The organism is Mucilaginibacter sp. 22184 (genome assembly GCF_052045695.1).
Classification (GTDB): domain Bacteria; phylum Bacteroidota; class Bacteroidia; order Sphingobacteriales; family Sphingobacteriaceae; genus Mucilaginibacter.
Map to the genome: position 1 here is coordinate 461,372 of NZ_JBQEPI010000001.1, position 57,671 is coordinate 519,042.

The 57,671-nt window shown below is 42.3% G+C and carries 46 protein-coding genes and 1 pseudogene (2 of these 47 running past the window's edge); 23 read left to right on the top strand and 24 right to left on the bottom strand.

Features of this window, described 5'->3' with window-relative positions; all coding sequences use genetic code 11:
- The 6 genes from ACTJKG_RS01885 to ACTJKG_RS01910 form a co-directional block, all read left to right on the top strand.
- A protein-coding gene (locus ACTJKG_RS01885) for an EndoS/ChiA family endoglycosidase (RefSeq protein WP_440738185.1) crosses the window boundary here: on the top strand, positions 1–1,273 show its 3' portion. The gene continues 440 nt to the left of window position 1, outside the view; the window shows 1,273 of its 1,713 coding nt (coding positions 441–1,713); its start codon lies off the left edge, out of view; its stop codon occupies positions 1,271–1,273.
- Between the two features lie 131 nt (positions 1,274–1,404).
- Positions 1,405–2,988 (top strand): putative Ig domain-containing protein, encoded by a 1,584-nt coding sequence (locus ACTJKG_RS01890; RefSeq protein ID WP_440738186.1) that lies wholly within the window; start codon positions 1,405–1,407, stop codon positions 2,986–2,988.
- A gap of 4 nt (positions 2,989–2,992) precedes the next feature.
- On the top strand, positions 2,993–3,973 hold the full coding sequence (locus ACTJKG_RS01895; RefSeq protein WP_172335943.1) for an alpha-L-fucosidase: 981 nt from the start codon (positions 2,993–2,995) through the stop codon (positions 3,971–3,973).
- 15 nt (positions 3,974–3,988) lie between these two features.
- Positions 3,989–5,878 carry a beta-N-acetylhexosaminidase gene (locus tag ACTJKG_RS01900; RefSeq protein ID WP_216650586.1) on the top strand — a complete coding sequence of 630 codons (1,890 nt, stop codon included), beginning with the start codon at positions 3,989–3,991 and terminating at the stop codon, positions 5,876–5,878.
- A gap of 36 nt (positions 5,879–5,914) precedes the next feature.
- Positions 5,915–7,417 carry an alpha-L-fucosidase gene (locus tag ACTJKG_RS01905; RefSeq protein WP_440738187.1) on the top strand — a complete coding sequence of 501 codons (1,503 nt, stop codon included), beginning with the start codon at positions 5,915–5,917 and terminating at the stop codon, positions 7,415–7,417.
- Positions 7,418–7,664: 247 nt separating this feature from the next.
- A complete protein-coding gene (locus ACTJKG_RS01910) occupies positions 7,665–9,491 on the top strand; it encodes a beta-N-acetylhexosaminidase (protein ID WP_440738188.1) in 1,827 nt (608 codons plus the stop codon).
- Between the two features lie 363 nt (positions 9,492–9,854).
- Here the strand turns inward: ACTJKG_RS01910 and ACTJKG_RS01915 are convergent, their stop codons facing one another.
- The 16 genes from ACTJKG_RS01915 to ACTJKG_RS01990 all read right to left on the bottom strand — a co-directional run bounded on the left by ACTJKG_RS01915 (position 9,855) and on the right by ACTJKG_RS01990 (position 26,247).
- On the bottom strand, positions 9,855–10,313 hold the full coding sequence (locus tag ACTJKG_RS01915) for an SRPBCC domain-containing protein (RefSeq protein WP_440738189.1): 459 nt from the start codon (positions 10,311–10,313) through the stop codon (positions 9,855–9,857).
- An 18-nt stretch (positions 10,314–10,331) separates the two neighbouring features.
- The gene (locus ACTJKG_RS01920; protein WP_440738190.1) at positions 10,332–10,817 is read right to left on the bottom strand and encodes an SRPBCC family protein; all 486 of its coding nucleotides are present in this window, start codon (positions 10,815–10,817) and stop codon (positions 10,332–10,334) included.
- A gap of 13 nt (positions 10,818–10,830) precedes the next feature.
- Positions 10,831–11,157, bottom strand: coding sequence for an ArsR/SmtB family transcription factor (locus ACTJKG_RS01925; RefSeq protein WP_440738191.1), 327 nt, complete (start codon positions 11,155–11,157; stop codon positions 10,831–10,833).
- Entirely contained in the window at positions 11,138–11,590 is a 453-nt protein-coding gene (locus ACTJKG_RS01930) for an SRPBCC family protein (RefSeq protein WP_172335938.1), read from the bottom strand. The genes ACTJKG_RS01925 and ACTJKG_RS01930 overlap by 20 nt, the downstream gene beginning before the upstream one ends.
- Positions 11,591–11,779: 189 nt before the next feature.
- On the bottom strand, positions 11,780–11,941 hold the full coding sequence (locus ACTJKG_RS01935; protein ID WP_172335937.1) for an LPXTG cell wall anchor domain-containing protein: 162 nt from the start codon (positions 11,939–11,941) through the stop codon (positions 11,780–11,782).
- Positions 11,942–12,085: 144 nt separating this feature from the next.
- Entirely contained in the window at positions 12,086–12,862 is a 777-nt protein-coding gene (locus tag ACTJKG_RS01940; protein WP_440738192.1) for a hypothetical protein, read from the bottom strand.
- Between the two features lie 33 nt (positions 12,863–12,895).
- Positions 12,896–14,269, bottom strand: a complete 1,374-nt coding sequence (locus tag ACTJKG_RS01945) for a hypothetical protein (RefSeq protein WP_440738193.1) — start codon at positions 14,267–14,269, stop codon at positions 12,896–12,898.
- Between the two features lie 82 nt (positions 14,270–14,351).
- Positions 14,352–15,701, bottom strand: coding sequence for a hypothetical protein (locus tag ACTJKG_RS01950; protein ID WP_172335934.1), 1,350 nt, complete (start codon positions 15,699–15,701; stop codon positions 14,352–14,354).
- Between the two features lie 413 nt (positions 15,702–16,114).
- A complete protein-coding gene (locus ACTJKG_RS01955; RefSeq protein WP_440738194.1) occupies positions 16,115–19,351 on the bottom strand; it encodes a TonB-dependent receptor domain-containing protein in 3,237 nt (1,078 codons plus the stop codon).
- A gap of 140 nt (positions 19,352–19,491) precedes the next feature.
- Complete coding sequence (locus ACTJKG_RS01960) at positions 19,492–20,520, bottom strand: FecR family protein (protein ID WP_440738195.1); 1,029 nt, start codon at positions 20,518–20,520, stop codon at positions 19,492–19,494.
- Between the two features lie 256 nt (positions 20,521–20,776).
- Positions 20,777–21,382, bottom strand: a complete 606-nt coding sequence (locus ACTJKG_RS01965) for an RNA polymerase sigma factor (protein ID WP_172335931.1) — start codon at positions 21,380–21,382, stop codon at positions 20,777–20,779.
- A 76-nt stretch (positions 21,383–21,458) separates the two neighbouring features.
- On the bottom strand, positions 21,459–22,862 hold the full coding sequence (locus tag ACTJKG_RS01970; protein WP_172335930.1) for a S41 family peptidase: 1,404 nt from the start codon (positions 22,860–22,862) through the stop codon (positions 21,459–21,461).
- Between the two features lie 476 nt (positions 22,863–23,338).
- Positions 23,339–23,758, bottom strand: coding sequence for an OsmC family protein (locus ACTJKG_RS01975; protein ID WP_172335929.1), 420 nt, complete (start codon positions 23,756–23,758; stop codon positions 23,339–23,341).
- A 45-nt stretch (positions 23,759–23,803) separates the two neighbouring features.
- Positions 23,804–24,682, bottom strand: coding sequence for an alpha/beta fold hydrolase (locus tag ACTJKG_RS01980; RefSeq protein WP_172335928.1), 879 nt, complete (start codon positions 24,680–24,682; stop codon positions 23,804–23,806).
- A gap of 30 nt (positions 24,683–24,712) precedes the next feature.
- Complete coding sequence (locus ACTJKG_RS01985) at positions 24,713–25,507, bottom strand: alpha/beta fold hydrolase (RefSeq protein ID WP_172335927.1); 795 nt, start codon at positions 25,505–25,507, stop codon at positions 24,713–24,715.
- Positions 25,508–25,650: 143 nt separating this feature from the next.
- Positions 25,651–26,247, bottom strand: coding sequence for a Crp/Fnr family transcriptional regulator (locus ACTJKG_RS01990; protein WP_172335926.1), 597 nt, complete (start codon positions 26,245–26,247; stop codon positions 25,651–25,653).
- Between the two features lie 214 nt (positions 26,248–26,461).
- Here ACTJKG_RS01990 and ACTJKG_RS01995 point away from each other — a divergent pair, with 214 nt between their 5' ends.
- The 11 genes from ACTJKG_RS01995 to ACTJKG_RS02045 all read left to right on the top strand — a co-directional run bounded on the left by ACTJKG_RS01995 (position 26,462) and on the right by ACTJKG_RS02045 (position 44,250).
- Positions 26,462–27,286, top strand: coding sequence for an alpha/beta fold hydrolase (locus ACTJKG_RS01995; RefSeq protein WP_440738196.1), 825 nt, complete (start codon positions 26,462–26,464; stop codon positions 27,284–27,286).
- A 421-nt stretch (positions 27,287–27,707) separates the two neighbouring features.
- Positions 27,708–28,226 (top strand): DUF2975 domain-containing protein, encoded by a 519-nt coding sequence (locus ACTJKG_RS02000; RefSeq protein ID WP_172335924.1) that lies wholly within the window; start codon positions 27,708–27,710, stop codon positions 28,224–28,226.
- 2 nt (positions 28,227–28,228) lie between these two features.
- A complete protein-coding gene (locus ACTJKG_RS02005; RefSeq protein ID WP_172335923.1) occupies positions 28,229–28,435 on the top strand; it encodes a helix-turn-helix domain-containing protein in 207 nt (68 codons plus the stop codon).
- 75 nt (positions 28,436–28,510) lie between these two features.
- Positions 28,511–29,386 carry an ABC transporter ATP-binding protein gene (locus tag ACTJKG_RS02010; protein WP_440738197.1) on the top strand — a complete coding sequence of 292 codons (876 nt, stop codon included), beginning with the start codon at positions 28,511–28,513 and terminating at the stop codon, positions 29,384–29,386.
- Entirely contained in the window at positions 29,298–32,900 is a 3,603-nt protein-coding gene (locus ACTJKG_RS02015) for a M1 family aminopeptidase (RefSeq protein WP_440738198.1), read from the top strand. The genes ACTJKG_RS02010 and ACTJKG_RS02015 overlap by 89 nt, the downstream gene beginning before the upstream one ends.
- Before the next feature lie 873 nt (positions 32,901–33,773).
- A complete protein-coding gene (locus tag ACTJKG_RS02020; protein WP_172335920.1) occupies positions 33,774–34,352 on the top strand; it encodes an RNA polymerase sigma factor in 579 nt (192 codons plus the stop codon).
- Positions 34,353–34,446: 94 nt separating this feature from the next.
- Positions 34,447–35,568: a FecR family protein gene (locus tag ACTJKG_RS02025; RefSeq protein WP_172335919.1), complete on the top strand. Its 1,122-nt coding sequence runs from the start codon at positions 34,447–34,449 to the stop codon at positions 35,566–35,568.
- Between the two features lie 262 nt (positions 35,569–35,830).
- On the top strand, positions 35,831–39,049 hold the full coding sequence (locus ACTJKG_RS02030) for a SusC/RagA family TonB-linked outer membrane protein (RefSeq protein WP_440738199.1): 3,219 nt from the start codon (positions 35,831–35,833) through the stop codon (positions 39,047–39,049).
- 18 nt (positions 39,050–39,067) lie between these two features.
- Positions 39,068–40,636: a RagB/SusD family nutrient uptake outer membrane protein gene (locus tag ACTJKG_RS02035; RefSeq protein WP_440738200.1), complete on the top strand. Its 1,569-nt coding sequence runs from the start codon at positions 39,068–39,070 to the stop codon at positions 40,634–40,636.
- A gap of 53 nt (positions 40,637–40,689) precedes the next feature.
- Complete coding sequence (locus tag ACTJKG_RS02040; RefSeq protein ID WP_440738201.1) at positions 40,690–42,138, top strand: alpha-L-fucosidase; 1,449 nt, start codon at positions 40,690–40,692, stop codon at positions 42,136–42,138.
- Positions 42,139–42,150: 12 nt separating this feature from the next.
- Entirely contained in the window at positions 42,151–44,250 is a 2,100-nt protein-coding gene (locus ACTJKG_RS02045) for a glycoside hydrolase family 2 protein (protein WP_440738202.1), read from the top strand.
- A 969-nt stretch (positions 44,251–45,219) separates the two neighbouring features.
- Here the strand turns inward: ACTJKG_RS02045 and ACTJKG_RS02050 are convergent.
- Positions 45,220–46,260, bottom strand: a complete 1,041-nt coding sequence (locus tag ACTJKG_RS02050; protein WP_440738203.1) for an ATP-binding protein — start codon at positions 46,258–46,260, stop codon at positions 45,220–45,222.
- 67 nt (positions 46,261–46,327) lie between these two features.
- On the opposite strand from ACTJKG_RS02050, the gene ACTJKG_RS02055 reads away from it, so the two are divergent.
- Positions 46,328–46,774 carry an SDR family NAD(P)-dependent oxidoreductase gene (locus ACTJKG_RS02055; protein ID WP_440738204.1) on the top strand — a complete coding sequence of 149 codons (447 nt, stop codon included), beginning with the start codon at positions 46,328–46,330 and terminating at the stop codon, positions 46,772–46,774.
- Positions 46,775–46,807: 33 nt separating this feature from the next.
- On the opposite strand, the gene ACTJKG_RS02060 is transcribed toward ACTJKG_RS02055, so the two are convergent.
- The 7 genes and pseudogenes from ACTJKG_RS02060 to ACTJKG_RS02090 form a co-directional block, all read right to left on the bottom strand.
- Positions 46,808–47,701, bottom strand: a complete 894-nt coding sequence (locus ACTJKG_RS02060) for a helix-turn-helix domain-containing protein (protein ID WP_440738205.1) — start codon at positions 47,699–47,701, stop codon at positions 46,808–46,810.
- A complete protein-coding gene (locus ACTJKG_RS02065; RefSeq protein ID WP_440738206.1) occupies positions 47,695–48,459 on the bottom strand; it encodes an SDR family NAD(P)-dependent oxidoreductase in 765 nt (254 codons plus the stop codon). Before ACTJKG_RS02065 ends, ACTJKG_RS02060 begins: the two co-directional genes overlap by 7 nt.
- A gap of 399 nt (positions 48,460–48,858) precedes the next feature.
- Positions 48,859–48,933, bottom strand: a pseudogene (locus tag ACTJKG_RS02070) (SnoaL-like domain-containing protein); the annotation flags it as partial.
- 103 nt (positions 48,934–49,036) lie between these two features.
- Positions 49,037–50,467 carry an MFS transporter gene (locus ACTJKG_RS02075; RefSeq protein WP_256541311.1) on the bottom strand — a complete coding sequence of 477 codons (1,431 nt, stop codon included), beginning with the start codon at positions 50,465–50,467 and terminating at the stop codon, positions 49,037–49,039.
- A gap of 45 nt (positions 50,468–50,512) precedes the next feature.
- Positions 50,513–51,091, bottom strand: a complete 579-nt coding sequence (locus tag ACTJKG_RS02080; RefSeq protein WP_256541310.1) for a TetR/AcrR family transcriptional regulator — start codon at positions 51,089–51,091, stop codon at positions 50,513–50,515.
- Positions 51,092–51,254: 163 nt separating this feature from the next.
- Positions 51,255–52,169 carry a helix-turn-helix domain-containing protein gene (locus tag ACTJKG_RS02085; RefSeq protein WP_256541309.1) on the bottom strand — a complete coding sequence of 305 codons (915 nt, stop codon included), beginning with the start codon at positions 52,167–52,169 and terminating at the stop codon, positions 51,255–51,257.
- Positions 52,170–52,244: 75 nt separating this feature from the next.
- Positions 52,245–53,042 carry an SDR family oxidoreductase gene (locus ACTJKG_RS02090; RefSeq protein WP_256541308.1) on the bottom strand — a complete coding sequence of 266 codons (798 nt, stop codon included), beginning with the start codon at positions 53,040–53,042 and terminating at the stop codon, positions 52,245–52,247.
- Positions 53,043–53,394: 352 nt separating this feature from the next.
- On the opposite strand from ACTJKG_RS02090, the gene ACTJKG_RS02095 reads away from it, so the two are divergent.
- The 5 genes from ACTJKG_RS02095 to msrB form a co-directional block, all read left to right on the top strand.
- The gene (locus ACTJKG_RS02095; RefSeq protein ID WP_256541307.1) at positions 53,395–53,967 is read left to right on the top strand and encodes a peroxiredoxin; all 573 of its coding nucleotides are present in this window, start codon (positions 53,395–53,397) and stop codon (positions 53,965–53,967) included.
- Positions 53,968–54,124: 157 nt separating this feature from the next.
- Positions 54,125–56,119 carry a cytochrome c biogenesis protein CcdA gene (locus tag ACTJKG_RS02100; RefSeq protein ID WP_440738207.1) on the top strand — a complete coding sequence of 665 codons (1,995 nt, stop codon included), beginning with the start codon at positions 54,125–54,127 and terminating at the stop codon, positions 56,117–56,119.
- Between the two features lie 10 nt (positions 56,120–56,129).
- Positions 56,130–56,600, top strand: coding sequence for a thioredoxin family protein (locus tag ACTJKG_RS02105; protein ID WP_440738208.1), 471 nt, complete (start codon positions 56,130–56,132; stop codon positions 56,598–56,600).
- Between the two features lie 4 nt (positions 56,601–56,604).
- Positions 56,605–57,240, top strand: coding sequence for a peptide-methionine (S)-S-oxide reductase MsrA (msrA, locus tag ACTJKG_RS02110; RefSeq protein WP_440738209.1), 636 nt, complete (start codon positions 56,605–56,607; stop codon positions 57,238–57,240).
- A protein-coding gene (gene msrB / locus ACTJKG_RS02115) for a peptide-methionine (R)-S-oxide reductase MsrB (RefSeq protein WP_440738210.1) crosses the window boundary here: on the top strand, positions 57,240–57,671 show its 5' portion. The gene runs 87 nt beyond the window's last position; 432 of the gene's 519 nt are visible here — the first part of the coding sequence; its start codon is at positions 57,240–57,242; its stop codon lies beyond the right edge, outside the window. Before msrA ends, msrB begins: the two co-directional genes overlap by 1 nt.

Sequence of the window (57,671 nt, forward strand, 5' to 3'; positions counted from 1 at the left end):
CTATGCAAATAACAGTACAGGCTATGCAGCCTGGGCACTGGCTACTTACAACAGCTATAATGCTATGGGTTATGACGGGATAGACCTGGATGTGGAGAGCAATCCCTCCGGCGCTATCCTTACCGCCGATGTAGGTTTGATGAATGCCCTGAGCCAATATTTCGGACCAAAATCAACAACGGGTAAATTACTCATTTTTGATACCAACCAAACTGGCAGCAACAACCTTTTCACACAAGTATACACCAAGATCAATTATGTGTTTCTGCAGGCTTACTGGCGGCAAACCAGCACGCTCAGCTCTACCTTTAACACCTTTGCGTCCTATATCAACCCCAACCAGTTTGTGGTAATGGTGGATTTTGAAGATGGCTCTGGCGATGGACAAAACCCCAGCTATAATTACAACCCGGTACAGATATATCAGTACGCCAGCTGGCAGCCTACCCAAGGCACCAAAGGGGGCGTAGGCTCCTATGGTATCGACAATGAGTACTACCAGATAGCCAATGGCGTTCATAACATTTACACCCGCCACGCCATTCAGATGATGAACCCGCCGCAAACAACATCTACTACCAACGCGGTTTCTCTGTCGTCTGGCAAGATCTCGGGCGGAGACGTTACCCAGCTCAAAAGCGCTGCGGCCTTTACCCTGGAATCATGGGTATACTTTAACGCGGTGGGTTCCTGGAACAACATTTTAGCCAAAAGCAATACCAGCACCGATCGCATCGCCATACAAACCGGCGGCGGCGACAAGTCGCTTTATGTAATTTTAGGTAACGGCAGCAACAGCTATGGCTATACCGCAGCTAACGCGGTTGCGGCCGGGCAATGGTACCACGTGGCGGTGGTGTTTGATGGCACGCAGAGCACTAACGCATCAAAGCTTAAGTTATATATCAACGGCACCTTACAAACGCTTACCTTTTCGGGCACCATACCCTCATCAACCAGCAGCACCAATGCGGCGGCTTTCCTGGCCGGGTCTGAGACTACGGCTTCTACCAATACTTACCTGAGCGGAAAGATAGATGAAATACGGGTTTGGAACGCCGCGCTCAGCCAATCAACCATATCGGCCTGGATGAATAAAACTTTGGGAACCTGTCATCCTAATACCTCCAACCTAAAACTATACTGGCAACTGGACAACGCAGCCAGTAACACAGCTGCCGTTGCTTCGCTGGGCACCACTTATGCGGGGACTATTACCAATGGTGTTTACACGGCAAGCGCTCAGGCCAGCACTGCCAGTGGATGTCCGTGATCATAATTTAAACCCTATATCTATCACAAAGCTTCCGGCTGTTTGCCGGAAGCTTATTATGAATTTAATTTTAAACAAAAAACCATATCAGCCTGGAAACAAAAGAACTATATTGTAAAAACTCAAAACTTATGAATGCTGGCCATATCTGTCAAAAAGCAGTAAACAACCTTTTTATAACTATAACCCATGTATTGTTATGTGGGTATTGCTATGCGCAGCAGGATCCAGCCCCACAGATTAACGGACCGCGATTATTTGGGGCACGCCCTGATAAAATTTTTATTTACCCGGTTCCGGTTTCCGGTGCTCAGCCCATCCAGATGGAGGCAAAGGGTTTACCGGCAACGGTGCAATTTGACACGCAAACAGGAATAATCACTGGTAAAATTCATACTCCCGGAAACTACCCCATTAAACTCACAGTTAAAAACAAGTTCGGAAAAACTACCCGCGTATTTTCATTAGTTATAGGCGACCGCCTGGCATTAACCCCGCCCATGGGATGGAGCAGCTGGTACAGTTACGGCCGCAACGTAACTCAAAAGCAAATTGAATTGACAGCCAAACTTATGAAAGAAAAAGGCCTGCAACAGTTGGGTTGGAACCTGTTGGAGCTGGACGATCCCTGGGCAAATCAACCGGCCAAAAACAATCCTGTTTGGGCCGAACTTAAAACTCGGCCAGACAATAAAGTTTACCATTATTATGAGGGGCCGGATAATTTAACAACCCGGCAAGGCGCCCCAAGAGATGGCAGCGGCAACCTTGTGCCCAGTTCTTTCTTCCCCAATCTGAAAGGGATGACCGAAACATTGCACCGCCAGGGTTTTAAAGCGGGTATATATTCATCCCCAGGCCCCTTAACCTGCGGAGGGGCAGCCGGGAGCTATAATCATGAATTACAGGATGCTAAATTTTGGTCGGACATGGGCTTTGATTACCTGAAATACGATTGGTGCAGCTACGGTGTCTTTGCCAAAGACACTTCCCGTGCCGAGTATATAAAACCTTATAAACTTATGGCCGGCGCTTTACAGCAACAGCAACGCGATATTATTTTTTCCCTGTGCCAATATGGTATGGGAAATGTTTGGGAATGGGGTGATGAGGCAGGAGGGCAGCTGTGGCGAACAGAACAAGATATCCGCGATAATTGGGGCTCTATCCATAACGCGATGAAAAAACTGGCTGACAAGGCGGCTTACGTAAAACCCGGCAATTGGAACGATCCTGATATTTTACAAATCGGCACTATTGGCGGCAATGATGAGGACGGCAAAAAAAGGGCAAACCACCTTAGTGCAGAAGAGCAGAAAACACACTTCAGCATGTGGTGCATGTTGAGCGCCCCACTGCTTATAGGCGCCAACATGGAAGATATTGATGAAGCCACACTCCGGCTGCTCCAAAGCCAGGAAATGATCGCTGTTGATCAGGACGCCTTGGGAAAGGCTGCCAAAAGATTAAAAGTAATGGATAACCAGCTAGAAATTTGGCAAAAACCCATGGAGGATGGATCGTTTATCATCGCATTGCTTAATGCTTCAGATACCACGATCACCTCCAACGTGAATATATTAAACTTTGAATTACCTCACTTGCCTGCTACCATAACCGATCTGTGGGCAAAGCAAACTGCCCACTTTCCGGAAGGGGATATACCTGTCAATATACCATCACATGGTGTAGTGATATTAAAATGCAATAACTAAGTAAATGAAGAATATACTACTCATAATAGCCTTAAGCTTTTGCTCTGCAGCTTACGCACAAAATAAAAGCGCTAAAATATCCAATCTGCATTTTGGCATGTTTATTTGCTGGTCGTTAAGTACTTTTTCAGACGAGGAGTGGACGCGTGGAATCACCGATGTGTCCTTTTTTAATCCTACTGATGCTAATACCGATCAATGGTGTAAAGTGGCCAAAGACGCGGGAATGGATTATATTTTATTCCTGACCAAACATCATGACGGCTTTTGTTTGTGGAATACCAAAACTACAAACTGGAAAGTAACCAATAGCCCCTGGAAGAAGGATGTATTGGCTTCCCTAAAAAAATCGTGTGAAAAATATGACCTAAAACTGGCCCTTTACTTTTCAGAAGCCGACTGGACCTGGATCCCTAAAGATTTGAAACCCGAAGATTTTGTGAACAAGGAAAACTATTGGCGAATGGGGCGAAACAGTGAATTGAAAAAGGCGCAATTAAAAGAACTTTGCACGCTATATGGCCCAATAGCTTACTTCTGGTTTGATCATGCGCAATCTGATGGTGGATTAAATCACGAAGCTACCGCTGAATGGATCAAACAATTTCAACCCGATTGTATGGTAGGCTTTAATAATGGCGAAACAGCAGGTGACATCAGACTTGGGGAAATGGGAAAACCTGGCCCGCTTAACAGTGCAGAAGGCGGCGGCCCATACAATAAGGTGATTCATAGAGGCTTCAAGAAGGCTGAATTTACTTATCCCATATTAGGAAAAGAAAGATGGTTTTATACCAGCCCGGCTAATGATACTGTTTGCCGCACTCCTGAAGAAATAATTGAGGATTATAAAGGTGCGATAAAATATGATAATTTTTTCGCCCTGGATGTTGGACCGGGAAGGGATGGCAAATTACGAGACATTGATGTGAAAACACTTACAAAAGTGGGAGAGATGATCAGAAAAATCAAAAAAGGCCAATAAATTATTATCATCAATATGAAAAAGTACTTTGCCATTAACCGCATCATGTATTTATTTCCTTTAACACTGACATTTATGTGTTATACCGGAGCAGCACAAATAAAACCTGCCCTTATTCCCGAACCGGTATCCTTGGTTCAGGGCAAAGGCACATTTGTAATTGATAACCATACTTCCTTGATTATCTCATCAGGCAGTCCCGAGCTTGCCGCTCTGGGCAACCGGTCTAATGAATGGATCAATACGCTGGCGGGCGTCACATTGCCTGTAAAAAACAAAACAACAGCATCCGAGCACTCTATTAGTTTATTGTTGAATCCGGCATTAAACAATCTAGGTAATGACGAAGGCTACGAGCTATCCATTACCGAGCATGAAGTAAAACTGCAGGCACGTAAAACGGCCGGTATATTTTATGGCTTACAAACATTGCGGCAATTGCTTTCTCTTTCAGGCGAAGCCAATAAGCAACAGCATAGTTTACCCGTTGTAGAAATTGTTGATTATCCCCGGTTAAAATGGCGCGGACTGATGCTCGACGTAAGCCGGCATTTCTTTTCAAAAGACTTTGTTAAAAAATACATTGATGATATGGCCCGCTATAAATTCAATGTTTTTCACTGGCATTTAACAGACGACCAGGGATGGCGCATCGAAATAAAATCGCTGCCCCACTTAACGGAAGTGGGCGCCTGGCGCGTACCCAGAACAGGGCAGTGGTGGTCTTATGCTCCGCCTCAAAAAAATGAAAAGGCTACCTATGGTGGGTATTACACGCAGCAGGATATAAAAGAAATTATCGCCTACGCGACCGAAAGACATATAACCATTGTGCCCGAAATTGATGTTCCGGGCCATTCGCTGGCCGCTATAGCATCTTATCCTTATTTGTCGGCAACAGGATACATTTATCAGGTAAATCCCGGAAGTAAATTTTATAATATCGACGATAATACTTTAAATCCGGCAGACGAACGCGTGTATACTTTTTTAGATAAAGTTTTTACAGAAGTAGCCGCTTTGTTTCCGGGAGATTATATCCACATTGGTGGCGATGAATGTACAAAGTACTTCTGGCAGCAGTCGGCCGTGGTGCAGGATTTTATGAAGCAGCAGGGAATAAAAACGGAGCATGAACTGCAAAGCTATTTTATAAAAAGGGTGGAAAAGATCCTGAAGAAAAAGAAGAAAAAATTAATTGGCTGGAATGAAATTCTGGAAGGCGGACTGGCTCCCGAGGCAACAGTGATGAGCTGGCAAGGTATGCAGGGAGGGATGGAGGCTGCTAAACAAGGGCACCAGGTTATTTTTACACCCAGCAGCAATACTTACTTAGATCTTTACCAGGGCGATCCGCAACTGGAGCCCGACACATACGATATGTTGCGCTTGCAAACAGCCTATCAATGGAACCCTGTTCCAGCCGGGATAGACAGTACATTGGTTTTGGGCGCGCAGGGTAATTTATGGTCGGAAGCTGTACCTACCGGGCTGCATGCCGAATATATGACCTGGCCACGGTCGCTGGCATTATCCGAGGTATTTTGGTCGCTACCGGCCAAACAAAGCTGGACTAATTTTCAAAAAAAATTAGAGCCCCAATTTAAAACCCTGGATGCCGCGCAAATCAATTATTCCAAAGCAGCCTTTGATGTACTGGCAACTGCAAAACTCGATGAGCAAAAACAATTATTGGTTTCTCTTAGCACAGACATCGACAACCTGAATATTTACTACACACTTGATAATACCAACCCTGATACATCGAGCATCCGTTATACCGGCACTCCGGTAGCTATTCCCAAAGGGATCTACCAAATCAGAGCACAAACATTTAAAGGAAATGCAGCCGCAGGAAAATTATTGATCGTTCCGCGTGAGGAATTAGAGAAAAGGGCAAAGTAATGAATCAGCGGGTTTTCAAAAATGCAATTAAATAAAATGAAACATATATTATCCATAATGGCCATAGGCTTTTGCTCTACGGTTTACGCGCAAAATTACACAACCATTAGTCCAACGGATTCCCAACAGGAAATTGTAAATAAAGCCGCGCACATTACGCCTTCGCCACGGCAATTACGCTGGCAGCAGTTGGAGTTCACCGCGTTCTTACATTTCGGCATGAACACTTTTACCAACCGGGAATGGGGCGATGGTAAAGAAGATACCAAACTATTTAACCCAACTCAGTTAGATGCCGCCCAATGGGTACGTACCTGCAAACAGGCCGGAATAAAACAGGTGATCATTACAGCCAAACACCATGATGGCTTTTGCCTTTGGCCGAGTAAATACACAGAACATTCTGTAAAAAACAGCCCCTGGAAAAACGGGCAGGGAGATGTAGTAAAAGAGGTAGCCGACGCTTGCCATCAGCAAGGTGTTGGTTTTGGTATTTACCTTTCCCCATGGGACAGAAACAATCCCGATTATGGCGATACCGAAAAGTACAATGCTTATTTCATGAACCAACTGACCGAATTACTGAGCAATTATGGCCGGGTTGATGAGGTTTGGTTCGACGGGGCTAACGGCGAAGGTCCAAACGGTAAAAAGCCAGTATACCATTTCGATGCCTGGTACAGTTTGATCCGCAAGTTACAGCCCAATGCCGTAATAGCCATTATGGGGCCGGATGTGCGCTGGGTAGGTACCGAAAGCGGTTACGGCCGTTTATCTGAATGGAGTGTTATACCCGTCGATCAGCAAAACAATACGGGTACCGAGAAAGATTCGCAAAAAGACATTGCCTTTAAACCCAAAGGGGATATGACCGGAAGTGATCTTGGAAATCGCGAAAAAATAAGCAAAGCAAAAGCGCTGGTATGGTATCCTGCCGAAACAGATGTATCCATCAGACCGGGATGGTTTTATCATGAAGCGGAAGATAATCAAGTAAAATCGCCGGAAAAGCTGCTGGATATCTATTATAGTTCTGTAGGTCGCAATTCTGTTTTGCTACTTAATATCCCACCGGATACAAAAGGCTTAATCAATGAGCATGATCAAAAAAATCTGATGGCATGGAAAAACATCATAGATCAAACTTTTAAAACCAACTTATTGAAAGGGGCGAAGATCAGCTCAGTAAATGGCATCAATACCAAAGCCTTATTAAACAGCAATCTCCAAAACTACTGGACCACAAAAAGCAAAGACAGCACGGCGGTTATCGAATTCAACCTGCCCAAACCGCAAACATTTGATGTATTGAGTTTGCAGGAAAATATCACCATTGGTCAGCGTATTGAAAAATTCAACCTGGAATATTTTAACGGAACAAACTGGGAGCAAATAGCCGAAGGCACTACGGTTGGCGCCAAAAGGTTGATTCGTTTTAAACCGGTTACCGCTCAAAAGGTGAGGCTAAACATTACATCGTCCAGACTAAACCCAACGTTGACAGCCGTGGGATTATATAAACAATTTACCGGGTATTAAAATCGCAAACTTTAATACACAAACATCAAATAACCCATCTGGCCGATAATAGATTAGTATTTGTAATCAAGTAATCTGCGATAATCGGACGGATGGGTATTCAGGTTTACTAAAAGGCAATAATTCCAAACAACCGTTTGCGTGATGATAGAATAGACAAATTCTATCTTTTTAAAATATATTCACTCCACTAATATCAAATACCCATCCGACATAAAAAAACGGATAATCCTGTTTTAATTTTATTATGAAAAAAAATCTCTTTTTATTTTTCCTGATCCTAATCGGACGGACGGCGTTTGCTCAACAAGCCACCAAAGTAACTATCGTACCCAAACCTGCTTTTGTAGAAAAGGGTGTTGGCCTGTTTGTTATTGACCAGTATACCAGTGTCGTAGCCAAAGAACCCGATGCTCAAAAAGTGGCGGCAATTTTCAATTATTTTTTAAAAAAGCAATACGGCTTTACCTTAAGGACCAATAATGTAGCACTTGCAAATACTATTGTTTTAAATACTTCATCGCCTGCAAAATCATCAAATGAGAGTTACCAGCTTAAAGTGACCAATAAGGGCGTTAATATCCAGGGAAGCCGCGCCGGTGTGTTTTATGGAGCTCAGTCCTTATTACAGCTTATTCAGCAAAAAGGTAAGCAATTATTTGTGCCCGTGGTGAACATTAATGATGAGCCCAATTTTGCCTATCGCGGATTGATGCTGGATGTTGGCCGGCACTTTTTTGACACCAACGAGATCAAAAAGATCCTGGATGTGATGGCTTCGTTAAAGCTCAACACGCTGCACTGGCATTTAACAGACGACCAGGGCTGGCGCTTGGAAATAAAAAAATATCCAAAACTAACTGCCATCAGTGCCTGGCGCGATTCGACCATTATTGGTCAATATTATGATTTCAAGCCATTTGTTTACGATGGTAAAAAAAGCGGTGGCTTTTATACCCAGGAGCAGGCTCGCGAGGTGGTAAAATATGCCGCCGAAAGAAATATTGAAGTGATACCCGAAATTGAAATGCCCGGTCACAGTACCGCCGTATTGGCCGCCTATCCCGAATTAGGTAATGGAACAGGCCCATACAAAGTACCCGGCTATTGGGGTGTACATCATACTATTTACAATCCAGGTGAACCGACGTTTCAGTTTTTACAGGATGTTTTAACCGAGGTGATGACCATTTTCCCGAGCAAGTACATCCACATTGGCGGTGATGAAGTTCCGAAGGATGAATGGAAAAGTTCAGCCCTGGCGCAAAAGATCATCCATGAAAATAATCTGAAAGACGAACACGAGCTGCAAAGCTGGTTTATAAACCGCATAGAAAAGTTTTTAAACAAAAACGGCAAAAACCTGATTGGCTGGGATGAAATTTTGGAAGGCGGGCTAACACCCAACGCAACCGTAATGAGTTGGAGAGGCGAAGCAGGCGGCATACAGGCAGCCAAAGAAGGCCATAACGTAATCATGTCGCCCAATAGCAATATGTATGTAGATCATGCTCAGGCAAAGGATGCTAAAACAGAACCACTGGCTATTGGTGGTTTCCTGCCTCTATATGTGGTTTATAATTATAACCCGCGGCCAACAGCTTTAACCGCTGATCAGCAGAAGCATATTTTAGGTGTACAAGCCAATATGTGGACAGAGTATGTATCCACCAACAATAAGTTAGAGTATATGCTGTTTCCACGTGCCATTGCGCTGGCGGAGGTTGGCTGGACAAAAACCGAGAACAAGAATTATGAAGATTTTGCCAGCAAGAGGTTGCCAGTAGTTTTAGAGTCGATAGAGCGGTCAGGTGTAAACTACCGGATCCCGGAAGCAAATGTTGTTATTAGTGATGATGTGGCAACCAAAAGAAAAAGAATAAGCATTACCCCTTTTATTGCAGATAGCAAAGTATACTATACCATAGATGGGCACAAGGCCGATAATACTGCCGATCTGTATTCAGGTCCGATATTGTCGCCCATGACTAATGGCCAGCCTTTAACTTTAAAGTATATTATAGTGACCCGCGAAAACAAAACGAGCAATGAGTTTAGTGTGGATATTAAATAACGCGGGTTCGGGATAAGAAATGCAAACCTGATCCCGATGTCCGCTATGTTGAAAAGTGGGTTTACATGGTTTACACTTTTTATAGTTTACATTTATATATATTATTGATAATCAATTAATTAATTTATTTTATATCAAAAAAAACGGTTTACAGTGTAAACCATAAATAATGGGGTTTACATTGGTCAGCTTTAAGCAAAATATTCAGGGTGTCTTTAAATAACATGAACTGCTTATCCCGGGCTCACGTTAAATAATATCGTAACCTGCCGATTAACCACACAAACCAAAAGCCTCCAGCGAAAACTGGGGGCTTTATAGCACCTTTTGAGGTAAGGATCCCGGGCTATTTTTCCGGCGGTCTCAGGAATTCACTTCTTCTTTTCCGGTCGGTTGTCCTTCGCCTGTAGCTATCAAACTATTCAAGCTATTATTGATATAACCGCACCAGGCGTTTGAACAAGCATCATAACATTCATACAAAGGTGTTAAACCCACGTGTGTAAAACGCAGCTCTGTTTTGTTACCATATTCCGCAATCTCAAAAATAATCTGGGTTCCTGTCCATTCGCTTTTGTCTTTCACAAAATTGAGCTTGCTATCTGTAACAAACCAAACAACTTTTTTACCAGGGATCACCTCTATCAGTTTTTGTTTGGAATAATGCACATCGCCAAAACGAACCTCAAATTCATCATTTAGTTTTTGTGAACCGCCTTCCATGTTTTCTGTCCACCATCCATACACGTTATTGATAGCGTCAAAAACTTCCCCCGGCGATTGGTCAACCGTAAAAACGGTGGTATAATTTTGATCTCTCATTTTTGCTCCTTATTTATTTTATAACGCCGCACTCATTTCCTGAGCTTTTTTAACAGCTTCTTCTATCGGATTAGGTTGGCCCTTACCTTTGGTAATAAGGTCATACAAACTTTTGGTAATGTATGTACCCCAAGCGTTAAAACAAATATCGTAACACTCATATGCTGGTACAAGTCCAACATGTGTAAACTGAACCTCTGTTTTATCGTCTTTACTGGTAATTTCAAATACAACGTCTGTATCCACCCATTCAGTCTGGTCTTTAATAAAATTAAAATGATTCTGTAGCACATGCCAAACTACTTTTTTGCCGGGTATCAGTTCGGTGATCTGGAATGTACAAGTATGTACATCCTGGTAGTGGTAATAAAATACGGCGCCCAATTTATCGGTATCACCTTTAGTTTCTTTTGACCACCATCCGCGAACATTATTAATAGCATCAAAAGCTTGTGTTGGAGTTTGATCTACCAGGATGGTAGCTGTGAAATTTTGATTTTCCATGATTTCTATTGATTTATTTTTTATTGGTTCTTTCATTAAGGAGGGCCTCTAAGTTTTTCAATTTGCTGCCCCAGAACTCGTCGAAATACGCTAACCATTTGTGCAATTCGTTAAAGCCCTCCTGTTTCAGTATACAGTGTCTTTCCCGGCCTATGTCCTGTATCGAAATAAAGCCTGCATTGTACAACACTTTAATATGCTTGGATACGGCAGGTCGGCTCATATCAAAATTGTCGGCCAGAGCATTAATGGTTAAGCTATCTTTCGAGAGCAGGTATAACATTTGTCTTCGGCTTGGGTCGGCAATTACCTGGAATGCATCAAGCCTGTGTTGTTCCATTTGCTGTATTGTTGATTATTTTCAAAAGTTTTTGGATAAGCTCCAACCAGCCTTTTTCCATCGAGTTGAACATAGACAGGAAGTTATTTGCTCCCTCGAAACCACGATGTATCAGCAAAAGGTCGGTGCCGTTATCTTTTTCGGTTAATGTCCAGTTCACTACCGAGCGGGTCATCGATCCATCGCCTGGTCCGAAATCCCAGGAATAGGAAAGCTTTTTGAACGGAACGATCTCCAAAACTTTGCAGTAAAAAATGCCGTCGAAATCCATATCGGGCATGGGGCTGGCATGAAAATTAAATTCATGCCCTATGGTGGGCTCAAAATCGTTTTTCATGAGCCATTGAGCAATTAACTCGGGTTTGGTGAGGTACTCCCAAACCACCTCTGGCGGATTAGGATAAAAAAATTGATGTTGAATGATCTTTGCCATAATGCGTAACTTTTAAGTTACTCAAATATATATGTAACTTTTGGGTTACGCAAATTTATTTTCACTTTTTTTAAAACCTTATTTTTTTTTGACAAAAGGAGCTAATGCCTCTCATCTTCAAGGAATAGTGCAGCAGGTAAAGTGAGAGGATAAGTGGGAGTGCCGAAGCCGGTCAGGAAGTGTATGCCCTTATTGTATACAAACACTCCCTAACCATGCGATCAGCGAAAATATAATTAAACCGCCAAGTGCCGCGAGACTTCCGGTGACGAGGAGGTTAGGATTATTGTTTGATGCACAGTGTTCCGAAAACCCTGTAGTAGGATACTGTTGTTTAAATTTATTTTTCACGAAACGTGTAATTAGGACATGCTTCCTTATAATTCCGATTTGTTGACATTTTTAACAGCACAATTTAAAGTAGCAAGTGTTAACCTGCTACTCTTTTATATTATTGACCTGGTTACAACCAGGTATTTTTGTGTTGAAAGGTTTTTATTTGAAAAACGTTGAAAGATCATTTATATCGTAACCTTGTCCTACCTTAGTCCCATCTAACAGAAAAGGTGAAATTGAAAGTAATTGACTGGTTCCCTTTTTAAAATTAACGGAAGGTATGAATACTTGATAAGGATTAGATTGGGCCTCCTCTGTAACATTTTCCAGACTGGTATAAGGTAAATCTTCCGTGCCGGCTTTATAAACCAAGAAGTAATAAGCGTGATCTGGTTTTAAAGGCGTCAATTCTATAAAATCACCAAAAGCCCCGGTAATATTTTTAATCGTTGTTAAAGGTACAATATCATAAGTAATTTCGTCAACGTCCAATAATGCGAGATCTACCGGGCCACCGTAAAAATCTTTGAAGGTTGTACTGAACCGGAACCGGAAACCCATGTTATCAGGATTACTTACGGGTGTAACCGTCACATTATCAGAGAGTGTTGTGCCATCATAAAAAAACTTTTTTAGCTGATTAAAAGGCTTAGCGGCAATTTCAAACTCTTTGACCACTTTACCATCCGTTTTTTTACGCAACTGTATCTTGTCGCCAGGGTTAAAAAGCCCCCCCGAAAACGCGTCTTTTTTAGCTGGCAGCTCACCCAATACTTTATTATTGAATATCACCTCCAGGGTATCCGTCGACAGCACCAAGCCTTTTATATTAAAGCTTACAGGGCTCGCAGTCTTTTCCGGGTTTAATAATTGTTCTTTTTTACAAGCCGACAATAAAAGCGGAAAAAGAAAAATGATGTACCTTAATTTAATCATATAATTATAATATAAGTTTTACAAAACAACGTTTTAGAACGTAAATTTAGCCCATGAGGCAATAGCCCAGGCCGGTGCAGTAGCAGGCAAAGCTGCAGTTCCCCAGGCTGTTATAGCACCTTTTGTTACACCTAAACCGGTAGCGAAATTAACCACGCCCGAATTATAGAATGGCTGGCTCATGCCCCATTTATCAGCAGCAGCTGAGGTTGAAGTAATCAAACCTGAAGATACAAATGCGCCGGTACCCAACACTGAAGTTGCCGCAGTAAAGCCATGAACAGAAACTTTTGTTAATGTTGACAATGAAGCGTCTGCATCAACATCAGATACAATACCCGAAGGGTAACCGGTAAATAATGAGTTATTGATGGTAAATTCGGCACCACGGCGGTTACGGAAAGCCCACTTAAATCCAGGAGAAGTAATGGATGGTGTTAACGTCGCTGTCTGAGTACCCACTACATCGAAATTTGATAATGTAGGGTGAGTTTTTGGCGCTAAACTAAAAGTCGCATCTTCAGCAGGATAATTATTGTCAGATTCAATACCATTTGAATCTGATACGAAGCTCGAACCTGCATAACTGTGAGTTGAATAAGCATCTGCTGCCGCGATGGCATATTGGATAGCACCGGTATAGCCATTGATAAAATCAAACTGATCGTCGGCATTTGCAAATGAGATCAGGTATTTAGGGCTTACTGTACCACCGAAGAACTCAAATCCGTCATCCAGTCCGTATGATGCCTGTATATGATCTATCACAGTACCATTGCCTACGCCACCGAATGTTAAAGCATTTACTGCAACATTTGTCGTTAACACAAACCCCGCAAATTCAATACGTACAAACTGCATTGCACCACTATTATCAGCGTCATCGGTACCCCCGTAATAAAATTTAGGATCATTGGTCAAACCTTCAATTAATTTACCACCAACGTTAACTCTTGCTTTACCTAAAAGGATAACACCTCCAAAATCACCAGGCCGCCCGGTGGTGCTGTTATTACCATCTAACAAGTAACGGCTGGTGAAAACAATAGGACTTGTTGCAGTACCTACAGCATTAATTTTACCACCCTGGGCAATTACCAATACACCATTTTGAGCATTTGGATTATTTACAGTAGCTTTAATGAAAGTACCCGCGTTAATGGTTAGCGTAGCACCACTTCTAATTGTAACAATGCCGCTCAGTTCCCAAACATGACCGGCATCCCAGGTAGTGTTGGTGGTAATATCGCCACTTACGGTAGTTACCGGTAATGATGTAACTGAGGAGGGGTAGTCGGTAGCTGATATGCTGCGATTATCAAACGAAGCGTCATTCTTAGCTTCCTTTTTACAGGCCATTACCAAACAAAGCCCTGCGGCCAGAAATATGTGTTTAAGTTTTACCATATGATAAGAATTACACATGTTTATGAATAAACCGGAGCATCAAATGATGCCCCGGTTTATAGTTAATAGTTAACCTAAATTCTTAGAAAGTAAATTTAGTCCATGAAGAAATAGCCCATGCAGATGCAGAAGCTGAAGTTACAGCGCCTCTTGTTACACCTAAACCGGTAGCGAAATTAACCGCACCTGAATTATAGAACGGTTGGCTCATACCCCAGGTAGGAGCAGCAGCTGCAGTTGAGGTAGTTAAACCTGAAGATACAAATGCGCCAGTACCCAATACTGAAGTTGCAGCAGTAAAGCCATGAACAGAAACGTTAGTTAATGATACCAATGAAGCGTTTGCATCAACATCAGCTACAATGCCTGAAGGGTAACCGGTGACCAGTGAGTTGCTTAATGAAGCCTCAGCACCGCGACGGTTGCGGAAAGCCCATTTAAGACCAGGAGCAGTAATAGCCGGTGATAAAGTTGCAGCAGAAGTACCTATGATACTGAAATTTGATAGTGTTGGATGAGTTTTAGGTAATTTGCTGAAAGTTGCATCTTCTGCAGGTGCATTATTGTCAGACTCAATACCATTTGAATCGCTGGCAGTGCCGCTGGCGCTGTGAGTTGAATAAGCATCAACTACACCAATAGCGAATTGGATGTTACCGGTAAAGCCATTATCAAAATCAAACTGATCATCGTCATTTGCAAATGAGATCAGGTATTTAGGGCTTACTTTACCACCAAAAAACTCAAATCCGTCATCAAGGCCATAAGATGCCTGTACGTGATCGATAGTAGTACCGCTACCTACACCACCTAAAGTTAAAGAGTTTACTTCAACATTTGGAGCTAATACATAACCAGCAAATTCGATACGAACAAACTGTAATGTACCGCTGTTATCAGCATCATTGGTACCACCATAGTGAAATTTAGGATCATCAGCCAAACCTTCAATTAATTTATCACCTACGTTAATTACAGCGTTACCTAAAAGGATAACACCGCCAAAATCGCCAGGTTTTCCAACAGTAGCGTTATTACCATCTAACAGGTAACGGCTGGTGAAAACGATAGGGCTTGTTGCAGTACCTACAGCATTAATTTTACCACCTTTGGCAATTACCAATACACCATTTTGAACACCTGCAGTATTTACAGTTGATTTGATGAAGGTACCCGCATTGATAGTTAGAGTAGCACCGCTTCTTACGGTAACAACACCGCTGATCTCCCAAACATGAGCAGCATCCCAGGTAGTATTAGTGGTAATATCTCCACTAACAGTAGTTACCGGTAATGATGTAACCGAAGATGGGTAATCGGTAGCAGCAGTGCTGCGGTTATCAAACGAAGGGCTATCATTGGCTCCTTTTTTGCAAGATGTTACTAAAAGTCCGGCAGCCAAGCATAGGGCCACTAAAGATAATTTTTTCATTTTTTTACTTTTTTGTTTTTCAGAGAGGTAGTTAATTTTTAACCCCCATTTATTCGGTTTATTTGGAACTTTCTGTAATTCAGAATAATAGCATCTCAATTTTTTCAAGATCAAAAAGAGAAGCTATTTTCAGACTTACTTTTTTTATTATCTTTACGGCTGAACATAATTCACCTGTATCGATCTTCTGGTCTAAACCCTCGGCTTAGTAACAGGCATCCTTTCGGGGATTTTTATATTACTCTCAGGTTTGTCCTGGTTGTGCCGTTAGCGCGCATGCTATTCGGTTTTTTAAACGAAGGGTTGTTGAACACCCTTCGTTTTATTTTTATGGCACAGCAGGATCTTATTTTTCCTCCATTTTTTTAATTGTTTAACCATTATATATCTACATACATGATGTATTCTCGTTATTAAAAATTATAAGTAAGCGATGTACTGTAGGTACGCCCGAACCGCTGTTGAAACATCACCTGGTCGCCTTTGTCGTAATTATTAGTAAATCCGGGTTTCAGGACATTCTCAGAATTTACTTCATAACTGGCTGTGTTACGGTAAATGGTGGATATATTATTAGTAAGGTTAGCCATGTTGAATTTCACTTCCATCTTATTTTTCAGGAAGCGGTAACTAATTTGAATATCCAGCTGATCCCTTGGTTTTTCATATTCAATGAAGGAGGGGATATCACTAACGATGTAAGTTTTACGTCCCGATTTATTATAAGCTGCGTTAAAACCCAAATGATTACTGATGTACTGTAAACCCACATTATACAGGTAAGGCGACTGCCCATACAGGGATCTTTTTTGTTGAGTGGGAACTTGTATGTATGGCTTGCCGCCTCCAGGGTCTACGGTATAGGTACTTTGTACTGTTGACTTTTGCAAGGTAAGGTTACCATAGGCTGTTATATTTTTCAGGATTCCTTCATCAGCTATAAAGCCGAAGTTTTTACGCAATTCAAATTCGAGGCCATACACTTTCGACCAATCAGCATTTTGGAGGTAATAATTAGGGTTACCATTCACCCTTATAGCGTTCAATTCTACAGGTTTATCAAAACGTTTATAAAAGCCCCCTATAGATATAATTTCGCCCAGGCCCGGGAACCATTCCGTTTTAAGATCATAGCTATTGATACGGGTGCTATATAACCCTTTATTGCCATATAAAGCATCCAATGTGGGACTATACCTCAAAAATGGGTTATTATCCATTAACTCGGGTCTTACCACACTGCTGGAAACAGCTCCCCTGATATTCAGGGACTGTATCGGGCTGTAGGTTAAATTAGCCGAAGGGAGCCATTGCCAGCGCTTATCGGGTTTTATCGAAAATATATTCTCTGCACCTCCTTTAATAATTGCTCCCTGTTTAATTTCGGTATATTTGTAATACTCGGTCCTTAAACCCCAAACCAATCTGAGTTTATCAAATATCCGGTTATCCAGCATCACATAGCCCGCATGTATTTGGCTTTTCCCTTTGTAACTATCTATAAAAGAAGGATCTATTGCGTATATATATTTATCATAGGCAATATTTGCAGGGTTGATCATTTGCCCTATAGATTTATACCCTAAGCTATCAGAAACCTTATCGGTAGTTGCCAATGCAGCGATCTGCCAGTCAAATTCCGCATTTTTGTGATTGCCGAAGTAACCAGCTTTTACACTACTTCGGATACCTGCAAATGTAAATGGCAGTGTACCCGAAAGATTCCATGAATAGTGGGTTTCTTTATTAGAAGCGTGCTGACGCGAGGTTACTTGAATTCTTGGTTCTGTAATTTTGCTGCCAAAATAAAAATACTGGTAGTTATCACCTATTAAAACAGGTGCAATCGAGGCAATACCCGCGTCTTTCTCCTCCCTGTTTACCGAAGTTCTGGCAGCATCCCATTCAATTTTTACCTTTCCTAACTGGTGCTGTCCGTTTAATTTGTTTTGCAACAAGGTGGTATAAGTTGGATCATCCGCCTCCATAATCCGGTTAGGTGTGTGGAGAGGAATGTAACTACCCCCATTATCAAGGTCGTATCCGGTTATCCTTGTTAATGTGTTATCATATACATGCGTATAGGTATTGCGAAAGCCGAACCGGTTTTTACCCAATTGCAAACCCACATTTAACAATGCCCCTAAAGTAGTGTTAAATGCGTAGGACGCGCCTGTATTTAAATCGGGGCGATCAATGTACCAGCCAGACGATCCTCCCCTGGATTGATCATCTATAACATTAATATTTTGTGTGTTACGATAAGTTATGGCAGTGGTAAAACCCAGCTTATTGTTTTTGGTAGTGTCCAGCGTTAATAAACGACCAATGGAAAACTGGTAGTTTTGTGAGGGGGCCGTTTTATATTTATACATGGTAAAGTTGTCGTTCGTAAACCTTTTACTTTGATCAACTACCTTTTTTTGATAATCGGCATCAGAAAGCGCTCTGTTAGGATCGGTAGTTCTGTTGGTGTGAACCAGCCCGGTAGGAAAATCTCTTCTGCCGTCGTCAAAACCGAAATAATCATATTTTCCGCGCTTGTGGCTCAGGAAATCTTTACCGGTGCTTTGGTCATTGTATGCCGCACCGGCAGTAAAACTTATAAAATTTTCATTTGGGATATCCTTGGTATTAATCTGGATAAGTCCGCCACCAAAACTGGCATTCATATCGGGTGTAATGGTTTTACTTACCACTACATTATCTACCAACCCTGCGGGGATCATATCAAAGGAAAAGTTACGGCTCTGGGCTTCGGTACTTGGCAGTACAGTTCCGTCCATCATGGCGGTATTATAGCGTTCGCCAATGCCCCTAACCAGTACAAACTTATTATCAATGGTACTTACCCCGCTGATCCGTTTTAAGCTTTCGCCAATATTTTTATCCGGTGTGCGGGCAAGCTGCTCTGCACTGATACCGTTACTAATTTCCGAAGCGTTTTTTTGCCGTACAAGCAATCCATCAACCGATGCCTTGCGGTAGCTGGCCGTAACAACCACTTCTTTTAAGGCCGAGCTCGCTGGTTTTAATGCAATGTTTAAAGGTGTATTTTTATCCTCTGTTACCACAACTCCGCTAATCCGCGTAGTTTGGTAAGAGATATAAGTAATCTCCAGCGTATAAGTACCCGGGGCTACACTTAATATGTATCCGCCATCTACGCTTGTTTGTGTCCCATTACCGGTTTCAATTATTCTTACAGATGCACCAGGAAGAGTTTCTCCCTTTTCGTCCAATACCTTCCCGCTTATATTACCGGGTTTGACGGGTGCGGGTAACTTATATAAAAGCACAGTATGCTCATCGGCAAATTTGAACCCAACGTGAGTTCCAGCCAGCATTTGCTTTAATACCTGGGTTAGGGTCTCGTCTTTTACATCAATATTAATACGGCTCCCTTCATTGAAAATAGACTTATTATAATTGATCACGCAACCTGCTTTATTTTCCAATACAGTAAGCCCCTCTGGAATACTTACTGCCACTAATTTCAGGTTGATGGTGCCGGGAGCTTTTAATTGTTTTAAAGCTGAGCCAAATAAGTTGCCGGAAACATGGCTAAATAAAAAGAATATAAACAGGATTGCCCTGCAGTTAAATCTTGAAAAATGTTTAATTACTTTTTTGTAAAAGCTTATATTCATAAGTTTACTACGATTTTTAATTTTCACGAGTTAAAAACTATTTCTTTGAAACCGTTCTGTTGACGCAGGGCGGTTTCTTTATTTTAATTACTATTTCTTTATATAAGCTTTCGCATACGGATCTTAGCCGTGCTATATTTTCATTCACAAGCCTCCCCCCATAAGACTATTTTTGTTTTGTCGTCGCTAATTTTATACTTGATATGCCCGCTGCTCATAATTTTCAGCTGTCGCATTACCTCGTTAATATTTATGTCTGAAAAAGTGGCATTAAACCGGCATGTTTTTAGTTTAGCACTTTTCACTTCAAAATGAACATTGTAGTAGCGTTCAAGCTTAACCAGCATCGATCCTAAATTTTCATCGTGAAATACAAACCGGTTATTTGTCCAGCTATCCGCTTCGCTGATATGTCCAACATTAATTCTGAATTTTCCATTATCCTTGTCATAGGCTATTTTCATACCCGCTGTTAAAAGAGAAAGCATCTTACGGGCGCCCGGGCTTTTTTCGGTTACACCTACCTTACCAGTCCTTACAGATACGGTAAAGATTTTATCTTCCGGGTAGGCGTAAATATTAAATGAAGTACCCAGAACCTGTGTTTCCATCTTTCCAGACCGGATAATAAAAGGGCTTGCAGCATCATGCTTTACTTCAAAAAAGGCTTCACCCTCGAGAGAAACGCTTCTGATTTTTCCTTTTTCAAAATGCTCTGGCCAGGAGATTTTGCTGCGGCTGCCCAGGTAAACAACCGAGCTATCGGGCAGCAGCATCTTTACTTTTTCGCCGTTTGCTGTTGTTTTAGTAATAACAGCAAGTGATTTTACCATATCCGGCTGTTTTTTCTGGCTGGCTTTATATACAAAAACTGCGGAGCAGATCATCACCAATGAAGCCGCATACTTCAGCAATTGATATCGCTGTATCGTTTTTTGTTTTTTGTGGTCAATTTTGGCCCATAACTGCTCCAGGCCTTCATTCGCCTCAGCAGAGTTATCCCGCATCACAGGTTCTTGTTCCCACGTTTCGCTCATGAGATCAGACAGTTCCTGTTCAGCATTTTTGTTGTTATTTAAGTAGTGAAACAAAATGGCATTCTGGCGGGTGTTCGTTTTGCCCTCCAGGTACATTTTAAATAATCTTCTGATTTCCTCTTGATGCTTCACCTTTATGATTCCAATATTTTTTAGTGACTTATATATGTATATAAGATCGGGAAGCGATCAACAGCTATTCGTCATATCGTTGTTTTTTTTAAATACGCGACAATGGACTCATAATCAGAACGATAATTTTATTTTTTATTACCAAAAACTCAACAACAGCAACCGACGGGATACTTCTTATTGCATAAAAAAATAATTGCCCTCCCGGGCAAGTGATACACTAAATAATAAGCTTAAGAAATAGCGGGAAGGGAAACTAGCCTATCTCCGGAAGATACATCAGCATCAATAACACAAAAGGAAGTACGGTATCAGGAGATAGATAACGGATCCGGGTACGGATATGCGTTAAGGATTTCTTTATGTGGTTGTTTACCGTATTTTTTGAAAGCCCCATTTGCCTGGAAATGTCTTCATGTGAGCAACCATCTTCCCGGCTCAATAAAAAAGCCACTTTAGCTTGCGGAGAAAGTGTTTCAATAGCAGTCATGGCTATCTGGCGGCACTCTGTAAAATCCATATAACTTTCTGTGGAATTAAAGGCGGGCTCTTCTGTGTTTGCCGTTCGGTAAACAGACATTCTGGCCTGCTTTTTTAACGCGTCTAAAAAATTGCTGCGAACCATGCTAAACAGGTACGCCTCAAAATTTTTTTCGGGATTAATTTTCATCCTGTTTTCCCATAAACGAACAAATACGTCCTGGGTTAGTTCATTAGCCTCTTCGGCACATCGTACAAAACGATAGGCAAAGCTATATACTTTTCTTCTGTATAATTTATAAATTTCACCGAAAGCATCGGTATCCCCGGCTTGGATAAGGAACAAAAGTTCCTTGGTTGATAAGTTGTCCAAATGTTTCATACGGCAGGAGGTTAAGCATTGCAAGTTAAGCGGGTAGTTTGAAGTTAATGTTAACTGTAAGAGAAGCTTTGCCGGTTTACCTGTGAGTAATCACGGTACTTGCAGATGTGATTGATAAACGGGAGTCGGCCAGAATTACCCCGGCGGCTAAACCTGTATTACCCGGTTTTTTTTGTTGAAGAACGCCCAATGTATTATTACCGGAAATTCGATTGAGAGCGGCCTTAACCAAAGGGTCTTCCCAGGTACCAAATGGCTGCAAAGGGAGATCATTCAATTCCGTGACTCTGATGTCAGGATCTATACCAGAGTCATAGCCTCCGTTTCCCGTAGCATTAAACAATTTGTAAACAATTGGGTGCATTTCCCATTCTACCAGTTTGGGAACCCTGGCATCAGAAATTTTAAAGGAAGCCTCGTCTTTACCCCTCGTTTTTTCGCCTACCAGCACAACCTGTATATATGGTCTTAAATTATTGATCATCACCTCCGAAGCCGAGGCGGTTGCACCTGTTCCTAAAATAAATACCCGTTTTAGATTTAGGTTGGCCTGTAAAAGTGTATTAAAATTTAAAGTATGATCAAAGGTGGCCGCGCTGCCTAAAGACTCGGTTCGCGTTCCACCGTTTTTATTCCCTTTATAAGTAATAAAGGGGGTGTTATAGTTGATCCCGGATGCAATCATAGTGCAAAGCCCAGCCGCTTCGGCAACCTGCCCGCCTGAATTATAGCGAAGGTCAAGAATAAGCTCCGTTACACCGGCACTTTTAAGTCCTATGAAAGTATTATAAAGTGAGGCCGCTAATCCAGTACTAAAATCATATACATAAAGATAGGCGATTTTGGAGCCACCATTATCAACCATATTACTTACGGCAGGCTGTTCAAAAGTAAAGCCAGCGGTTAACTCCGCAGAGCCTGTATCTTTTAACTCATTTCCGCTTATTCCGGCCAGCGTGAGGGTAGCCCGGGTACCTGAAAGCAGTTCCTGTTGTAAAGCGATGGCATTTTCCTGGGTTATCGCTTTGCCGTTAATTTTACTGATATAATCACCTCGTTTCAGGCCGGATCTGGAAGCGGGGGAGTCGTTTAAAACCAGTTTCACCACGCCAAAAACTAAACCTGTGTTTTTTTCTTTGATGGTGGTATAATCAAACCCGTATTGACTTTTGTTGCTGGGGCTAACTGTGGATGGGTCATTGGGTAACAAAATGTATGAAAACCGGTCACTGGAATTTCGTATGGCCGAAAAAAAATCAAGCGGAGGTCTATTAAGAGCCGGTTTGGAGGGCAGGCCATCGCTCCAGTAATAATAACGTTTCAGGCTATCAAGCATCCAGCTGTTTATATTTTCATTGCTTCCGGTGGGGTAGTTGGGCTTATTATTATCTTTTTTACAGGAGCTTTGTAAAATAAGTACAGATACCAGACAAATCAGGACATAACGACTTTGTTTATAAAAGTTAAGGAATGGCTGCATAATACTCTTAAAGTATATTTGTCTATCCGCAAATATACTTTGCCACTGTTAATAGAGAATTAACTTTCAAGTAGCTCCAGTGTTAAGTTATATATAAAAAGTTTGTGTTGCCATATGACTTGTGATCACCGAAAACAATAATGATGTTAAACGGCTAGTCACAGTTAAACCCATTATTTATATGAAGCCAAGAGTTGAACTTGCAAGTGACAATCACAGAATACCGTGATTTCTATAAGCAAAAAAGGATAATTTTAAAGATATCTTAAACCAGTATAGCTTAAACTGATACACTATATTATCAAAATCCATTTTTAAATTAAACCCGATGAAGATTACGCCGCGACCATCTTATATTTTTCAACTGGCTTCAAAAATGCAACTCAAAGCTTAACATATAAATGCTTACTTATAAAAAAACTCAGCAGATATGTCCGCTGAGTTTCATGTAGTATGCTGTCAGATGTTTCAGACTATTAAGCGTAAACAACGCCTAACGTAATGGGCACATTCAATGCTTTTGAGACAATACAATGTGTTTTTGCTCCTTCAGCAATTTCAGTAAATGTTGCTTCATCTACACCTTCAATTACACTTGCCTGTAAATCCAAATGAATACCAGTAATGCTTAACGCCTGCATATCAAGATCAACTGTTGCTGTAGTAAAAATGTCGCCTGCTGTGATGTTGTGATGTGCTAATGTTGCGCTAAGGGCCATCGAAAAACAGCCTGCATGTGCCGCGGCTATCAATTCTTCCGGATTAGTGCCGATGCGATCGGCAAAGCGGGTTTTGAATGAATATTGAGTTTGATTAAGCACGGTGCTTTGTGTGCTGATTTCTCCTTTGCCTTCTTGTAAGGTACCGTTCCATTGTGCTTTTGCTATACGTTTCATGATTTTTTTATGAGTTAAAAATTATTGTTTGATGTTTATTGGTTGTTATTTACCTGGCAATTCGGCAGCTAAAAAAGCATTGGCTTCTTTCACAAAATCCTGGCTGTATTGAAAAAGGGCACCATGACCTGAATCACTCCATAGAATGAGTTTTGAATTAATCAGGTATTGTGATAATGTGAACGAGTTGACAGACGGCACAATTAAATCGTTGGTGCCGTTCACAATCAAAACAGGCTGTTTAATATTGCGCAGTTGTTGGTATTCCGGATCTTTTTCATAGCCGAAGGTAATGATAGCTGTTGCCTGCGCATTTACCGTTGCTCCGGCTGTAGGGGTATCGCGGTTCTCTTTCCTTAATTGTAAACGTTCCAGGAACTGCTCGCCGGCCTCCACACCGTTATTTGTTTTGGTGAAAAATACATTTCGCAGAACCTTTACAGGGCCGTCTGACATACCCGCGGTTACAACGTTCACAATTTCGGTTATCCCTTCACTACCTTTCGGACCGGTGCCTGCCAAAATCACTTTGCTTACCAATTCGGGATAACTTTCTGCAAGGTTTTGGGCGATGAAACCACCCAGTGAAAAACCAAGTAAATAAACTTTTTTCAGGCCCAATGCATTGATGAAATCATAGGCATCATTTGCCATTTCCGCTACCGTAGCAGGAGTTTCACCTTCGCTGCTGCCAACGCCCTTGTTATCAAATAAAATAACAGGGTGTGTTTTAGCTAATTCGTTGGTAACTGTCGGATCCCAGTTGTCTAAAGTACCAGTAAAGTGCTGTAAAAATACAACCGGCACACCTTGTGACTGTCCAAATGAACGGTAAGCGAATTTTGTGCCTTTAACATCGATAAAGGCAGTTGGAACTGTTTCGTGAGTAAACGCTGTATTACCCTTATTTAAATCTTGTGACATTTTTTATGTTTTTATGATATGAAGAAGTTATTATTTGCTTTCAGCAATCAGGATTGCAGCCAGTTTATCCGGCATAGAAATGAATGGTGTATGACTGCTTTGCAGGGTATACACTTTGGCCACTTGGCTGTTTTTTACCATATATTGCTGTGCTGGGTAACTGATTGCATGGTCATTAACGGTATGGATATAAACTTTTTTAACGCTGCCGAAATTTTTCTCTGTCAGATGAACGGGTGTAGCAAGGGGTGCCAGCGGTTCCGGTTTAATGTTGGCGGCAATATATTCCTGAATTTGTTGCGGGGCATCGGCGGCAAAAATATCAGCGACTCCGTCTTTAGCAATTATTGCTGCACCATGTTCCTGATCGATTGTAAGGTATTTGCCGATATGAGAAGCCGCATCTCCTTTTGCAAGTCCTAAAAGACTGTCACCATCATGTGGAAGCGCTGCTGCCAGGAAGATCAGTTCTTTAATTTGTGCGGGAACTTCTTCAGCTACCTGGCTGATCACCAGTCCGGCAAAACTATGTCCCACCAAAACTACATTCGTACGGGTACCGATAGCTGCTTTTACCTGGTCAACATAAGTTTGAAAGGTGATACCGGCAAATGAGGTGGTATCTTTTCCGTGACCTGCAAGGTTAACATTGATCACCTCTTCGCCCTGGGCTTTTAATAAAGGAGTTACTGCATTCCAGGAAGAAGCATCAGACCAGGCTCCGTGAACAAGTACAATAGTTTTAGAATTTTTGTTGGTTGTTTTTTGGGCTTGAGCAGTAAAGCCTAATACACTCATTGCCATCATTATTATTGCTGTTTTCATGTTTTTTAATGCCTAATTGTTTAGGACACCACAAACATCGGGCTATGCCAGAGCAATAAGTTTAACCCAGGTTAAAATCGAAAAATCTCCTGAAAAAAGTTTTTCAGAAGATTTTTAATATGCAAACCGGGTGGCAATGGGTGTTACCTTCCGACCATCCGTTTACGAATCCGGCTCAGAGATGGCCCCTGGATACCCAGATAAGAGGCGATATGATAAAGTGGTACCGCATTAAAAATATTCGGATGCTTTTCCATCATTTCCCGGTAACGGTCTTCCGGCGTTTTAAAAAGAAACCCTTCGGTATTAACCATAACTTCATGGAAAGCGGTTTCGGCTACGATCCTTCCAAACCGTTCCCACTGGTGTGATTGCCCATAAAGTTCATTCAGGTGATCGATATGTATATATAATATAAGCGAATCAACCATTGCTTCTGTATAATATTCGCAGGCAGTTTGGGCCAAAAAGCTTTTATAGGATGCTACAAATTGGTGGTCAGTAAAAAACAGCATGTTCTTTTCTTCTCCCGTATCATTATTTACACGGTAGATCCTAAACACACCATTGATAACAAAACCGAGGTGTTTGCAAACATTTTTATATTCGTTATAAAACTCGCCTTTTTTATACTGTTTTAATTTCCAGTAAGGCAATGACAAGTCAAATGCTTCTGGTTTCATACCGGCAGACCCTAAGATCTTTCGTAGTAATTCTATTTCAGTTTTGTTCTCAGACATGTTATAAAAATATAAATTTTAATAAGATCGCATACCAACACACGGCGATGGTTAATAACTATCATCATTACTGATTAATTGTTGTTCTGGTTGCCTAATAGTATAACTTGTTTTGACGGCTTTGAACTATTTTTCGATTTTAACCTGGGTTAAACTTATCCGGGGCGCATAATCGGAAGTTTGTGGTGTCCTAAACAATTAGGCATCTCAAATCATGAAAAAACTAATATTAATCTTACTTACTGTAGCTACTACTACTATGATGTTTTCATCTTGTTCAAAAAAGAATGATGAAGTGAAACCTGTTGCTAAAAACTATGTACTGGTACACGGCGCATGGCAAGCCCCTTATGTATGGGACGCGGTAAAAACCACCCTGATTAATGAAGGCAACAATGTAACCGTTGTAGAACTTCCAGGCCATGGCAGCGATCAAACTGATCCCTCAACAATAACACTAAACCTTTACACCACTACCGTACTCAATGCTATTTCAAAAATCAATGGCAAAGTTATCCTTGTTGGCCATAGTTTAGGAGGTATGATCATTTCGTCTGTTGCTGAAAAGATCCCCGCTAAAATAGAGAAGCTGGTTTATCTAGCTGCTTATTTACCAACTTCCGGACAATCATTATTTGGGCTTGCCATGACAGATCCGGGATCTCAATTGGGTATAAAAGGAAACCTTATTATGAATAATGGCGGCTTAACCGTTGATGTAAAGCAAGATCAAATTGTGAATATATTTATACCTGATGGTTCGGCTCAGGTTCAAAACCTTGTACTGCAAAATTACCGGTCTGAGCCCGGAATCCCATTGCAGGATCCTGTGACACTGACATCTGCAAACTTTGGCTCCGTTGAGAAGGTTTATATTAAAACATTACAAGATCGTGTTGTATCTCCAGATCTGCAAGACAGGATGATTGGCACCGCAATAGGTGGGGTAAAAACAGTATATCAATTAAACACCAGCCACTCCGCATTCTTAGCAAAACCAGATTCAGTGGCAATGCTGTTAACTAAAATAGGGCATTAATATAGCTTAACATTCCGAAAGTCTTTACCAGTTCAGCATGCAATTGATTCACCACACTTTAAAATTAGCCAAAGAATCTCAAAAAAAAGCCACTTTACTTTCGTAAAGCGGCTTCGTAGCCCGTAGGGAATTGAACACGATTACTACCAACTGACTTACAATATTTTATATGACTTTCGATTTACTACGCACCGAATTACTAACCATTTTTAGGGTCCAAAGTTCCATTCCATTTCCCTGATTAGACTTGACCTCATTTAGCATACTAAAAAAGGCATGCTAAAAAAAGAGGCTACTCCCACCGGAGCGGCCTTTTTTATGATAATGGCAAGCCATTATCATAGGGATGAAAATATAATTTTTCTTGATTAATTATTGTTTTACAATAATTAAATATATTTTTACAGTAAATATTAAAAACATGAAAAGAGTTCGAGTTATAGCGGCATCCCTATTCTATATATCCAGGGCGGTAGCGATACCTTATTTAGCCACGGCTTTGTATAGCTTGTTGTGCATAGTGCTCAGCCTGCCTGCGTACCAGGTGATCAATGGAGGCAGGCGCTTTGTGATCAATTATCCGTTCACAGATTCACGCTTCTTGATAGGCGATGATGTCCGATTTTACTACAAGTTCGAACTGGTTGCACTCCTTAGCCTGTACGGACTTTTCTTCTGGCTGCTCGGCAACATATTCAACACATTCAGGCAGAGTAAACTATTCACGGTGCAAGGTGTAAAGCGGCTTCAAATATTTTATATCCTTAATTTTGTGGTACCCCTGCCTTTTCTGATCGGGCATATCATTTATAGCTACGAGGTGAACCTGCTGATCGCGCTAGCGCTGCTGCACGCCGTAGTTGGTATATTTGCGTACTTTATGGCTGTGATCTTTAAACAGGGGCTTAACTTACAGAACGAACAGGACCTATATATATAACTATGCCAATAATTGTAAATGTTGACGTGATGCTGGCCAAACGCAAAATGCAAAGCAAGGAACTGGCAGAGATACTAGGGATTACCCAGGCTAACTTGTCCATCTTAAAGACAGGAAAGGCCAAAGGTATGCGTTTTGAGACCTTAGAAGCTATTTGTAAAGCTTTGGATTGCCAGCCCGGCGACATCTTAGAGTACAGAGCAGACTAATAAACGACCCAATATTGACAACAAAAAATAACGCCGTAAAGGCGCATGGATTTTTATTGCCTAAAAATTTTACTGATGAATGCTTTAACAATTAACAACCTGACCAAAACCTATGCTAACGGCGTAAAAGCTATGCAAAATATTTCGCTGGATATCAGCAACGGTATTTTTGGGCTACTCGGGCCAAATGGGGCCGGAAAATCAACCTTGATGCGCACTATCGCCGGACTGCAACGTCCCGACAGTGGTCAGATCACTTTTAATGGTACCGATGTAATAGCTAACCCTGTTTTGATCAAACAGCATCTTGGCTACCTGCCGCAGGACTTTGGCGTGTATCCTAAAGTAAGCGCTTTCGACCTTCTAGAACACCTGGCCATTCTGAAGGGCATCCTATCATCCAAACAGCGTAAGGAACAGATATTGGCCCTGCTTGAAAAGACCAATCTTTACACACATCGGCATAAGGCTGTTAGTTCTTACTCAGGCGGTATGCGACAGCGTTTTGGCGTAGCGCAGGCTTTACTGGGTACTCCACAGATCATTATTGTTGATGAACCCACCGCGGGCCTTGACCCTGAAGAACGTAACCGCTTTAACAATCTGCTCAGCGAGATCGGCGAACAGGTGATCATTATTCTTTCAACCCATTTGGTCGAGGATGTGCGCAATCTGTGTAGCCGAATGGCCATTATTAACAAAGGTAGCCTTTTAGTTTACGGAAAACCCGATACCTTCATCGATGAATTGGGAGGGAGGATATGGAGCCAAACCATTGACCGGCGAGACCTGCCTGCTTTTCGGCAACAGTACCAGGTAATATCCGCGCAATTACAGGCAGGTAAACAAAGTATTCACGTATATGCCGAAACCAGACCCGGTGATGGCTTTATCAGCCGAAGGCCAGATCTGGAAGATGTTTATTTTACTCAACTCTATCATACTAAGTAACATGTTCACTGCCTTACTCAAATTCGACTGGCTGTTCTTTGCCCGCAAGGTCAGTTTTTACCTTGTTCTGGTATTGTTCGCAGCTTTAGGTTTGGTCACCGCAGCTGCTGCTAACTTCCCTTTTCAGGACACATTCAAAAACTCTCCGTACGTGATTACCTATATCGCAGGGATAGCGTCACTACTGTCGATATTCACGGTTACCTTGCTTGCTGCGCAAAGCTTACTTCGCGAAAAAGACTCACAGTTCGATCTCATTCTGTATGCTACCCCCATCAATAAGTTAGCATATCTGACCAGCCGGATGACAGTGATCTTCATGGTGGCAACGTTCTCATTCGCATTATTTATGGCGGGATTATTATTAGGGCATCAACTTTTCAGAAGCTATACCGATCAATACACCGGCTTTCAACTTTGGAGTTACGCTCATCCATTCTTGACATTGGCTGTTCCTAATATCTTGTTCTGCACTGGTATCATTTGCAGCATCGGGGCGATCGCAAAGAACAAGATGATCATATACATCTCCGGCCTGTTCATCTATTTCCTCTATTGGGGCATATCATTATTTACCAACTCGCCGCTGATGGCTAATGCTTCGCCGGTTTCGGCACAAAGCATGCAGCTCATGGCGCGGCTTGACCCATTTGGCATGGCTGCCTTTTTTGAACAGACACAATACTGGTCCGCAGCTCAGCGCAATAGTCAGGTATTGGCTTTACGGGATAATTTCCTATTCAACCGTGTATTCTACACCTTTATCAGCGGCATTTTTATCATATTTGCCTATCGCAAACTTAACTTCACCTTATCAGGCACGAAGACTGTTAGCCGGAAACAGTGCGCTGCTCCCCCGCAAACACCAACGATCAGGTATCAACCACTACGAACACAGATCAGTGGATCGCACTACCTGATCAAGGCGTGGTACAGCTTTGTAAAACGAAACTTAAGTTTTGTGGTCAAAAGTATTCCTTTCTGGTTATTGATCCTGGGTTGGGGATGTTTTTTAAGTATGGAATTGTATGGGGATATCGCAGGCGGCTCACGTTTTCCCGAGAAGTTCGCAACCTCGGCATTAATGATTTCCAATATATTGGAGGTGTTTCCGATAGTCGGGCTATTGGCGGTAATATTTTACGGAAGCGAGATCTTTTGGTATAGCCAAAGCACCCGTTTCGATGCGTTAGAGAACAGCAGTCCTGTTCCTCCCAGCATTGTTTTGATGGCCAGATGGTGTACCTTATCGGCGGTACTCTTACTGTTGATCGCCTCTAACATGGTCATCGGCATACTGTTCCAGTTGTTATTTGCCTGTCCTCATATTGACTGGCAGCTTTATCTTTCGTTGTTCTACCTGACCGGCCTGCCGCTTTCGTTTAGTGCTGCATTGGTCGTATCTATACAGGTCTTTTGTAAGAACCGATATAAGGGGTTGGCCGTATCTACTTTATTGTTGCTAATCCTCAATACCTCCCTCGGAGGCCTGATCGGATTAAAGAACCCCTTATTGCTTTTTGCCAATGTATATCATGGTGAATATAGTGAAATGAACGGCTTCGACCTTCTTCTGAACGCGTTCCATTATAAAACGCTGTACGGGATCTTCGTTACCGCCGGTATTCTTATGATCGCAATAAAAGTTTGGGAAAGTTTCCAAAAATGGTATAAAATAAAATTGGCTCCGCTCGTACTCCTGTCAATTTGTGTTGCAGGTGCCTTTATATCGGGTTATGTGATCTCGAATCAAACAGTGATCAAACGCAAAAATGAACGTAACGACTGGAAGCAGGTTTACGAGAAAAAGTACAAAAAATACCGCGACACGCCGCAACCGACCATCATTGCCGTGAATACCGACATTGACCTTTATCCGGAGAACAACAGCTACATAGTAAAAGGCACCTACACCCTGGTCAATAAAAGCAGGGAAGACATTGATCGCGTATTGCTGTATACCGACAAAGATCTGCAATGGAAAGCCATTAAGATACCCAATGCCGAAAAAGCATCAAATGATGCTGCTTATGGCCATGTGTGGTATTTTCTGAAGCAGCCCCTTAAGCCGGGTGGTTCAATGAACATGACATTCAGTTTCAGCTACCAGGCATCCGCTTTCAATGGTTTTATGCAATTCAGCGCTATATTAAAAAATGGCTCGTTTCTTCGAATCAGTAATTTTTACCCGAGGTTTGGCTACATGGCCGATAACGAGATCGATGACCCTATCGAGCGTAAACATCGAAAATTACCGGCATCTGATGTTGTCAAGCCGTTAGATGCGGCTTGTGATTCCCCCTATAATTACGGCTACATTAATTTGAATGCTACTATATCCACTTCAAAAGAGCAAATGGCTGTCGGCATCGGCGAGTTGAAGGCAAGCTGGCATAAGGCTGCACGGAGTTATTATCAATATCAAACAACACAGCCCGTTCCGTTCCGGTTCGCTGTAGCGTCGGCGCAATATAATGTATTGCGAACCAGGCATCATGGTATTGCAGTAGAAGCTTATTACCAATCCGGTCATCAGCAGAATATCGGCCGATTGATGGACGACGCCAAACAAGCGATCGATTATTGTGAAGAGAATTTTGGTAAATATCCTTACCGTACCATTCGCTTCGCGGAAATATCCTCGTTCACTAAAGGCTTCGCAGCTACAGCCTACCCGACAGCGTTTTTCATCAACGAAGATTTCGGGTTCCAAAATAAAATTGAGCATGATGCCCGTCGCGATATCCTGAATGAGCAGATAAGCCATGAACTATCACACACCTGGTGGGGTAATGCAATGATTGACCCGGAATACCGGCAGGGTAGCAAGGTACTTACCGAAACATTGGCAATGTATACCGAACTGATGCTGTATAAAAAGAAATATGGTACCGATAATCTCTTATCCCGAATAAAGGTGCATAAGGACATTTATCTTGGTAAACGTGGTTTTGATGATGAGGAACCTTTATATAAGGCTGACCCAAAAAAGTCCTATCTATGTTATGATAAGGGGATGGTCGTGATGTACCAACTTTATCTTCTTTTAGGCGAATCCAAAATAAACCAGGCACTCAAAAATTTTCTTAATAAGTACACTTACCCCAATCAGCCCCCAACATCTTTGGACCTTATCAACGAACTATATGCGGTCGCCAATAAAATCCAGCAAGCTAAGATCGACGAGTTGTTCAAACACATAGTCACTTACGACATTCAATTATATAAAGTGGCTCTTAGTCTGCAGAGAAGCGGGCACTATAATTTATCGTTTAATCTTGTATCTAATAAATACAGCGAAGATGATCATGGTAAAAAATTGAACCTGCCTTTAAATGGGGAAGTTGAGCTGGAAATTGAGTTCGAGAACGGAAAACGGCAAATGTTCGCAATACATAATTCGTCAGGTAATAAGTTACTAAATTTAAAAGAAAGACCTGTTCGTATTACTGCGGACCCTAAAATGAAATTTCTGGACGTAAACATGGAAAATAACACATCGGTAATAAAGTGATCATCATCTAACGATTCCTATTTAGTTTTTGCAAATCTATGAGCTATATAACCGTATGGCTGATGGCCGCCCGGCCGACATATCTACGCGTTTACCTTCTACGGTAATGCGCATGTAGATGGCCATTGGTCGGTATTTGTAGTTTTTTGCTTTCTCAGGTAAAAAAGCAGGTGGAAATTACTTTTCATAATTACAAGCTTAAAAGTGAAACAAAAGTAAGTTTGTAGCCTGCTATTATCAAGAAACTTAATAATTTAATGCATTGACAATCAACGAATTTGCAGCTTTTTGTTGCAATTGGGTGCATAAAATGATATTTTGATACAAACAAAAAAACATGCAATCATTTGATTTGCAGACTTTTCATATCTTTCAATATTATTTCTAATAGCCCAATAGAAATCGACCTTTACGATTATTTATTGTGTCGCATAAAGCCAATAGATCTGAACCAGATAACGGCTGATCATATTTTAATTCTCCCCGCCTATCTACGCAAACGTTTGTTTGAAATTTCATTCTTCTTTTTAATAATTAAACTTAAACAGGTATGGGGAAGGATGAAAAGTTAAGATAAATGATGATTCAATATTTGATACATGCCGAGTTATAAGGAACTCAAGAAATAATAAAATCAATAATATTTATTTATGTTAACCACAGCAGGCGGTCCGCTTTTTTCAATCAAACGTTTGCGTGGTGTTTACAGCGCCTCCAATGCTCAAAACAACTACCCGATAACCTAACTTCCAGTATTCTTAAAGATTTGTTTATGAATCCTTAAGGATTTAATCATGTTTAATCTTATACAAACGGATCTGGTCAGGACAACTAATGGTTCCCAGGCCGACTATCTTTTGGAATACTGAAATAATGGACCATTACAGCAGTTCAAGCGACGAACAATTGATGCTTCTTTTAAAGAAGGATGACCATAAAGCTTATGCTCAGATTTATGACCGTTATAAATTTATTCTTCACGCACATGCGGTTAATAAGTTGCGTGACCGCGAAGAAGCTATGGATATTATTCAAGAAGTTTTCACTTATTTGTGGGCTAAACGAGAACAAATTGAGTTTACCGGAAGCTTGTCGGGCTATTTGTATGGTGCCGTCCGTAATGCCATCTTGAATAAAATGTCCAGAAAACGGGTTCATGAAAAATATCATAATTCAATGAAGGCATTTGCATTACAAGAGCAGATTGTAACTGACCATCGCGTTAGGGAAAATCTGTTACGGAAAAGTATTGAAAGAGAAATTGCCATGCTGCCACCAAAAATGAAAGCAGTATTTATAATGAGCAGAAACGAATACCTAAGCCACAGGGAAATTGCCTGGAAACTGGAGATATCAGAACAAACCGTAAGCAAACAAATTACGAACGCGTTAAAAATATTAAAGGTAAAACTGGGAGTAACAATTTACCTGTTGGTAATAATGTATTTGTAAGCAGATGTTAAAATATTTTTAATTTCATCTACCTGTACCAACCTCTGAACTTTCCTTACCATTAACAAAGGCATTAATAGGCCCCTTATGTATAATGGAAGACAAAGCATTAAATGAATTATGGGAACGTTACAGATCGGGTCGGGCTACTTCGGAAGACGAGGCGTTTTTAGAAAGCTGGTACTTGAAAAATAATCAGTTGCCCCTATTTCAGATAACGGATAAAGAACGTGTGGAGGATGTTGACCAGGTTTGGGACGATATTCAAAAGAAACAGGCCTCTAAAAAGTTAAATAGAAGATACCGTTTAGCGGCAGCTGCGGCTATAACGCTATTTGCATTTACAGGTATTTATTGTCTGTTGTATCAAAAAACGCAGACACCCATTAGCAAAACAGATGTAAATCCGGGTAAAAACCAGGCTACCCTGACATTGGCAAACGGTAAAAAGCTAATTTTAGGTAACGCCATTAGCGGGCAGCTTGCCAATGAAGGGGGAGTAACAATTAGTAAGAACGCCCAAGGTGAACTTATTTATAGCACTCATACATCCGGTAATCTTCAACAATCGGGGGGCCAGATCAATACCCTTGCAACTTCAAAAGGAGAGCAATACCAGGTGATATTGCCAGATGGATCACACGTTTGGTTAAATGCGGCATCCACCCTTAAATATCCGGTTGCATTTACAGGCAATGAACGTTTGGTTGAACTCTCTGGCGAAGCATATTTTGAAGTGGCCCACAATAGAGCTATGCCCTTTAAAGTAAAAACTGATCTACAGGAAGTAGAAGTATTAGGCACCCATTTTAATATCAATGCCTACAGGGACGAAAAAACAACAGCAACAACCTTATTAGAAGGATCGGTAAAGGTTACCACAGTATCCAGTAATCAAAAAATGATTATCAAACCGGGACAGCAATCAAACGTCAGTGATCATACCTTCACTATTCAGCCGGTAGATACAGACGAGGCCATAGCCTGGAAAAATGGGTATTTTCTTTTTAATGATGAAAGCCTGGCCAGTATCATGAAAAAAATATCCAGGTGGTATAATGTAGAAGTGGACTATAAAGATATCGCCCTGCAATCCCTGGTTTTTAGTGGTACGGTATCCAAATACCAGAATGTATCACAGGTTATCAAAACGCTGGAGCTAACCAATGCAGTTCACTTTAAAGTTTTGGATAAGAGGATAACCGTATCTAATTAATTCACTGATAATTTATAAAACGCTGATTAATAAACTCGATTACCTGAAATGAAAACCCATAAAAAATACCCGTAGAGAATTGGCAAAACCGGTTTTCAGGTATAAATACCAGGAGTGTTGGAAGCACTCCTGGTAGAATTTATCTGATCAAACCGAACGAGTGTGTTAAATACCATTTCTAACTTAAACAGATACCCAAATGTATAAATTTTACATCGAAATTTTATGTTGGCCAAAGCGCCGTGTTCCTAAATTACTGTTGATGATGAAACTCACCATCCTTGTATTAACCGTTACCCTATTGCAGGTAAGTGCCTCAACGTTTGCGCAAAAACTCAGTTTAACGCAAAAGGATATAACGTTAAAACAGATTTTCAAAGCCATTAAAATGCAAACCGGTTACGATGTGCTCTATCAACCCGGGAAGCTGGATGCTTCAGTAAAGATCAATGCCAACTTTATTCATGCGCCTTTGGATGAGGTCATAAAAACCTGTCTTGAAGGTAGAGGCTTAAGTTATATCTTTTTTGAAAAAACAATTGTTGTAAAGGCCGCGGAAAAACCGATAAATGGTAATCAATCTATTGCCGGCGCAAGCCATACGGAAATTTCCATGATTACCGTTAAAGGTCTTATTGTTGATTCTACCGGGCGACCTGTACCCGGTGCAACGGTCAAGTTAAAAGATGGCAGCAAGGGAACGATGTCTGACGCTGATGGCAAGTTTGAGCTCAAAGATGTACCATCTGCCGGCGTGCTGCTTATTACGTCAATCGGTTATCAAGGGCAGGAAGTTGCTGTCAATAACCAGACAACGTTGCGCGTTGTTTTAAAAGAAACTTCAAAGGAATTATCGCAGGTTGTCGTTGTAGGTTATGGCAGTCAGAAAAAAAGTGATGTTACCGGCGCCATCGTCTCTGTTGCTAAACAACGGCTGGAGAATTTGCCGGTAACCAATATCCTGCAATCAATCGAAGGCTCTGTCCCCGGCATAAATATTACTTCCGGTTCATCCGCGCCGGGTTCGGTAAGTTCAGTTTATATACGCGGTTTGCATTCAATTACCGCCAGCAACTCCCCTTTAGTGGTGCTGGATGGTGTGCCTTATAATGGTTCTTATAATGACATTAACACCACCGATGTAGAATCTGTTCAGATACTGAAAGATGCATCGGCTACGGCTATTTATGGCACAAGAGGATCAAACGGAGTGATCATTGTTACCACCAAAAAAGGCAAAACAGGTAAGCCCTCCATTCAATACAATGCCTGGGCCGGACCGGAATATATGTCGCATGAGGTGAAGCCAATGGGAGGTGCCGAATATGTGCAGAAAAACCTCGATTATGATGAACAAGCCGGTAAAACAGCCGCTCCGGTGCCTAATCTATACGAGCAGGAAAACTATAAAAATGGTAAGGAAACCGATTGGATAAAAGCTATATCGCAACAGGGTTTTATCCAAAACCACTCTTTAAATGTATCCGGCGGCACTGCCGATGTTAAATATTATGTTTCCGGAGATTATACCAAGGAGAAAGGCATTCTAAAAGGATATCAGTTCAATCGTTTCAATATCCGCTCAAACCTTGATGCTAAAATTACCGATTGGTTAAATGCCGGTGCGAACATGTTCTTTAACAATAACAATTATGACGGCGGCAAAAGCAATCTGTATATGGCTACCGTCATGAGCCCATATGGCCAGGAGTATAATGCACAGGGAGATTATCAGATCTACCCGATGTATCCAGATGCGCTTTATACCAACCCGTTATTGGGGCTTTACCAGCCTACCGTTAGCAAAAACAGGACCTGGAACGGTAATTTTTATGCAGAGATTAAACCCTCGTTTATTAAGGGTTTTAAATACAGGCTGAATACCGGTTACGCCTATAATCCAAGCATGACAGGCGATTACACGGGTAGAAATACGGGTGATGCCATCGGGCACGCTACTATCACCAATGCCGAGAGTAACCATTGGCTTATAGAAAATATAGTGAACTACAGCCACAGTTTTGGCAAACACAACCTGGACTTTACCGGGTTATACAGCTCTCAGAAGGACTACACACTGAGCAACGCGTTAAACGCCAATACTTTTATTAATGACCTGACCAACTTTTATAATTTAGGCTCGGCACAAATACAGCAAACTACCTCAAGTTATACACAAAGCACCCTGCTGTCGCAAATGGTACGTATCAATTATTCTTATGCGGGAAAATATTTGTTTACGGCGACGGCCCGCCGCGATGGTTTTTCAGGATTCAGTGCCGCCAATAAATATGGTACATTCCCTTCTGTGGCAGTGGCCTGGAATATGACCGAAGAATCGTTTATGAAAGGCATATCCACATTATCTGCGCTGAAATTACGGGCTTCATATGGTATTTCGGGTAATCAGGGTGTATCATCTTACAATACCCTGACAACACTCGCTTCAACGCAATACATCTATGGCAATACAACAACCACTGGTTTAAATCCAAGTGCCATCGGCAACGGGAATTTAAAATGGGAAAGTACAAAAGGGTTCAACTTCGGCATTGATTTCTCTATCTTACAAGATCGCATAAGCGGCTCTGTCGATGCTTATGATACCAAAACCTACAACCTGCTGTTATCACGTAAAATACCTTACATTACGGGTTATACCACTATTTTGGATAATATAGGCAAAACTGCCAATAAGGGTATAGAGTTCTCTATCACCAGCCGAAATATTAAAAGAGATAATTTCTCCTGGGAAACCAATATAAATTTCTCTGCCAACCGCAACAAACTGGTACAACTTTATGGCGACAATAAAGATGATATCACCAATAATCTGTTCCTGGGCAAGCAGTTACAGGCTGTATATGATTATAAGCTGATCGGTATCTGGCAAAACGGTGACAATTTTACCGTTGATCCAAGCGCCAAGCCTGGCGATCTCAAATTTGCCGACTTAAATGGCGATGGCAAGATCAATACAGCCGACAAAACCTATCTGGGTTCACGTTTGCCCAAATACATTGCCGGTATGACTAATACCCTCAGGTATAAAAATTTTTCGTTAAGTGCCTTCATACAAACTTTTCAGGGTGCGCTTAAGCCTAATCCTATTTATGATTACCGGGATCAGGCCGGCCGGATCAACCTGCCGGCTGGTATAGGCTACTGGACGGCGGCTAACCAAAGTAATACCAGGCCATCGTTAAGTTACACCAACTCAAGACAATACACCTATCCTGTTTCCGGTTCATACACCCGTATTAAGGATGTTACTTTAAGCTACAGTTTCTCTAAAGAGGTGCTACAAAATTTAAAGATCTCCAACTTACAGGTTTACGCCAGTGGGCGAAACATAGCCACCTTTTCCAAATGGTTAGGTTGGGATCCGCAGACCGATTTTTACAACTACTCCGGTAACCAGAGCAGTTCGTTTTATCCCCTGGTGGCAACAGCTGTACTGGGTGTTAACATTACTTTATAATAATTAGAAATTATAATCATGAAAAGTATTTATTCATTACTCTTTATAAGTCTGATAACCATGCTCACATTTAATTCCTGTAAGAAGAGCTTTTTGGATGAAGATGTCAGAACACAATTTACACCTGCTACTTTAAAGGATGCCCTAAGTTTTGAAGCCGCGGTCGCCGGTCTTCAAAAAATAGTTCGCGATCAGTATGAAGGCGATCAGGGAATCATCGCACTGATGCAGACCGGTACCGATGTGGCCCGCAACGGTCAAACCACATCAGCCATGGCTCCGTATGAAACTTATTCACAATTAAATTCACAGGATGTCGCTTCCCTTAGTTTTTGGCGCTGGGGTTATCAGGTTATCAACGCTGCCAATGTAATTATACAGGCCGCCCAATCCGGCAACACCAGTTTAACACCAGCTCAGATCAATAGTTATGTGGCCGAAGCCAAGTTTTTCAGGGCTTACGCCTATAATTTCCTGTCAACCTTGTTCGGTGGTGTGCCACTTATTACGGCGCCGGTTACCGCGCCTAAAACCGACTATGTGAGGGCTCCATTAGATACGATCATTAATCTGCAGGTCAATGACCTTACTTTCGCGGCCGCCAATTTACCCGATGCCGCACATGTGACCGCTGAGGGCAGGATAAACAGTGCTGCTGCGATGCAATTACTCGGGGTAACTTATTTAAGGGCCAATAAACCTGATCTTGCCGAAGCACAGTTGAACAAGATCATAGCCAGCGGCCTATATAAGTTGGTGAGCGGCCGATATGGTATCAATTCGTTGAAGCCGGGCGATGCCTTTTCAGATATGTTTATTTATGGCAATATGCGCCGTAGCCAGGGCAATACCGAAGCCATTTGGGTAGTAGAAGAAGCAAACATCCCCGGTGGGTATAGTCCAACCGACCAGCACCGCAGGGTTTGGGTGCCATTTTATGTGAACATTCCGGGTATGATCGGAGCCGATTCATTAGGCGGACGCGGCATAGGCCGGATACGGCCAACCAACTGGTGGACATATAATCTGAACATTAATAATGATATGCGCAATTCTAGTTTTAACGTCCGTCGCAAATATTATTACAACGATCCTGCATCAGCTAATTATGGTAAACTGGCAGTAGTTACCTCCAATACCGATACCATTCAAAATATGTACGCGCATAGCACCAAGTGGTACTCTTATACCAGCGCCGACCCTTTTGGTACAATAACGTATAAAGATCGCATCTATATGCGCCTTGGCGAAACCTACCTTTTACTGGCCGAGGCACAGTTTAAGCAAGGTAATTTAACAGGAGCCGCCAACGACATCAATGAACTTCGCACAAGGGCTAATGCTCCGCTTGTACAGACATCCGATATCAATATGGATTTTATTCTGGATGAACGCGCCCGCGAACTTATTGGCGAAGAAGACAGACGGGTTACCTTAATGAGAACAGGGACTTTGGTAGAAAGGGTAAAAAAACACAATCCCACTTCCTCTGGCTCTATTAAGGATTATAACCTATTGCTGCCCATTCCTCAATCAGAGATCGACGTGAATAAAGGAGCAACATTAACTCAAAATCCGGGATATTAAAAACTTGGTCAAAGCTGCCGCAAATGCGGCAGCTCCCTATAAGAGAATTAGATATGATAAAAAAAGTGATCCTGATTGCAGCAATTGTATGGAATTGTGTGAATGCTGCAAATGTAAACGCGCAGCAGACAGAAACGGCAGCGCAAAAAAATATTGTCCTGCAGCATGGCGCCCACCGCATAGGTCGCAGAACAGATGCTGATATGGCAAAATGGCGTGCTTATGGCTTAGGACAGTTTATCCATTGGGGTTTATATTCCATACCAGCTGGTGAATGGCGTGGTCAAACCTATAGCGGTGCTTCCGAATGGATAAAGTCATGGAAAGTTGTTTCCGCTACAGCCTACGATTCATTGATATATCAATTTAATCCAACCAAATTTAATGCCGGCTCATGGGCGGCAATAGCTAAACAAATGGGGGTAAAATATGTAACCATCACCACAAAACATCATGATGGATTTTGTTTGTGGCCAAGTAAGTATACCCATTTTACCATCGCCAATTCCCCCTATAAAAAAGACTTAATAGGCCCGCTTGTAAAGGCCTACGAAAGACAGGGGATTGACGTGATACTTTATTTCTCTATTATGGATTGGCACAATCCCGACTGGCGGTATGATATTAAGAGCCGGGAGGATAGTATCGCATTTGAAAGGTTTAAACAATTTACCCGTAACCAATTACTGGAACTGCTTACCCGATATCCAACAGCCAAAGGTTTATGGTTCGATGGTACCTGGGATAAATCATGGGTTACACAGGCCGCTTTTGCAGATTCACTAGAAAAGGAGATGAGGGCAAAGCATCCCGGATTGATCATCGGCAGCCGCTTTAGGGCAGATGAATATGGTAAGCGACATTTTGATTCAAATGGTCATATGATGGGCGATTATGAACAGGGTTGGGAACGTAAAATACCAGAGAATATAGAAGATGTACACGGGAACGACTGGGATTGCGTAATGACCGTGCCCGAAAACCAATGGGGATATGGTAAGGTATGGAAAGGCCACATCAAAACAACCGATGAATTACTGGAAATGCTGGCCAAATGTGTTTCGCTCGATGGAAATTTTGTGCTCAATTTTGGGCCAAAGCCCGATGGCTCTTTAAGAACAGAAGAGTTGAACCTGGCAAAAGAAATTGGAGAGTGGATGAATACCAACAAAGAGGCCATTTACAATGGCGAGTATGCCAGTTTTGCAAAGCAGGATTGGGGGTATTACATAAAAAAAACAGGTATCAATAAAATCTATATGCTAGTATTTAATGTACCTGTCTCCGGAGCCTTAAAGGTTGTAACACCGCCTCATACAGTAATCAGCAAAGCTTATGATCTTGGTAATCCTGCGCAAAATTATGTGCCCGAAGAAACAGGTACATTTTCCTGTTTTATCCACTTGAAACAGCAAGCCTTTAAACATCCCTTTGTCATTGTTCTGGAAACCACAGATAGCAATAAAAATAGTGGATCTCAGTACCAGAAAGCTAAAATATAAACGTTGCACCAGATGATCGTAAAACTTATGCGTACAGCAAAGATCACCCTGTTTTTCCTAATAAGCCTTTGCTTTAGTTTAAAAGGATGGACATTCCAAAAAGCCATGGACATTAATAACATCAATTCCGTCCGGCAGGTTATACCCTTTAATCAGGATTGGCAGTTTAAGAAAGCAACCTATAAAACCAATATCGCAATTGCCGGGGGCGAATGGCAAACCGTCGCAATACCCCATACATGGAACAACAAGGATATTCAGAAAGGGAAAAATTTTTACACCGGGGATGCCTTTTATCGCAGAGAGTTGGTAGCCCAAAAGGAATGGAAAGATAAGCGTGTATTTATTCGTTTTGAAGGCGTGGGCACGGTTGCTGACCTCTATATTAATAATAAATTGATAGGTACGCATAAGGGCGCTTATTCGGCATTTTGCTTTGATATCAGCAACTCGTTAAGGTACGATACTATCAATACAATTATGGTAAAAGTAAACAACGAGGAGCGGCCTGATATTATTCCCATCAATAACAAACTATTTGGCGTTTACGGCGGCATTTACCGTCCCATAAGCATCATTGTTACCAGCAAGATCAACATAACCACAACTGATTATGCATCCCCGGGTATTTACATTAAACAAGATGTAAATAATAAAAAGGCCAATATCACGGTAACCGCTAAAATCGAAAATAAAGAGCGGCAAGTACAGCAGATTACGGTAAAAACTACCATTAGTAATAAAAACGGCACCATTGTTAAACAAGTTCAACAACTACAAAATGTACAACCACAAGGTATAAATATTGTTGATCAGCAAATGCAAGTCAATAACCCGCATTTATGGGACGGCCGGAAAGACCCCTATTTGTATTCGCTTACCACCGCCATTATTAAAGATGGTAAAACAATAGATGAAGTTACACAGCCACTTGGCCTTCGCTACTTTTCGGTAGTACCCGGCAAAGGCTTTTATCTGAACGGACAGCCGTATCGCCTGTATGGGGTTTGCCGTCACCAGGAGTGGCAGGATTACGGCAGCGCGCTAACCAACGCCCAACACCAAAGCGATTTGGATATGATCTACGAAATAGGTGCAACCTCTATCCGTTTTGCACACTATCAGCAAGCCGAATATATTTATGCTAAATGCGACAGCATGGGCTTTGTAATATGGGCCGAAATACCATTTGTAAACGCGGTTTCGACAGAGGAAGGGGATAACGCCAAACAGCAGTTAACCGAATTGATCAGGCAAAATTATAACCACCCGTCTATATACAATTGGGGTTTACATAATGAAGTATATTCCAGTTCGGCCGATGGTTTTGTGCCAGTTTTAACCAGAGAACTGAACGACATTGCCAAAACGGAAGATCCAGCCAGATTTACCGCCAGTGTTAGCGGCTACGGTGAAATAAATCGCCCGTCAAACCTGGCTGCGGATATTCAGGGCATCAACCGATATTACGGCTGGTATGAAGGGAAGATCCCCGATCTTGAAGGTTGGGTTACTGGGCTGGAAAAAGAATATCCAAATTATAAGGTCGTACTTTCTGAGTACGGTACGGAGGCAAACGTAAATCAGCAACAGGAAAAGGTAGACGATAGCGGTGATCCGTCCGGCCAATTTTGGCCCGAAACCTTTCAGACACACTTTCATGAGGTACAATGGGGCATTATCGAAAAACATCCATACCTGGTAGCCTCATACGTATGGAATATGTTTGACTTTTCGGTGCCATCTGCCAATGGAGGCGGGATACCTGCTCGTAACATGAAGGGCCTGGTTACTTATGACCGTAAAATAAAAAAGGATGCCTTTTACTGGTACAAGGCCAATTGGAGCCAGGAACCCGTGCTGTATATCAGCGGCCGCCGAAATACGGATCGGATAGAGGCCATAACTACAGTGAAAGTATTTGCCAATACCTCATCCGTTACACTTTACGTCAACGGTAAAAAAGTAAATCAGGCAGAAACAGGTGCAACCAAACACGATTTTGTGTTTAAAAATATCCACCTCGTTAAAGGAATAAACCGGCTCAGGGCTGAGGGCTATTTTAACGAAAAATTACAAAGCGATGCTATTGAATGGACCCTTAAAAAATGAGAATGTCAGAGAGGTTTTTAGTAAAGCGTTGCAAGAGCTAAAGGAGGTTATCACAAGTTGTGATAACCTCAAAACAACGTGATCACTTCAAGAAGTAAATTACTTTGATGTCCCAAATCGCAACATCAAGGATTCAACTTCCGTTTCATCGGTTTAGTCGCGTTAATTCATTCAAATTTGGAGTTATTTAATTATTTCGTCGACGCTAATAGATCGCGCCACCTATAACGAATGATTTTATCTATAAGTTATCCGGTTTGTAATCGATTCATTTTCGTACTTGCGATTCTATCATTTTGTCAATCAAGGTATCGAAATACTATTTCGATATTTTTACCCTGACCGTTGATCCTGGATTTAATTTTTTCGATTGCTACGAAAAAGCCTGCCCCTAAGGTATGTCGTTAACTAAGTAAAAATGTTTTCGCTGAGTGATTTACCGAGAAAGAACTGTTGTAGATGGCTAGCCTTGTTTTCAAAAATGCACAGCACATCATTAATTTTCTACCGATCGTACATTTGCATCCTCGGCTTTTGGCTCCAATAAAACCATTAAAATTTCTCCTATTTAAACTCCCTGAAATGAAAAAAGGCAACAACCATGATTAGTTATTGCCTTTTAAGTAGCCCGTAGGGGAATCGAACACGATTCTTAACCAATTGGCTTACAATATTTTATATGGTTTAAAATTGGCTACGCACCGAATTACCAACCATTTTTTGATGCAGATTATTTTTATTTGCAAATCTTACTTTACGAAGATACAAAATATTGAAGACCCTAACAATTGTAACGTGACAAAAAGACCATATTATGCGACCTTTAAAACAACTCACCACATGAACCCATTGGTTTTAAATTTACAGGTAAAGACAGGTAGTTATTATTTTTTATAACGACATTAACTTGCTGTTCCAATTTGGAAGATCAAGTTAATAATGCAGCTTAACGCCTAATTAAAATATTCTTTATTCTGAAACATTTTTCCAGCTGAGCACATTATACTTTGTTCTTTTTTCATTTTCAGCGCCACCATAGATCAGTGTTTTATTTACTTCGGCTGGAGCAGCAATTCCTTCAAAACGATCCATTTCTTTAAATAAACCGGGACTAATGGTTTGAGTTGCCTTGATCTCATAAATGGAAAAGTCTTGCCCTTTTGTCATCAGCAGATCAACCACATGGGCATTACTATCCTGCCAGAAATAATAATCCTGATGCAGGTATAAGTGATGATTCTTTTTTTGATATTCAGCCAGTATCATATTCTCAAATATGTGCCCTTTCAATCTATTCTCTTCCAGTTCTTCAGGTGCTCTAATTCCTAACAAATGATTCAACAATCCGGTATCATAAAAATATAATTTAGGGCTTTTGATCAAACGCTTATTGAAATTTTGATGATAAGGCTGTAAAAGAAATATAATGTAACTGCTTTCGAGTATAGATAACCATGCTTTGGCTGTGTTATGGGAAATGTCACATTCATTAGCTAAAGCGCTGAAATTTAACAATTGCCCTGCACGCCCCGCACACAAACCTAAGAATATTCGAAAAAGTTTCAAATCCCTGATATTCATTAATTCTGTTACATCTTTTTCTATATAGGTTTGAATGTAATTGGCGTAAAAAACAACAGGGTCAATATCCCGATCGAAGATAGCCGGATAGAAACCCTTAATGCAGGTTTGGGTATAGGAATCTGCTAATAAGCCACTGCGCTTTAATTCGGTAAAGTCCAAAGGGAGTAATTTGAATAGGGCTACCCTGCCAGCCAGGGTCTGAGTAATACTATTTAATAAGTGAAAATTTTGTGAGCCCAATAGAATGTATTGTCCCATTATTCTGGATTCATCAACCCTGCTCTGTATATAAGAGAATAAAGCAGGAGCCCGCTGCACCTCATCCAAAATAACTTTCTGATCATATTGATTCAAAAAAGCAATAGGATCTTCTAATGCGAATGAGCGTGTATTTGGATTTTCCAATGTTACGTGGATAAACCACAATATATTGACCCCTGTCGGCCGATTTTACTTTGCCCCCTTTCTATATATTGTAACCAAGTAGTTAGTAATGCAGACAAAATTGGCGAAGAGGGGTCAATCAAAATGTTTTTTCCACAATGTATTAGGCGTTGCACATACGGTAAGAACGGTGCTGCCCCACATGGGGAATGGCGGGAGGATCATTACGATCGGCTCGACCGGCGCTGACCGCTCACCCTACCCGGGAATCGGCGAATACACCGCAACCAAGGCAGCACTTGCGGCTTATACACGCAGTTGGGCGCGCGATCTGGGTCCGCGAAATATCACCGTTAACATTATACAGCCCGGCCTGATCAATACCGACATGAACCCTGCAGATGGGCCTTTCAGCGGTCATATGTTACAAGCAGTTGCACTGGGGCGTTATGGAGAGCCGGAAGATATCGGAAAGGCGGTAGCCTTTTTAGCCAGCAATGACGCACAGTATATTACGGGCACAACATTAAATGTAGACGGAGGGCAAAATGCCTGATATAACAGCAGCGCAAATGCGCTCCCGCCAGCATCAATTAAATGAAGCCCGAAATTCAAACGGGCTCATCTTCGTTTTCATCCTGAACAGCCGGCTAAAAGACTGCGAATGCTCAAAGCCGAGCGCATAAGCGATCTCCGCAATGGACAGGTTAGTAGTACTCAATTGTTCCTTAGCTTTTTCGATCAGTTTTTCATGGATATGCTGCTGGGCGTTTTGCCCGGTGAGCGTGCGCAGCAGGTCGCTTAGGTAGCTGGGTGAGATCGCCAGCTGGCCGGCCAGTTCCTGCACAGTTGGAATACCCTGCTGCGCATCGATGCAGTGAGCTAATATGCTTTCAAACCGTTGGAGCAGGTCGGTATTCACCGCCTTTCGGGTGATGAACTGACGTTTGTAATAACGGTTACTATAATTCAGCAACAGCTCTACCTGGCTGATCAGCACGTCCTGGCTAAGTTCATCAATGGGTAAAGCCAGTTCGGTTTCGATAGCTTTCAGCGTGGTTAGAATCGTGTTTTTCTCTGCTTCCGACAAATGTAAGGCCTCGTTGGTGGCATAGTTAAAAAAGCCGTACTGCCTGATCTTTTTCGCCAGCGGATAACCCAGCAGGAAATCGGGATGAATGAACAGGCTGTAACCGGCATAAGGCCCATTGTGATCGCTGCCGCCCATGAGCTGGTTCGGTGCGGCGAACAGCATGCCACCCTCGTCAAAGTCGTAATAGCCTTGCCCGTACTTGACTTTACCGCTTAACTTTGGGGTAAAGGTGATCTTGTAAAAACTGGTGATCACCGACTCACTTCCGAAGTTCACTTCGATCCTGTTGTCGATACCGTTGATGACGCTGATCAGCGGGTGCAGCGGTTTCGGTAAACCGAATGCCGCATGCACCGCCGATAAAGAATTGAACTTATAGGGTGTTACCATGGTATTTGCTCATTTTCCCAGCGGGTATACGTGCCTGACCGTTCCTCCGGTCCGAACAAGGCAACACGTACCACCTCGCGGGAGCCGTCCTCGATCGATTCGGTTCCTTCAAAACCGTTGAGGGCAGTACTCGTAAATCCGGGCGATACTAAGTTAACTTTTATGTGCGTATTTTCCAGCTCCAGCATCATCGCCAGTGTGATCCCGTTCAGCGCGGTTTTCGATGCGGCATAACCGGGGCCGTAAACACCACGGTAAGGAAAGGCCGGATCGGCGTTGAGGGTCAATGAGCCGACACCGCTCGAAACATTCACGATACGGGCGTCTTTCGATTGCTGCAATAAGGGTAGCATGGCCTGGTAGACCGCCAGAACGCCGAATACATTGGTTTCCCAAATGCTGCGGACCTCATTCATAGCAATATTGCTGGCCTTGCTGATCCTGGCATACTCCTGTAAGGACAGATCGCCCTTGCGGGTGTTGGAGATCGCCGCATTGTTGACCAACAGGTCTAAATACCCGTATTCTTTAGCAATACGAACGGCCGCCGCTTCGATTGAACTTTGATCAGTTACATCGATCTGGATGGCGATGGCTCCGTCTCCCAAATCCTTTGCTACCGCTTCTCCTTTGGCCAAGTCGCGCGAACCCAATAATATGGTATGACCTGCCGCCACTAATTTTTTGACGACTTCCAGGCCTACGCCCTGGTTAGCCCCGGTAACCAGGGCCAAGCGTCTTATTGTTTTGTTTTCCATGGTACAAAGTTCCGTAAACGCGGTGTCAGAATTGTAACCGAACTCTGGAAAGGTGTAACCGATTTGGGTCAAATGGTACGCCAGGGCAACGTTCTCAGCAAACGACTAAGCAGTTCCGGGAATCTAATGATGGCCGTAAACCAAACTAAGACTTCGATGCCCGTCGGCAATAAGATGTTTTGCTGGCGGAGCGATTCGTTTGCCATTTCAGAAAGAGGTGGTCACGGCTTTCGGAATTTCCAGTAATGGCTGCTAAAATTCCAACGGTTTATTATCCACAGTTTCACCTTTGGTATTTTCCAGGTGTTTTAAAGTAATTTGATATTGATGGGTTTTCTTTTTGGGTCATATTATGATTTTTCAATCGCATTTATTTAATTAAAAATTAGTCCAAGCGCTTTAGGAGTTAAAAGAAAATTGTTCAAAAACGATTTTTCCATCTTTCACTTGATAAACAGCAATTTCATCCTCCTGGCGCCTGCTTCTTGACGATGAGCGATTCCATCTATTGTAATGATAATTGTATTAGATGATTTTCATTTGAGATATAGAATCCTGGCGCTATATTATTTCTACACTATCGTTTCCAGCATAGCATCGCTGCCACTACTAAAGAAAGTGCTATAGCTGAAGAAGCTATACCAAAGCTAAACTGAATTTCTGCTGCGCTCGCGCCATCTGGCGCAAGTGTAAAGAAAAGCCCCCCAATCAACGCAACGAAAACAGCAGCGCTTATTTGAAAAGTGGCAGTTACCAGACCTGCCGCCAGCCCTGAAAAGCGTGGATCGACCTGGTCGACGTTCAGGCGCACCAGTGCCGGTACGGCAATCCCTTGTCCGAGCCCTATAATAAAGAGCGGTAGAAAAAGATAGGACATGCCATCGTTTAGGGAAAGGATAGCAGCGAAGATCAGTCCGGTGACTTCAAGGATCATTCCGAAGGCTGCTGTGCGGGAACCAAGTCGGCTAACTACATAAGAGCTGCACCATGGACCAAGAAAGAAACCGACTCCCAGCGGCAAAATGGCTAAACCTGTCGCCAGCGTGTCGTGACCCAGGGCACCTTGCTCATATACAGCAAAGATCAGGAAGAAAGAGGCCAGGGCATAAAAAAAGAAGGCTGCGGCCAAATTCTTTCGCAATCCGCTTTTCATGAATAAGGATGGATAGACCAATGGCGAGGCACCTCTTAATTCCTTCTCCTTTTCGTAACGCCAGAATGCTATTAGCAAAGGTATACTTGTTATCAGAAGGATTATGCACCACCATGGCCAGTGATTTTCGCGCCCCTCGATAAGCGGAAGCACGAAGGACAACAGTCCGGTAGCGAGGAATATGGCACCCGGAATGTCTAAAACCTCAGACTTTTCAGCACGATTTTCCCTTAATAAAAGGGAGGCGGCCGGTAGTGCAAGAACGATAACCGGCAAATTGATGAGGAATACACTTCGCCAGCCCAGACCAAACAGGTTAGCTGATACCAGCACGCCCCCCAGCAACTGTCCGGCCACAGAGGCCAGTCCGAAAGTCGCCCCATAAAAGCTAAGTGCACGATTTTTTTCTTCCGCGGGAAAAATAGCATGAATAGATGCCAGCGATTGCGGACCCATGATGGCTGCCGCCACACCTTGTAACAATCTGCCGGCTACTAATACAGCCGGCGACGGTGCAAAACCGCATAAGGCAGATGCAATTCCGAAGCCGAGCATTCCAAAAATGAACACCCTCTTTCTGCCGTATATGTCCCCTAACCTGCCACCCAGTATCAATGTTACGGCGTAAGCAGCAGCATATACGGATACCACCAATTGGGAATCGGCCGGTGATGCGTGGAGATCCTTACGGATAGCAGGCAGTGCTACATTAACAATAAAGAAATCCAGCGGCGGCAATAATGTACCCGTCAGCAATACAGCCAGCGCCATCCAGCGGCGAGGGTCAGCAATATTTCTTTCCATTTTGTGATTTTTAAAACTTGATAAATCTATATCGTTAAGAAACTGTGTCATATTTATATTATAACCAACCTATCGTTCCAAAATAGGTAAAAAAAATTAAGCTTTAATTACACTGATCAAAAAATCAGTCAATTGATATAATCGTTTTTTATCGTTAAAAAGAAGATCGGCATTCCATAGCGATGCGAAACTGGTAACTACAAAATAAGCCAGCAAATTGGGATCCTTCCCGGCAGAAAGGTCTCCTTCTTGTTGAGCCTTGAGGAATAGGTCCTCAAAAAGCTTTATGGAATTATTGGCTTGTTGCTTAAGCATTCGGTTTACATCTTCGTCAATACGGGAAAGTTCAAAAGTTGAGTTGATCGCTAAACACGTTTTGGTATCAATTAAAATAGTCTTAACAACATCCTTGATAATAATAATTGCTGACTCAAGTGCGGACCCTCCTTTATTGGCGGAATCCTGGTAGTTTAATTCTATTTCCTGAATATAATCATGCAGGCACTTCAAAAAAAGGTCATGCTTATTGCCAAAGCTGTCGTAAATGCTACTCCTGTTTATAGCTAATGCGTCCACAAGATCGTTCATGGTCGTTGCCTGGTAACCCTTTTTCCAAAAAAGATCACGGGCTACTTTTAGCTTATCTTGATAGTCAAACTCTTTGTTCCTTGGCATACAGCAAATGTAAAAATAAAAAACCTATCGTTCCAAAATAAATTATGATACAGCCTTTTTGAACGATACTTCGGCATTCAGCAATTAATTGTGTTATAGATATCGAAGGTTAAAGATAGCCTACCGTATCCGATTTGGCATTGAGAGTTATTTGAAGCAATACTTAATTAAAATGCGCTCTGAATTCTAAAGGCGAAAGATTGGTTTTTGATTTGAAGAATTTGCTAAACGACTGCGGGTGCTCGAAACCGAGCTGAAAAGCAATTTCACCAACCGTAAGCTCGCTGATTGTCAATACCTCTTTGGCTTTCTCAATCAGCTTAATATGTATGTGTTGTTGAGTATTGTGCCCGGTTAGCGTCCTGAGCATATCGCCTAAATATTTCGGTGATATATTGAGTTGATCTGCAAGGAATTGAACAGTCGGTAAACCTTGGTTCAACGCCGTTTTATCATGGAAATAAGTATCTAATATGCTGTCAAGTTTTGCCAGCATGGCGTTATTGATAGGCTTGCGGGTAATGAACTGCCGCTTATAAAAACGCTGACTATAATTTAAAAGTAACTCAATCTGTGATATTAATACATCCTGACTGATATCGTCAATCGCGGTTTCCAGCTCGTCGTCGATATTTTTAGCAATTCCGTTGATGATGGCGCTTTCTTTAGCCGACAAGTGTAGCGATTCATTCACTGAGTACGAAAAAAAACCGTAATGTTTGATTTTTGTATCCAGCGGATATTGACGCAAAAAGTCGGGATGGATCAGTAAGGTAAAACCCAAACTGGAGTCGGCCGTTGCTATGGCAGTTAGTGGTTGCCCGGGCGAGGTAAAGAACATGCCCCCTTCCTCGAAATCGTAAGTAGTTTGTCCGTATCGCATCCTGCAACCCGCCGATTCGTTATAAGTGATATTGTAAAAATTCATCACAAAAGGATCTGCCAGCATCTCCCTGGTTATTTTTATTTTACTATAATCCAGCATGCTGATCAAGGGATGCAATGGCCGCGGTATACCGAAAACACGCTGCATCTCTGGGATAGAATCAAATATCCTGAGCTTATTTCTGTTTTCCATGGATAGTTATTGATCATTAATGCCGGTAAATATGCCTAAAGATATCTACCGGCAATGTAAATTTATAATGGGCACTTATAAGGCAAGCATTTGTTTAATGGTTGCCCTGAAAGCTTCATCACCACCCGCAAGGCGCCGTGCATACAAGTCTTTTGCATCCTCACCACAAACGTATCGTAAGGTGTCCTGGCCATCGGTGGCGGCTCCGTAAACAACGGCCGCGATCTGTTCTGCAGTTGTAACGTTATCGCCATGCATGATAGCTGCCATGAATTTGTTCATTATGGTTTCATAAGCCGGGTGAGGAACGATTACCGATCGATCACCGATCTCGGTTGCTACCAGGCCCGGCTCGATTGTTTTGATGCCAATGCCAAACTCAGCTAATTCATAAGAAAGGCTTTCGCTCCAACCTTCCAGTGCCCATTTGCTGGCATCATACATCGAGCTTACCGGAAATCCCATCAAGCCTGCTGAAGAACCTGTGGTAATAAAAAGCCCCGACTGTCTTTTTCTGAAGTATGGAATGAATGCCTGTGTTACACGAACTACCCCCAGAAAGTTGGTTTCCATCTGCGCAACCAATTGTTCATCTGTTATGGCTTCCAGCACTCCGAGTAAAGCATAACCTGCATTATTGAATACAACATCTATATCACCTAATGCCAGCGCTTTTTCCACGGTTTCGGTAATCTGCCGGATATTTGTCACATCCAGCGGAAGTAAAGTCACGTTTTTCAATAGATTTAATTCTTTCTCATTTTCCGGCTTACGCATAGTTGCAATAACATTCCAACCCTTATTTGCAAAATATTTGGCGGTAGCCTTTCCTATACCTGCTGATGCACCGGTGATAAAAATTGTTTTGGTCATTTCTGATTATTTAAAGTTTGAAATGCAAAACTCATACATTGGAAAGCCATCCTTGTGACAAAATCGGAGTATGTTGTAGCCAAAACGATAACTGTGGCGGATCAAATCACTTTACTCCTTTAACCTTGATTCCCGGGAAAATACCGGAATGATGATCAATAGCTTTTTTGCACGGTTTGCAGCACTCATGGGCATAGCCGTAAAGTCATTTGAATGTTATAATGGATCCTTATACGTGTTGAGCCGAAAGGCAATGAATATTTAATCCTGCTATTTTAACTTAAGTGAAAATTCAAACCCGCAACTCCGCTGACCTTAGCTTCATAAATCATTTAAAATTTATTGAAATAGTATGAAAACAAACTTGAAATCAAAACTATGGATCGGCCTCATTGCGTTAACTGCTTTCGTGGGCCTGAATGCTAATCCTGCAGTAGCACAGGATGCTGCCCCACAAGAAGCCACTACATTGAAACAAGGTGAAAAAGCTCCAGGCTTTACGCTGAGGGATCAGAACGGTAAACCATTTAAACTTGCCAAGTATATCGGCAAAAAGAAAATTGTGGTTTTTTTCTATCCGAAGGATGAAAGTCCGGTTTGCACTAAAGAAGCTTGTGCGTTTCGTGACGCTTACGCCAAATACAATGATGCAAACGCGTTGGTGATCGGGATCAATAATGGCACCGTTGCCAGCCACAAAGCTTTTGCAACTAAAGAGCACTTGCCTTTCACTTTGCTGAGTGATCCTGACAATAAAGTGTTGAACTCGTACGGTGTAAAGGAACAAGCCATCGGTGAAATGAAGATCAGCGGCCGCGAAACATTTGTGATCGGCCTGGATGGAAATGTAGCTTATAGCTTCAGGGATTTTATGAAAGGAGATGAACACTCTAAACAGGTTCTTAGCTATCTGACCAGCAAGTGATATGTGTTTTTGATTGAGTGTAAAGCCGCTTACAGTAATGTAGCGGCTTTTTTTTTGACCGTTTGATTACAACCACATTAACTATAGTGAAAATTATGCCGGTTAGCCTTCGGCAATTTTGTAGCGGCGGCAGCACCGTCCTTAAAAACATCACACAATGAAAAAATTAATTTTACTATGGCTTTGCCTGTTTACACTACAGGCTTTCGCAAAGATAGATACGCCCGTACACTGGAAGTTTGCTTCCACCAAACTGGATCAGAACAAATACGCGGTCTCCTTTACCGCCGATATTGATAAGGGATGGCATTTGTATTCGCAATTCCTGAAAAGCGGCGGACCGGTTCCCACAACTTTTAAATTTGACAAAACATCCGGACTGGCACTGGTAGATAAGGTGACCGAAAAGCCGGAAGCGTTAAGCGGTTTTGACCAGTCTTTTCAAATGATCATACGGTATCATGAACACCAGGTAATGTTTACGCAAATCGTATACACCAAAGATCCGGCTGCACATTTAACCGGTTCTCTAAACTACATGGTTTGCAGCGGTCAAAAATGCTTGCCCCCGAGCGATGTTAGTTTTGATATTCCGGTTAACAGCACAGTGGTGCAGCAACCGGGCAGCCATTCTGTGCAAGCTAACCATATCGGCCAGCATACTTTAAAATCCCCCAGCGTAAAAGCTCCGTCAAACAGTGATCATTCACTTTTGGCTATTTTTCTGGCTGGTTTTGTTGGCGGGCTGGCAGCATTCTTTCTTCCTTGTATTTACCCTATGGTGCCGCTTACCGTATCGTTTTTTACCAAAAGATCGGGCACCCGTTCACAGGGTATCAAGACCGCTATCATCTATGGATTATCCATCATCGCTATTTATGTGGGCCTTGGCCTGCTGATCACCGCAATTTTTGGCGCGTCGGCGCTGAACGAAGCAGCGAGTAGTGCCGCATTCAACTTGCTGTTTTTTGTCATCCTGGTCGTTTTTGCGCTATCCTTTTTAGGCGCTTTCGAGATCACGCTGCCTTCATTTTTCGTTAACAAAATGGATCAAAAATCAGAAGGTGGTGGATGGATCGGTTTGTTTTTCATGGCATTTACCCTCGCACTGGTATCATTTTCCTGTACCGGGCCACTAATCGGGACGCTCTTGGTTGAGGCGGTAAGTAAAGGCACTTACCTTGGGCCCGCACTTGGCATGTTCGGTTTCTCCCTGGCCCTGGCGTTGCCCTTCACCGCTTTTGCCATATTTCCATCGTGGCTGAAAGCTTTGCCAAAATCAGGCGGCTGGCTCAATTCTGTTAAAATTGTACTTGGCTTGCTGGAATTAGCGCTTGCTTTCAAATACCTGACCAACGTTGACCTGGCCTATCACTGGGGCCTGCTTAGCCGCGACCTATTCCTGGTGATCTGGATCATCATTTTTGGTGTGCTTGCATTTTATCTTTTGGGTAAAATCAGGCTCAGCCACGATACGGAGGTTACCTCCATACCGCTGTTCAGGTTATTGCTGGCCATGGTAACGCTGGTATTTACCCTTTACCTTGTTCCCGGCCTGTTCGGCGCGCCGCTTAAGGGCATCAGCGGATGGCTGCCACCACAAAGCACGCAACAATTTGCACTTACAGGTTCCGGAAACGCACCCGGGACGGCGCCCTCAACCGGGCATAAATACGCGGGCCTTTTTCATGCTCCTGATAATATCGACGCGTTTTACGATTACGAGGAGGGGCTGGCCTATGCAAAAAAGATCAATAAGCCGGTGTTGCTTGATTTTACGGGCTGGAGCTGTACCAACTGCCGAAAAATGGAGGCCTCGGTATGGTCAGATCCTGAAGTGCTGAAACGGATCAAAAATGATTATGTACTCATATCCCTTTATGTGGATGACAGAACTGCACTCAGCGAATCAGAAAAGTATACTTCTAAAGTTTCGGCTAAAGCCATCAATACGCTGGGGCAAAAATGGAGTGACCTTCAGGAAGCACAGTATAATACCAACGCCCAGCCCTTTTATGTGGTGCTGGCTCCTGACGGAAAGCCCGCCGCAGAACCCCGCGCTTTTGACCTGGATATTAAAGCTTACACCAATTTTTTAGATCAGGGCATCAACGCGGCAAAAAGAACATCATTAACTCAAAACTTTAATTAACCAATCATATATGAAAAATCAATTGTTCAAATCCCAGCTCATTGCCCTGGGCATAGTAATACTATCAGGTTTTTACGCTTCAGATGTTTCAGCGCAGAAAAAAGAAATAACGCAGGAAATAAAATTTAGTCAGCAATCCTATAAACAGGTATTGGCAAAGGCCAAGGCAAGTCACAAGCAGGTTTTTGTAGACGCTTATGCAACGTGGTGTGCGCCTTGCAAGCAACTTCGGAAAACTACTTTCAAGGATGCCAAAGCATCCGCCTACTTCAATCAGCATTTTATTAATTACAGCGTAGATGTAGAAAAGGGAGACGGTGTGCAACTGGCTAAAACATGGCAGGTGGAGGGCTTGCCTACATTGCTTATCGTTGATGAAAACGGTAAGGTGTTGGCCAATCATACCGGCTTTGTGGACGCTAACGGACTGATGCAATTTGCGCAGGAAGCTACTGATAGTAAAGCGGCTTTAAATAAATAAGCAAATGAAAAGAGCAATTTTGTTATCCGTTTTATTGCTGGCTTTAGGTGTTTCAGCCTTTGCGTGTACACTTACAAAGGAAAGGTATAGTGTAAGTAAAGCAACAAACCGTATGGATACCGCAACCTTTGCATCGGGTTGTTTCTGGTGCGGCGAGGCCAAGTTTTCACAGTTGAAAGGAGTACTAAGAGTAACTTCGGGTTACACTGGTGGCCACGTGGTCGATCCGAACTATGAGCAGGTTTGCACCGGAACAACAGGTCATGCTGAAGCGTGTAACGTGGTTTACGACAGCGCTGTTATCAGTTATAATGAGTTGCTGGAAGTCTTCTTTTTATCTCACGATCCCACACAGCTCAACCGGCAGGGCAACGACGTGGGTACCCAATACCGGTCGGCTATTTTCTATCATAACAAGGCACAGTCTGAAAAAGCCATGTATTATATCCGGAGACTGACTGAACAAAAGATCTATCCCCGAACAATAGTAACGGAGGTAACAGGTTTTACGGTTTTTTACAAAGCAGAAAGATACCACCAGGCATACTATAAAAATCACCCGGAGGCGGGCTATTGCCTTTATGTAATCCAACCGCAACTGGAAAAGTTCAAACACATTTTTAAAGACAAACTTAAATAATGAAAAAGATCCTGATTTATTGCGGCCTGCTGATGCTGACCAGCTTCCGTAGTTTTGCCCAGAATGAAAAATCTGCCCGCGGACACGAGCAGAATCCATGGTACTCCAACACAGATACGGGCAAAGTAACCGTCAGCAACCCAGAATGGAAAAAAGTACTCCCGGCAGATCTGTATGCGGTTGCACGTGAGAAAGATACCGAGCGACCATTTACTGGAAAATATTGGAAAAGTACAACCCGTGGAACCTATTATTGCGCTGTTTGCGGCAACCTGCTGTTCAGGTCGGATGTCAAATTTGCCAGCAGTTGCGGCTGGCCAAGCTTCTACGAGCCCAGCCGCAAAACAGCAGTGCTTTATCATGTTGATAATTCGTACGGAATGCACCGCACCGAAGTACTGTGCGGGCGCTGTGAATCACACCTAGGTCAT

Excerpts from the sequence above, each read along its gene's own strand:
- ACTJKG_RS02010 (WP_440738197.1), top strand. The coding sequence starts at position 28,511 with ATGAATGCTTTAACAATTAACAACCTGACCAAAACCTATGCTAACGGC.
- ACTJKG_RS01910 (WP_440738188.1), top strand. The coding sequence starts at position 7,665 with ATGAAAAAAAATCTCTTTTTATTTTTCCTGATCCTAATCGGACGGACG.
- ACTJKG_RS02035 (WP_440738200.1), top strand. The coding sequence starts at position 39,068 with ATGAAAAGTATTTATTCATTACTCTTTATAAGTCTGATAACCATGCTC.
- ACTJKG_RS01895 (WP_172335943.1), top strand. The coding sequence starts at position 2,993 with ATGAAGAATATACTACTCATAATAGCCTTAAGCTTTTGCTCTGCAGCT.
- ACTJKG_RS01915 (WP_440738189.1), bottom strand. The coding sequence starts at position 10,313 with ATGAGAGATCAAAATTATACCACCGTTTTTACGGTTGACCAATCGCCG.
- ACTJKG_RS02095 (WP_256541307.1), top strand. The coding sequence starts at position 53,395 with ATGAAAACAAACTTGAAATCAAAACTATGGATCGGCCTCATTGCGTTA.
- ACTJKG_RS01990 (WP_172335926.1), bottom strand. The coding sequence starts at position 26,247 with ATGTCTGAGAACAAAACTGAAATAGAATTACTACGAAAGATCTTAGGG.
- ACTJKG_RS02085 (WP_256541309.1), bottom strand. The coding sequence starts at position 52,169 with ATGGAAAACAGAAATAAGCTCAGGATATTTGATTCTATCCCAGAGATG.
- ACTJKG_RS02025 (WP_172335919.1), top strand. The coding sequence starts at position 34,447 with ATGGAAGACAAAGCATTAAATGAATTATGGGAACGTTACAGATCGGGT.
- ACTJKG_RS01940 (WP_440738192.1), bottom strand. The coding sequence starts at position 12,862 with ATGATTAAATTAAGGTACATCATTTTTCTTTTTCCGCTTTTATTGTCG.
- ACTJKG_RS02005 (WP_172335923.1), top strand. The coding sequence starts at position 28,229 with ATGCCAATAATTGTAAATGTTGACGTGATGCTGGCCAAACGCAAAATG.
- ACTJKG_RS01985 (WP_172335927.1), bottom strand. The coding sequence starts at position 25,507 with ATGAAAACAGCAATAATAATGATGGCAATGAGTGTATTAGGCTTTACT.
- ACTJKG_RS02105 (WP_440738208.1), top strand. The coding sequence starts at position 56,130 with ATGAAAAATCAATTGTTCAAATCCCAGCTCATTGCCCTGGGCATAGTA.
- ACTJKG_RS02000 (WP_172335924.1), top strand. The coding sequence starts at position 27,708 with ATGAAAAGAGTTCGAGTTATAGCGGCATCCCTATTCTATATATCCAGG.
- ACTJKG_RS01925 (WP_440738191.1), bottom strand. The coding sequence starts at position 11,157 with ATGGAACAACACAGGCTTGATGCATTCCAGGTAATTGCCGACCCAAGC.
- ACTJKG_RS02055 (WP_440738204.1), top strand. The coding sequence starts at position 46,328 with ATGCAGACAAAATTGGCGAAGAGGGGTCAATCAAAATGTTTTTTCCAC.
- ACTJKG_RS02015 (WP_440738198.1), top strand. The coding sequence starts at position 29,298 with ATGCCGAAACCAGACCCGGTGATGGCTTTATCAGCCGAAGGCCAGATC.
- ACTJKG_RS01890 (WP_440738186.1), top strand. The coding sequence starts at position 1,405 with ATGAATGCTGGCCATATCTGTCAAAAAGCAGTAAACAACCTTTTTATA.
- ACTJKG_RS01975 (WP_172335929.1), bottom strand. The coding sequence starts at position 23,758 with ATGAAACGTATAGCAAAAGCACAATGGAACGGTACCTTACAAGAAGGC.
- ACTJKG_RS02045 (WP_440738202.1), top strand. The coding sequence starts at position 42,151 with ATGATCGTAAAACTTATGCGTACAGCAAAGATCACCCTGTTTTTCCTA.
- ACTJKG_RS02030 (WP_440738199.1), top strand. The coding sequence starts at position 35,831 with ATGATGAAACTCACCATCCTTGTATTAACCGTTACCCTATTGCAGGTA.
- ACTJKG_RS02075 (WP_256541311.1), bottom strand. The coding sequence starts at position 50,467 with ATGACACAGTTTCTTAACGATATAGATTTATCAAGTTTTAAAAATCAC.
- ACTJKG_RS01965 (WP_172335931.1), bottom strand. The coding sequence starts at position 21,382 with ATGAAACATTTGGACAACTTATCAACCAAGGAACTTTTGTTCCTTATC.
- ACTJKG_RS02080 (WP_256541310.1), bottom strand. The coding sequence starts at position 51,091 with ATGCCAAGGAACAAAGAGTTTGACTATCAAGATAAGCTAAAAGTAGCC.
- ACTJKG_RS01945 (WP_440738193.1), bottom strand. The coding sequence starts at position 14,269 with ATGGTAAAACTTAAACACATATTTCTGGCCGCAGGGCTTTGTTTGGTA.
- ACTJKG_RS01920 (WP_440738190.1), bottom strand. The coding sequence starts at position 10,817 with ATGGAAAATCAAAATTTCACAGCTACCATCCTGGTAGATCAAACTCCA.
- ACTJKG_RS02020 (WP_172335920.1), top strand. The coding sequence starts at position 33,774 with ATGGACCATTACAGCAGTTCAAGCGACGAACAATTGATGCTTCTTTTA.
- ACTJKG_RS02060 (WP_440738205.1), bottom strand. The coding sequence starts at position 47,701 with ATGGTAACACCCTATAAGTTCAATTCTTTATCGGCGGTGCATGCGGCA.
- ACTJKG_RS01955 (WP_440738194.1), bottom strand. The coding sequence starts at position 19,351 with ATGAATATAAGCTTTTACAAAAAAGTAATTAAACATTTTTCAAGATTT.
- msrA (WP_440738209.1), top strand. The coding sequence starts at position 56,605 with ATGAAAAGAGCAATTTTGTTATCCGTTTTATTGCTGGCTTTAGGTGTT.
- ACTJKG_RS01900 (WP_216650586.1), top strand. The coding sequence starts at position 3,989 with ATGAAAAAGTACTTTGCCATTAACCGCATCATGTATTTATTTCCTTTA.
- ACTJKG_RS01995 (WP_440738196.1), top strand. The coding sequence starts at position 26,462 with ATGAAAAAACTAATATTAATCTTACTTACTGTAGCTACTACTACTATG.
- ACTJKG_RS02065 (WP_440738206.1), bottom strand. The coding sequence starts at position 48,459 with ATGGAAAACAAAACAATAAGACGCTTGGCCCTGGTTACCGGGGCTAAC.
- ACTJKG_RS01930 (WP_172335938.1), bottom strand. The coding sequence starts at position 11,590 with ATGGCAAAGATCATTCAACATCAATTTTTTTATCCTAATCCGCCAGAG.
- ACTJKG_RS01905 (WP_440738187.1), top strand. The coding sequence starts at position 5,915 with ATGAAACATATATTATCCATAATGGCCATAGGCTTTTGCTCTACGGTT.
- ACTJKG_RS01980 (WP_172335928.1), bottom strand. The coding sequence starts at position 24,682 with ATGTCACAAGATTTAAATAAGGGTAATACAGCGTTTACTCACGAAACA.
- ACTJKG_RS02100 (WP_440738207.1), top strand. The coding sequence starts at position 54,125 with ATGAAAAAATTAATTTTACTATGGCTTTGCCTGTTTACACTACAGGCT.
- ACTJKG_RS02040 (WP_440738201.1), top strand. The coding sequence starts at position 40,690 with ATGATAAAAAAAGTGATCCTGATTGCAGCAATTGTATGGAATTGTGTG.
- ACTJKG_RS02090 (WP_256541308.1), bottom strand. The coding sequence starts at position 53,042 with ATGACCAAAACAATTTTTATCACCGGTGCATCAGCAGGTATAGGAAAG.
- ACTJKG_RS01970 (WP_172335930.1), bottom strand. The coding sequence starts at position 22,862 with ATGCAGCCATTCCTTAACTTTTATAAACAAAGTCGTTATGTCCTGATT.
- ACTJKG_RS01950 (WP_172335934.1), bottom strand. The coding sequence starts at position 15,701 with ATGAAAAAATTATCTTTAGTGGCCCTATGCTTGGCTGCCGGACTTTTA.